This is a genomic window from Campylobacter concisus (assembly GCF_015229955.1).
GTDB lineage: Bacteria > Campylobacterota > Campylobacteria > Campylobacterales > Campylobacteraceae > Campylobacter_A > Campylobacter_A concisus_AT.
On the sequence record NZ_JAAKYZ010000001.1, the window covers coordinates 173,014 to 230,684 of the forward strand.

At 37.9% G+C, this 57,671-nt stretch carries 63 protein-coding genes and 1 tRNA gene (2 of these 64 only partly in view); 55 read left to right on the forward strand and 9 right to left on the reverse strand.

The genetic code is table 11. The annotated features are described in order from the left end of the window. The 9 genes from G6W45_RS00875 to G6W45_RS00915 form a co-directional block, all read left to right on the forward strand. Positions 1-626, forward strand: partial view of a carbon-nitrogen hydrolase family protein gene (locus tag G6W45_RS00875; RefSeq protein ID WP_103619458.1) — the 3' portion only. It extends 169 nt beyond the left edge of the window; only the last 626 of its 795 coding nucleotides appear in the window; its start codon lies off the left edge, out of view; its stop codon occupies positions 624-626. Positions 627-700: 74 nt separating this feature from the next. Beyond that, positions 701-1,054 carry an MmcQ/YjbR family DNA-binding protein gene (locus G6W45_RS00880; protein ID WP_103619448.1) on the forward strand — a complete coding sequence of 118 codons (354 nt, stop codon included), beginning with the start codon at positions 701-703 and terminating at the stop codon, positions 1,052-1,054. A gap of 85 nt (positions 1,055-1,139) precedes the next feature. After that, positions 1,140-2,447, forward strand: a complete 1,308-nt coding sequence (gene murC / locus G6W45_RS00885) for a UDP-N-acetylmuramate--L-alanine ligase (protein ID WP_194167636.1) — start codon at positions 1,140-1,142, stop codon at positions 2,445-2,447. After that, positions 2,447-2,764, forward strand: coding sequence for a hypothetical protein (locus tag G6W45_RS00890; RefSeq protein WP_194167213.1), 318 nt, complete (start codon positions 2,447-2,449; stop codon positions 2,762-2,764). The genes murC and G6W45_RS00890 overlap by 1 nt, the downstream gene beginning before the upstream one ends. Continuing rightward, the gene (locus tag G6W45_RS00895; RefSeq protein ID WP_103580646.1) at positions 2,758-3,102 is read left to right on the forward strand and encodes a hypothetical protein; all 345 of its coding nucleotides are present in this window, start codon (positions 2,758-2,760) and stop codon (positions 3,100-3,102) included. The genes G6W45_RS00890 and G6W45_RS00895 overlap by 7 nt, the downstream gene beginning before the upstream one ends. Beyond that, positions 3,099-5,303, forward strand: coding sequence for an endonuclease MutS2 (locus G6W45_RS00900; RefSeq protein WP_194167214.1), 2,205 nt, complete (start codon positions 3,099-3,101; stop codon positions 5,301-5,303). The genes G6W45_RS00895 and G6W45_RS00900 overlap by 4 nt, the downstream gene beginning before the upstream one ends. A 75-nt stretch (positions 5,304-5,378) precedes the next feature. Further along, positions 5,379-7,292 carry an EAL domain-containing protein gene (locus G6W45_RS00905; protein ID WP_194167215.1) on the forward strand — a complete coding sequence of 638 codons (1,914 nt, stop codon included), beginning with the start codon at positions 5,379-5,381 and terminating at the stop codon, positions 7,290-7,292. Positions 7,293-7,300: 8 nt separating this feature from the next. Beyond that, on the forward strand, positions 7,301-8,389 hold the full coding sequence (gene dapE, locus G6W45_RS00910) for a succinyl-diaminopimelate desuccinylase (protein WP_194167216.1): 1,089 nt from the start codon (positions 7,301-7,303) through the stop codon (positions 8,387-8,389). Positions 8,390-8,768: 379 nt separating this feature from the next. Then, entirely contained in the window at positions 8,769-9,152 is a 384-nt protein-coding gene (locus tag G6W45_RS00915) for a ribosomal maturation YjgA family protein (RefSeq protein ID WP_242039017.1), read from the forward strand. Between the two features lie 91 nt (positions 9,153-9,243). On the opposite strand, the gene polA is transcribed toward G6W45_RS00915, so the two are convergent. Beyond that, the gene (polA, locus tag G6W45_RS00920) at positions 9,244-11,880 is read right to left on the reverse strand and encodes a DNA polymerase I (protein WP_194167218.1); all 2,637 of its coding nucleotides are present in this window, start codon (positions 11,878-11,880) and stop codon (positions 9,244-9,246) included. A 119-nt stretch (positions 11,881-11,999) separates the two neighbouring features. On the opposite strand from polA, the gene G6W45_RS00925 reads away from it, so the two are divergent. From G6W45_RS00925 to G6W45_RS00955, 7 genes are all read left to right on the forward strand, one after another. After that, positions 12,000-13,043 (forward strand): glycosyltransferase family 4 protein, encoded by a 1,044-nt coding sequence (locus G6W45_RS00925; RefSeq protein ID WP_194167219.1) that lies wholly within the window; start codon positions 12,000-12,002, stop codon positions 13,041-13,043. Next, positions 13,040-13,984 (forward strand): lipopolysaccharide heptosyltransferase II, encoded by a 945-nt coding sequence (waaF, locus tag G6W45_RS00930; protein ID WP_194167220.1) that lies wholly within the window; start codon positions 13,040-13,042, stop codon positions 13,982-13,984. The genes G6W45_RS00925 and waaF overlap by 4 nt, the downstream gene beginning before the upstream one ends. Positions 13,985-14,120: 136 nt before the next feature. Then, positions 14,121-14,549, forward strand: coding sequence for a TonB-system energizer ExbB (gene exbB, locus G6W45_RS00935; protein ID WP_194167221.1), 429 nt, complete (start codon positions 14,121-14,123; stop codon positions 14,547-14,549). Then, positions 14,536-14,919 carry a TonB system transport protein ExbD gene (gene exbD, locus G6W45_RS00940; protein WP_194167222.1) on the forward strand — a complete coding sequence of 128 codons (384 nt, stop codon included), beginning with the start codon at positions 14,536-14,538 and terminating at the stop codon, positions 14,917-14,919. The genes exbB and exbD overlap by 14 nt, the downstream gene beginning before the upstream one ends. A gap of 61 nt (positions 14,920-14,980) precedes the next feature. Then, positions 14,981-15,670, forward strand: a complete 690-nt coding sequence (locus G6W45_RS00945) for an energy transducer TonB (protein ID WP_242039018.1) — start codon at positions 14,981-14,983, stop codon at positions 15,668-15,670. Between the two features lie 157 nt (positions 15,671-15,827). Next, positions 15,828-15,903: transfer RNA gene (locus G6W45_RS00950), tRNA-Phe, on the forward strand. Positions 15,904-16,237: 334 nt separating this feature from the next. Then, a complete protein-coding gene (locus G6W45_RS00955; RefSeq protein ID WP_072593834.1) occupies positions 16,238-17,905 on the forward strand; it encodes an anaerobic C4-dicarboxylate transporter in 1,668 nt (555 codons plus the stop codon). A 51-nt stretch (positions 17,906-17,956) separates the two neighbouring features. Here G6W45_RS00955 and flhB read toward each other — a convergent pair whose 3' ends face one another. Beyond that, on the reverse strand, positions 17,957-19,030 hold the full coding sequence (gene flhB / locus G6W45_RS00960) for a flagellar biosynthesis protein FlhB (protein WP_035167257.1): 1,074 nt from the start codon (positions 19,028-19,030) through the stop codon (positions 17,957-17,959). Between the two features lie 132 nt (positions 19,031-19,162). Between flhB and G6W45_RS00965 the strand changes: the two genes are divergently transcribed. From G6W45_RS00965 to G6W45_RS01095, 27 genes are all read left to right on the forward strand, one after another. Continuing rightward, positions 19,163-20,125: a hypothetical protein gene (locus tag G6W45_RS00965; protein ID WP_194167223.1), complete on the forward strand. Its 963-nt coding sequence runs from the start codon at positions 19,163-19,165 to the stop codon at positions 20,123-20,125. A 107-nt stretch (positions 20,126-20,232) separates the two neighbouring features. Beyond that, positions 20,233-20,547, forward strand: a complete 315-nt coding sequence (gene rplU, locus G6W45_RS00970) for a 50S ribosomal protein L21 (protein WP_194167224.1) — start codon at positions 20,233-20,235, stop codon at positions 20,545-20,547. 12 nt (positions 20,548-20,559) lie between these two features. Next, positions 20,560-20,817 carry a 50S ribosomal protein L27 gene (gene rpmA, locus G6W45_RS00975; RefSeq protein WP_002942569.1) on the forward strand — a complete coding sequence of 86 codons (258 nt, stop codon included), beginning with the start codon at positions 20,560-20,562 and terminating at the stop codon, positions 20,815-20,817. Positions 20,818-21,041: 224 nt separating this feature from the next. Continuing rightward, positions 21,042-22,100 (forward strand): GTPase ObgE, encoded by a 1,059-nt coding sequence (gene obgE / locus G6W45_RS00980; RefSeq protein ID WP_194167225.1) that lies wholly within the window; start codon positions 21,042-21,044, stop codon positions 22,098-22,100. A 46-nt stretch (positions 22,101-22,146) separates the two neighbouring features. After that, on the forward strand, positions 22,147-22,482 hold the full coding sequence (locus G6W45_RS00985; protein ID WP_194167226.1) for an EF-hand domain-containing protein: 336 nt from the start codon (positions 22,147-22,149) through the stop codon (positions 22,480-22,482). 16 nt (positions 22,483-22,498) lie between these two features. After that, positions 22,499-23,404, forward strand: a complete 906-nt coding sequence (gene fmt, locus G6W45_RS00990) for a methionyl-tRNA formyltransferase (protein ID WP_194167227.1) — start codon at positions 22,499-22,501, stop codon at positions 23,402-23,404. A 16-nt stretch (positions 23,405-23,420) separates the two neighbouring features. Continuing rightward, positions 23,421-24,209 carry a bifunctional hydroxymethylpyrimidine kinase/phosphomethylpyrimidine kinase gene (gene thiD, locus G6W45_RS00995; RefSeq protein WP_194167228.1) on the forward strand — a complete coding sequence of 263 codons (789 nt, stop codon included), beginning with the start codon at positions 23,421-23,423 and terminating at the stop codon, positions 24,207-24,209. A 1-nt stretch (position 24,210) separates the two neighbouring features. Further along, positions 24,211-24,846, forward strand: coding sequence for a biotin--[acetyl-CoA-carboxylase] ligase (locus G6W45_RS01000; protein WP_194167229.1), 636 nt, complete (start codon positions 24,211-24,213; stop codon positions 24,844-24,846). After that, positions 24,843-25,625, forward strand: a complete 783-nt coding sequence (locus G6W45_RS01005; RefSeq protein ID WP_021090449.1) for a ParA family protein — start codon at positions 24,843-24,845, stop codon at positions 25,623-25,625. The genes G6W45_RS01000 and G6W45_RS01005 overlap by 4 nt, the downstream gene beginning before the upstream one ends. A gap of 15 nt (positions 25,626-25,640) precedes the next feature. After that, positions 25,641-26,501: a ParB/RepB/Spo0J family partition protein gene (locus tag G6W45_RS01010; protein ID WP_194167230.1), complete on the forward strand. Its 861-nt coding sequence runs from the start codon at positions 25,641-25,643 to the stop codon at positions 26,499-26,501. A 95-nt stretch (positions 26,502-26,596) separates the two neighbouring features. Further along, on the forward strand, positions 26,597-27,019 hold the full coding sequence (locus tag G6W45_RS01015) for a FoF1 ATP synthase subunit B' (protein WP_021091014.1): 423 nt from the start codon (positions 26,597-26,599) through the stop codon (positions 27,017-27,019). A 9-nt stretch (positions 27,020-27,028) separates the two neighbouring features. After that, complete coding sequence (locus tag G6W45_RS01020) at positions 27,029-27,541, forward strand: F0F1 ATP synthase subunit B (RefSeq protein ID WP_087578448.1); 513 nt, start codon at positions 27,029-27,031, stop codon at positions 27,539-27,541. Continuing rightward, on the forward strand, positions 27,541-28,071 hold the full coding sequence (locus G6W45_RS01025) for a F0F1 ATP synthase subunit delta (protein WP_107709107.1): 531 nt from the start codon (positions 27,541-27,543) through the stop codon (positions 28,069-28,071). Before G6W45_RS01020 ends, G6W45_RS01025 begins: the two co-directional genes overlap by 1 nt. Positions 28,072-28,085: 14 nt before the next feature. Further along, positions 28,086-29,603, forward strand: coding sequence for a F0F1 ATP synthase subunit alpha (gene atpA / locus G6W45_RS01030; protein WP_194167231.1), 1,518 nt, complete (start codon positions 28,086-28,088; stop codon positions 29,601-29,603). 9 nt (positions 29,604-29,612) lie between these two features. After that, positions 29,613-30,500, forward strand: a complete 888-nt coding sequence (atpG, locus tag G6W45_RS01035) for an ATP synthase F1 subunit gamma (protein ID WP_002939426.1) — start codon at positions 29,613-29,615, stop codon at positions 30,498-30,500. An 11-nt stretch (positions 30,501-30,511) separates the two neighbouring features. Then, entirely contained in the window at positions 30,512-31,909 is a 1,398-nt protein-coding gene (gene atpD, locus G6W45_RS01040) for a F0F1 ATP synthase subunit beta (protein ID WP_194167232.1), read from the forward strand. Positions 31,910-31,927: 18 nt separating this feature from the next. Continuing rightward, positions 31,928-32,317 (forward strand): ATP synthase F1 subunit epsilon, encoded by a 390-nt coding sequence (atpC, locus tag G6W45_RS01045; RefSeq protein WP_002939398.1) that lies wholly within the window; start codon positions 31,928-31,930, stop codon positions 32,315-32,317. Then, positions 32,318-32,902 carry a MotA/TolQ/ExbB proton channel family protein gene (locus tag G6W45_RS01050; RefSeq protein WP_194167233.1) on the forward strand — a complete coding sequence of 195 codons (585 nt, stop codon included), beginning with the start codon at positions 32,318-32,320 and terminating at the stop codon, positions 32,900-32,902. Continuing rightward, the gene (locus tag G6W45_RS01055) at positions 32,903-33,301 is read left to right on the forward strand and encodes a biopolymer transporter ExbD (RefSeq protein WP_002939405.1); all 399 of its coding nucleotides are present in this window, start codon (positions 32,903-32,905) and stop codon (positions 33,299-33,301) included. A gap of 1 nt (position 33,302) precedes the next feature. After that, positions 33,303-34,250, forward strand: a complete 948-nt coding sequence (locus tag G6W45_RS01060) for a TonB C-terminal domain-containing protein (protein WP_194167234.1) — start codon at positions 33,303-33,305, stop codon at positions 34,248-34,250. 24 nt (positions 34,251-34,274) lie between these two features. Beyond that, a complete protein-coding gene (tolB, locus tag G6W45_RS01065) occupies positions 34,275-35,531 on the forward strand; it encodes a Tol-Pal system protein TolB (RefSeq protein ID WP_009294339.1) in 1,257 nt (418 codons plus the stop codon). Positions 35,532-35,594: 63 nt separating this feature from the next. Next, positions 35,595-36,101 carry an OmpA family protein gene (locus G6W45_RS01070; RefSeq protein ID WP_002939415.1) on the forward strand — a complete coding sequence of 169 codons (507 nt, stop codon included), beginning with the start codon at positions 35,595-35,597 and terminating at the stop codon, positions 36,099-36,101. 14 nt (positions 36,102-36,115) lie between these two features. Beyond that, the gene (locus G6W45_RS01075; protein WP_194167235.1) at positions 36,116-36,958 is read left to right on the forward strand and encodes a tetratricopeptide repeat protein; all 843 of its coding nucleotides are present in this window, start codon (positions 36,116-36,118) and stop codon (positions 36,956-36,958) included. A 55-nt stretch (positions 36,959-37,013) separates the two neighbouring features. Further along, positions 37,014-37,598, forward strand: a complete 585-nt coding sequence (locus G6W45_RS01080) for an FKBP-type peptidyl-prolyl cis-trans isomerase (protein ID WP_223154902.1) — start codon at positions 37,014-37,016, stop codon at positions 37,596-37,598. Between the two features lie 9 nt (positions 37,599-37,607). Then, entirely contained in the window at positions 37,608-38,537 is a 930-nt protein-coding gene (gene fabD, locus G6W45_RS01085) for an ACP S-malonyltransferase (RefSeq protein WP_194167236.1), read from the forward strand. Then, positions 38,534-39,217 (forward strand): 5'-methylthioadenosine/adenosylhomocysteine nucleosidase, encoded by a 684-nt coding sequence (locus tag G6W45_RS01090; RefSeq protein ID WP_148821212.1) that lies wholly within the window; start codon positions 38,534-38,536, stop codon positions 39,215-39,217. Before fabD ends, G6W45_RS01090 begins: the two co-directional genes overlap by 4 nt. Beyond that, a complete protein-coding gene (locus G6W45_RS01095) occupies positions 39,214-39,972 on the forward strand; it encodes a tRNA 2-thiocytidine biosynthesis TtcA family protein (protein WP_021090654.1) in 759 nt (252 codons plus the stop codon). Before G6W45_RS01090 ends, G6W45_RS01095 begins: the two co-directional genes overlap by 4 nt. Before the next feature lie 272 nt (positions 39,973-40,244). Here G6W45_RS01095 and recO read toward each other — a convergent pair whose 3' ends face one another. The 7 genes from recO to bamA form a co-directional block, all read right to left on the reverse strand. Next, positions 40,245-40,859 (reverse strand): recombination protein RecO, encoded by a 615-nt coding sequence (gene recO / locus G6W45_RS01100; protein ID WP_194167237.1) that lies wholly within the window; start codon positions 40,857-40,859, stop codon positions 40,245-40,247. Continuing rightward, on the reverse strand, positions 40,860-41,783 hold the full coding sequence (locus tag G6W45_RS01105) for a tRNA dihydrouridine synthase (RefSeq protein ID WP_194167238.1): 924 nt from the start codon (positions 41,781-41,783) through the stop codon (positions 40,860-40,862). Beyond that, complete coding sequence (locus G6W45_RS01110) at positions 41,780-42,778, reverse strand: LapA family protein (RefSeq protein ID WP_194167239.1); 999 nt, start codon at positions 42,776-42,778, stop codon at positions 41,780-41,782. The genes G6W45_RS01105 and G6W45_RS01110 overlap by 4 nt, the downstream gene beginning before the upstream one ends. A gap of 9 nt (positions 42,779-42,787) precedes the next feature. Further along, positions 42,788-43,144, reverse strand: a complete 357-nt coding sequence (dksA, locus tag G6W45_RS01115) for an RNA polymerase-binding protein DksA (RefSeq protein WP_035167251.1) — start codon at positions 43,142-43,144, stop codon at positions 42,788-42,790. Between the two features lie 10 nt (positions 43,145-43,154). Further along, positions 43,155-43,610: a 23S rRNA (pseudouridine(1915)-N(3))-methyltransferase RlmH gene (locus G6W45_RS01120; protein WP_021090906.1), complete on the reverse strand. Its 456-nt coding sequence runs from the start codon at positions 43,608-43,610 to the stop codon at positions 43,155-43,157. Positions 43,611-43,612: 2 nt separating this feature from the next. Next, entirely contained in the window at positions 43,613-44,527 is a 915-nt protein-coding gene (gene accD, locus G6W45_RS01125) for an acetyl-CoA carboxylase, carboxyltransferase subunit beta (RefSeq protein ID WP_194167240.1), read from the reverse strand. 129 nt (positions 44,528-44,656) lie between these two features. Further along, a complete protein-coding gene (bamA, locus tag G6W45_RS01130) occupies positions 44,657-46,912 on the reverse strand; it encodes an outer membrane protein assembly factor BamA (protein WP_084108780.1) in 2,256 nt (751 codons plus the stop codon). Positions 46,913-47,001: 89 nt separating this feature from the next. On the opposite strand from bamA, the gene G6W45_RS01135 reads away from it, so the two are divergent. The 12 genes from G6W45_RS01135 to ribD all read left to right on the forward strand — a co-directional run. Then, positions 47,002-47,832, forward strand: coding sequence for a prephenate dehydrogenase (locus G6W45_RS01135; protein WP_194167241.1), 831 nt, complete (start codon positions 47,002-47,004; stop codon positions 47,830-47,832). Positions 47,833-47,894: 62 nt separating this feature from the next. Then, positions 47,895-49,265: a peptidoglycan metallopeptidase Pgp6 gene (gene pgp6, locus G6W45_RS01140; protein WP_194167242.1), complete on the forward strand. Its 1,371-nt coding sequence runs from the start codon at positions 47,895-47,897 to the stop codon at positions 49,263-49,265. 61 nt (positions 49,266-49,326) lie between these two features. After that, the gene (gene lpxC / locus G6W45_RS01145) at positions 49,327-50,211 is read left to right on the forward strand and encodes a UDP-3-O-acyl-N-acetylglucosamine deacetylase (RefSeq protein WP_194167243.1); all 885 of its coding nucleotides are present in this window, start codon (positions 49,327-49,329) and stop codon (positions 50,209-50,211) included. A gap of 41 nt (positions 50,212-50,252) precedes the next feature. Next, on the forward strand, positions 50,253-50,654 hold the full coding sequence (locus G6W45_RS01150; RefSeq protein WP_194167244.1) for a glycoprotease: 402 nt from the start codon (positions 50,253-50,255) through the stop codon (positions 50,652-50,654). Between the two features lie 8 nt (positions 50,655-50,662). Continuing rightward, positions 50,663-51,547, forward strand: a complete 885-nt coding sequence (gene thrB, locus G6W45_RS01155) for a homoserine kinase (RefSeq protein WP_194167245.1) — start codon at positions 50,663-50,665, stop codon at positions 51,545-51,547. Positions 51,548-51,568: 21 nt separating this feature from the next. Then, positions 51,569-51,823, forward strand: a complete 255-nt coding sequence (locus tag G6W45_RS01160) for a hypothetical protein (protein ID WP_194167246.1) — start codon at positions 51,569-51,571, stop codon at positions 51,821-51,823. Beyond that, complete coding sequence (gene infB, locus G6W45_RS01165) at positions 51,810-54,458, forward strand: translation initiation factor IF-2 (RefSeq protein ID WP_194167247.1); 2,649 nt, start codon at positions 51,810-51,812, stop codon at positions 54,456-54,458. The genes G6W45_RS01160 and infB overlap by 14 nt, the downstream gene beginning before the upstream one ends. Further along, positions 54,455-54,820: a 30S ribosome-binding factor RbfA gene (gene rbfA / locus G6W45_RS01170; protein WP_004317240.1), complete on the forward strand. Its 366-nt coding sequence runs from the start codon at positions 54,455-54,457 to the stop codon at positions 54,818-54,820. Before infB ends, rbfA begins: the two co-directional genes overlap by 4 nt. Then, positions 54,813-55,229: a ribosome maturation factor RimP gene (rimP, locus tag G6W45_RS01175; protein WP_021089627.1), complete on the forward strand. Its 417-nt coding sequence runs from the start codon at positions 54,813-54,815 to the stop codon at positions 55,227-55,229. The genes rbfA and rimP overlap by 8 nt, the downstream gene beginning before the upstream one ends. Position 55,230: 1 nt before the next feature. Continuing rightward, positions 55,231-56,880, forward strand: a complete 1,650-nt coding sequence (locus G6W45_RS01180; protein WP_194167248.1) for a formate--tetrahydrofolate ligase — start codon at positions 55,231-55,233, stop codon at positions 56,878-56,880. A gap of 11 nt (positions 56,881-56,891) precedes the next feature. Further along, positions 56,892-57,443: a hypothetical protein gene (locus G6W45_RS01185; RefSeq protein ID WP_194167249.1), complete on the forward strand. Its 552-nt coding sequence runs from the start codon at positions 56,892-56,894 to the stop codon at positions 57,441-57,443. Between the two features lie 15 nt (positions 57,444-57,458). After that, positions 57,459-57,671, forward strand: the beginning of a protein-coding gene (ribD, locus tag G6W45_RS01190; RefSeq protein ID WP_194167250.1) for a bifunctional diaminohydroxyphosphoribosylaminopyrimidine deaminase/5-amino-6-(5-phosphoribosylamino)uracil reductase RibD. The gene runs 849 nt beyond the window's last position; 213 of the gene's 1,062 nt are visible here — the first part of the coding sequence; it begins with the start codon at positions 57,459-57,461; the stop codon falls past the right edge of the window.

Genomic DNA, 57,671 nt, shown 5'->3' on the forward strand with positions numbered 1-57,671 from the left:
AAGAGCAAAGTGAGCGCAAAAAAGAGGCTCTTTTTGCAATGGCAAAAAAGTATGATCTAAATATTGTTGCACCCATTGTAAATCTAAAAGGCAAGGAAATTTTTAAAAGTCTAGCCAAATTTACCCCAACACAAGTAAAGCTATATGATCAGCAAATTCTCATGCCTTACGCTCACTGGAACGAGGTGAAATTCTTTAATAACACAAGCGATGAGCTAAATTTGCCTGTCTTTACCTATGATAAATTTAAAGTTGGCGTCATGTTTGGCTTCGAGGCGCACTTTGATGTGTGCTGGGCCTATATGAGCGCTAAGAAGGTTGATATAGTGCTCGTGCCAACAGCTTGTACATTTTTTTCTCAGGCGCGCTGGGAGGAGCTTTTAAAGGTTAGAGCCTTTACAAATAACGTCTACGTGCTGCGCGTAAACCGTGTAGGAAGCCACAAAAGTGACGACGAGCAGTGGAGTTTTTATGGCGATTCGATGCTTATTAATCCGTTTGGTGAAGTTAAAAATAGGCTTGGTAAAAATGAAGAGATGATGATAGATGAGCTTAGCAAAAAGGAGCTTAGCGAGGCTAGAAACACTTGGGGTTTTATGCAGATAGAGGCGAAATTTAAAAGATAAAATAAGGCCGTAACTGGACGGAAAAGCGAGCTTAGCAAGAATGAGCGCTCTTTAAAGGAATTTTGGAGTGAAATTTGAAACGAAGTGACGTTGAGAGATATATAAAAGAGAAATTTGACGTTTTAGGTGAGCAAATTTTCCCAAGATATCCAAAATTTAGTGCCTTTCGTCACAAGAAAAATGAGAAGTGGTTTGCACTGCTTATGGAGATAAGCGCTAGCAAGCTAGGTCTTAAAAGTGACGAGATGACCGAGGTTTTAAATCTAAAATGCAGCCCTGATCTAGCCATGGTGCTAGTTGATGAGCAGCAAATTTTTAAAGCCTATCACATGAATAAAAAGCACTGGATAAGCGTAAATTTAAACTCAAAAATCTCACAAAAAACAGTTTTTGACCTGATAGACGAGAGCTTTAGCTTAAGCAAATAAAAGCCATTTTCAGGCTTAAATTTAGTAGTTTTTGTTAAAATCACGAAAAACTTAAGGATAAAATTTGCAAGAGCTAAACAATGAGATCAAAAAAGTCCATTTCATAGGCATCGGCGGCATCGGTATCTCAGCCATCGCTAGATTTTTACACGAAAAAGGCCACAAGATAAGTGGTAGTGACATCAAAGAGAGCAAGACGACTCTTGAGCTTCAAAATGAAGGCATTGAGGTCATCACACCGCACTGTAAAGAGGCGATAAAAGACCAAGACTTCGTAGTCTATTCGGCTGCGATAAAAGAGGACAACATCGAGCTAGTGGAGGCCAGACGAAAGGGCATAAAGTGCTTTTCAAGAAAAGAAATTTTGCCTTATGTGCTTGAAGATAAGTGCGTCTTTGCAGTAGCTGGCGCACATGGCAAGAGCACGACTTCAGCGATGCTAGCAAGTCTTATTGAGGGTTCAGTCATCATCGGCGCCATCTCAAAGCAGTTTGGCTCAAATATGCGCTACGCCAAAAGCGATAACGTCGTATTTGAGGCGGATGAGAGCGACTCAAGCTTTCTAAACTCAAACCCATATCTAGCCATCGTCACAAATGCAGAGCCAGAGCACATGGAGCATTACGACTACGATCTAGCTAAATTTTACGCAGCCTACAAGGGCTTTTTGGAGCGCGCGAGAGTTAGGGTGATAAACGCTGAGGACGAGTTTTTAAGTACGCTTAAGCTTGATGCGATCAGGCTTTATCCAAGCACCGACATCACGGAGCTTACGATGGTGGTAAGAGACTATCAGCCATACACCAGCTTTAATCTTAAAAATTTAGGCAAATTTGAAGCCTTTGGCATGGGCGAGCACATCGCCATAGACGCATCTTTAGCTATCCTTGCTGCGATGCACGAGACGCCGCTAAAAGACATCAGAGAAAATTTACTAAATTTTAAAGGCATCAAAAAGCGTTTTGACATACTTAGCGCAAACAAAAATTTCGTCCTAATAGATGACTACGCGCACCATCCAACCGAGATAAAAGCAACACTAAAATCAGTCTTTGAATACGCCAAAATTTTAGGCATAAACAGCGTCACAGCGATATTTCAGCCACACCGCTACACAAGACTTAGCACAAATTTACCTGGCTTTAAAGAGTGCTTTAAGGGTGTTGATGAGCTTGTCATCTTGCCAGTTTATGCAGCTGGAGAAAATCCGATCGAAGTTGATATGAAGAGCGAGTTTAGCGAGTATAACCCAATCTTTACTGATAAGGTCGAAAGGGTTGAAGAGGGGATTGAATTTACAGATGAATTTGGCGTAAAAAACCGCCTAAGTGACGGCATCGTAGTTGGCTTTGGAGCGGGCGATATCAGCGTACAGCTAAGGGGCGGATATTAATGGATCTAAGCACTTTCAAGCTTCAAGATGAAAATGAAATTTTAAAAGAGATAAAAGAAAAAGAGCTTAGTGAAGAAGAAATTTCAAGCCTTATAAATTTAGGTAAAAAAGATATCTTGATCGCGCTTGCAAGGGAGCAAAAGCTAAGTAGCGCCCAGATAAAAGATATGTTACCGAATGCCCCGTATATGGCTGTTTGCTTGCTAGTTGAAAAACAAGATATCAGTGAGGTTAAGGCTGAAATTTTAGACAAGATCAATCCTCATTTTGAGCTTTACAAAGAGCTCATCGCAAAATATAAGGGCGTAAAATGGTAAGAAATTTGATCCTAATCGCTGGCTTGATCGTACTTTTTGGAGCGATCTGGGCGATAAAAGATGAAAAGATCAGCAAAGGCATAAAAGCGCTCGTTAGCGCGGTGCTTGTAGCGATCCTTATTTGCGTCTATTTTTACGAAGAGAATTTATCAAAAAATGAGGATGCCATCTCAAAGCTAGTTAGCGATTTTAAACAGGGCAAAACACTAAAATGTGGCGAATACAACGTGAGTGCGGAGAAATTTAACTATGAATTTGGCACGGCGTCATTTTTAGCTAAAAGAGAATTTAGCGATCTCTCAGGCGTCATCGTGCCGATAAAAAGTTGTGAGCAATGACTGAAGAGATATTTTTAAAGCTAGATCTAGGCGAGTATCTGGATAAATTTAACTCCTTTTTAGCAAGGCAAAAACCGCTATTTTTACAAGGCGACAGCAAAATCCACTTTGAAAACATTAGTGAGCTTTCAAAGTATGATTTTAAGGCGCCTGACGAGATAAAAGAGCTTGATGATGCGCTAATTAGACTTAGCAAGCAAGCAGTGCTTCACATCAGCGAAATTTACGAGTTTGCAAAGATTATTAAGTATTTTTCATATCTAAAAAAGCAAAAATTTGAAGGCAGGCTTGGCGAGTGGATCGCTAAAGTCGAAATCCCTGAAGCGATGAGCCAGATGGCAAACAGCTTTGATGAAAACGGCGAGTTTAGCGACAGCGTGGATGAGAGATTTCAGGCGATAAAACAGGCATTTAGCGAGAAAAAACGTCAGATCGACGCTGAGCTTAAAAAGCTCATCTATTCAAAGCACATCACGCCCTATCTAGTCGATACCCAGACGCACTACATCAACTCGCAAGAGGCACTTTTGGTGCGTGGCGGCTTTAATCACGCCCTAAAAGGCACCGTGATCGCTAGAAGCTCAGGCGGCTACTTCTACGTCGCTCCTACAAGCACCGAGCGCCTAAAAAAGGAGCAAAGCGAGCTACTTGATAGAAAAGAGGAGATCATTTTTGAGCACTGCAAGAAATTTAGCCTGCAGATGAGCAAGAGCCTACTCTTTTTGAAATTTATAAATAACGCTTTTGATCAGTTTGACGCATATCAAGCGCGTGTAAATTTAGCTAGATCGCGCGACTATGAGTTTGTTTTGCCAAACAGCTCGCACGTTATCAAACTTGAGAAATTTGCCCATCCAGCGCTAAAAAATCCAAAAAGCGTGAGTGTGGACTTTAGCAAAAAGGTGCTTTTAATAACCGGCGTAAACGCTGGCGGTAAGTCGATGCTTTTAAAATCTATCATCTCGGCCACGCTACTTGCAAAGTATCTGCTGCCTATGCGTATCGACGCAAACCGCTCAAGCATCGGCTCTTTTAAAGAATTTGACGCGATTATAGAAGATCCGCAAAGTGTGAAAAACGACATCTCGACCTTTGCTGGCAGGATGGTGCATTTTGCAAGGCTTTTTACTAAAAAATCGATCATCATAGGCATCGACGAGATCGAGCTTGGCACCGACTTTGAGGAGGCTGCGAGCTTGTATGGCGTCATGATAGAGCGACTCATTACTCAAGATATCAAAATGATCATCACGACCCACCACAAACGCCTTGCGATGCTGCTAGCTAAAAACCCAGAGGTTGAGCTAGTGGCGGCACTTTACGACGAGGCGGCTCAAAGGCCTAAATTTGAGTTTTTAAAGGGCACGATCGGTAAGTCTTATGCCTTTGAAACGGCGGCAAGATACGGCATATCTCAAAATTTAGTGGCTCAGGCAAAGAAAATTTACGGTGAAGATAAAGAGAATTTAAACGAGATCATCACAAAGACGCTAAATTTACAAACCAAGCTTGATGAGGGCATAAAAGAGGTCACGGCAAAAGAGGAGCGGCTTGAGCGCTTGCTTGAGGAGCAAAAAGAGCTAAAAGAGAAAAATGAGATCAAGCTAAATGCGACTATTTCACGCCTAGAAAAAGAGTATTATGAAGCGATAAATGCGGCAAAAGCGGTTATAAATTTCAAGGATATAAAAGACAAACAAAGAGCGCTAAACGTGGCAAATGAGAAAAAGGCTGCTATAGTTAAACCTAAAAAAACTGAGCACGAGAGCCTAAAAGTAGGCGATAGAGTGAAGTATGAAAACATAAAAGGCACGGTTTTAAGTATCTCAAAAAATGACGCGATGATCGAGTCAAATGGTATAAATTTACGCGTGCCAATAGAGCTTTTAAGAAAAAATGGCAATGAAATTATTTTGCCTAAAAAAGGTGGCGTAAGTTTAAGCGTAGATAAGCCAAAAACGGCCTCGCTCTCGCTTGATCTGCATGGCATGAGAGCTGACGAGGCGATAGCAAAACTTGATAGATTTATCTCAGATAGTCTTGTTATGGGATTTGACGAGGTTAGCGTATTTCACGGCATCGGCACTGGCAAGCTCGCCTTTGCTGTTAGAAATTTCTTAAAAGAGCATCCAAGCGTGAAAGAGTTTTTTGATGCACCGGCAAATCAAGGCGGATATGGAGCTAAAATAGTCAGGCTTTAACTTCTTCCTAAAAGTTAAAATTTATTTTAAGGTTGATATAATCAGGGCAAGTACACAAAATAAGGGAAGTAACTTTTGAGTAACAAGGACGAGCAAACGGGTAAAAATCTAAACATCACTAAAACGATTATAGGTTTAGTGTTTGTTTTGGGAAGTATTTTTTTAGTCGAAAACCTGGCAGTTTTTTATTTTAAATTTAATAATGCTTCTGCTGAAAATGGTTTTAATCTTCGAAAGAAAGTTGATTATTTGACATATCAATATGTTGATTATTTCAAAAATGTCAGCAAATATGATGTCGCAAATTTCCAATCTTACATTAATGATAGTGCTATGGGTGATGTTCTTTTATTAAAGGATGATAATAAAAATGGATACAAGGTCGTAGCGTCTTCAGATAAAAGAATAATAAATCAAGAATTTAACGACAAAAGCTGTGGAAACATCTTTGCTCATAATTTCCAAAAAGATTATTTTTGGGCAAAAATTTTGCCAGAAAATGCTGCTCAAGTTTGTATGTTTGTGCCGGTCGGAGAGTATATATTAGGCTTTAAAGGAAAGGTCGATCAGCGTATTACTGGCACGCATGATGAGTACTTTTTTGAGTGGCTTTTAAACAATATGGCTTTAACATTTATCTTAAGCTTCGTTGGCGCAATAGTTGCTTTGTCTACTTGTATATGGTACGCGGTTAAATATATAAAAGAAAAAAATAACTATAATGAATTAAAAACAGATGCTAAAAAACAGATAGAAGAGCTTGGAGAAAAGCTTTATATCGATCCAATGACTGGACTTTTAAATAAAACAGCATTGGTGCGTGATATTAATAGCTATGAAAATCCTAAAGTAGTGCTTATAGATATTGACGATTTTGGCAAGATGAATGACTTTTACGGTAAATTTGCATGTGATCAGATTTTGGTAAAGATGGCTGATTTGATCAGTGAATTTGCCAAAGATGAGAATATGAAGGCTTACTGTATAGAAGCAGATAGGTTTGCTCTGGTAGAAGATAGCGATAGCTTTATCGATAGATATGAAGATATGGTTGAAGATTTGATAGAAATTTTTAAAGGTCGTATGCTAAGTATAGTCGATGAAGATGGTAGGGAGATAGAAGGTATCGAGATACATAGTACAATAGGCTTTGCTCTTGATAGTGACCAAACACTAAGAAAAGCAACAATAGCGTTAAAAACGGCAAAAGAGCAAGATAAAGACTATGTTTGCTATTTTAAAGGGCTAAATCAAAAAGAGGAATACGCAACTCAAATAGAACGCTCTAAACTGATACAATACGCTACTATAAACAACAATATTGTTCCTTATTTTCAGCCGATAGTTAATGACCAAAAGGTACCTGTAAAATACGAATGCTTGATAAGACTTTTAGATAGAGGCGATGTTATATCACCAAATGTCTTTTTGGATATCTCAAAGCGTATTAAGCGTTATGCTGATCTTGAGAAGCAACTAATTAAAAAGTGTTTTAAGCAGCTTGTAGAGGATAAGAATTTAGTACTTTCTATAAATTTAAGTAGTAGAGATATGATCGATGGTGATGTTAGTTCACTTGTTTTAAATCTATTGAACAAGCACAATGTTGCTGGTAGAGTAGTATTTGAGATCGTTGAAGATGAAGAGCTTAAAAATTTAGAGAGAGTTTCAAATTTTATCGAGCGTGTAAAAAGCATGGGCGCAAAGATCGCTATCGATGATTTTGGCTCAGGATATTCAAATTTTTCTTACATTATAAAGATCAAGCCTGACTACGTGAAGATCGATGGCTCTATTATAAAAGATATAGACATAAATAAAGATTCACACTCTATCGCAAGTGCGATCGTGGCATTTGCAAAAGACCTTGGTATAAAAACTATTGCTGAATATGTGCATTCAAAAGAGATATTTGAAATCTGTAAAGAGATCGGCGTAGATGAGTTCCAGGGCTTTTATTTTGGTGCACCAGAGCGTGCCGGCTCATAAGGCACTTAGTGGTAATTAGCTTTTTAAAAGAGCTTTTAAGCTTTCGCTCTATCACACCTAATGATGCTGGAAGCTTAGAATTTATCGCTAGATTTTTGCCTGATTTTGAGGCAAAATTTATAGAAAAAAACGGCACCAAAAATCTCATACTCTCTAAAATTTATGGTGATGGCGAGCATCTAGCTTTTGCTGGACACGTTGATGTCGTGCCTCCAGGTGAGGGCTGGGATAGTGAGCCATTTACTCCACTAGAAAAAGATGGCTACATCTATGCAAGAGGCGCACAGGATATGAAAAGTGGCGTGGCTACTTTTGTTTGTGCTGCTAAAGATGCGAAATTTGATGGGAAGCTAAGCCTCATATTAACAAGTGACGAAGAGGGCGATGGCACATATGGTACGCCTTTAGCACTTGAATATTTACGCGAAATAAATGATTTGCCGAAATTTTGCGTAGTGGCTGAACCAACTTGCGATAAAGAATTTGGCGATAGCATAAAGGTCGGCAGACGTGGCTCAATAAATGGCAAGATCGTGATAAAGGGCATTCAAGGACACGTGGCATATCCTGAAAAGTGCATAAATCCGGTAAATTTAATAGCTCCACTTTTAAATAAGATAGCTGATCACGATATGGACGCTGGAAGCGAGTTTTTTAGTCCAAGCAAGATCGTGGTAACTGATATTAGAGGCGGCATGCAAGTTTGCAACGTCACGCCAAGCGAGCTTAGCATAATGTTTAATGTGAGAAACTCAAATTTAACTGACATAAATGATGTTGAGAGCTATCTTAGAGAGGTCTTAAAAGGGCTTGATTACGAGCTTAGTATAAAGCAAAGCTCAAAGAGATTTTTAACAAATAAAGATAGCAAAATCGTAAAAAATTTAATGGCTTCTATCACAAAGTTCACAGGCGTTACACCGGTTCTAAATACAAAGGGCGGCACGAGCGATGCAAGGCACTTTGCTGAATTTGGCGTAGATGCGATAGAATTTGGCGTGATAAACGATCGTATACACGCCAAAAACGAACGAGTTAGCACCTACGAAGTAAATAAACTTTATGAAATTTTTAAAGATTTGATAGAAAAATTTTAATCCATAAATTTCATTATTTTTAAACCAAAAATTTATTAATTGTCTAAAAAATATTTTCAAAAGCTATTTTGATTGATATTTTTGTCAAAGAATTTTAAAAATAAGAAATTTTCTTTATTTGGCAATATTGCTATTATCTATTATAATTCATGAAGTAACCGGGTTTTGGCAATTTCAAGTAAAACCTAATGAAATACTCTTTTTAACGAGTACAAGATGGAAGTTATAAATACGTTTGTGGGCGAAAAATATATCCAGTATAATCCTGGCTTTAAAGATGGTATGGATATCATTTCTAATTTATAAAAAAGTAAAATTTCAAATAAATAAAAAAATGCAAGTAAAACGAAAAATATACAAATCTTTTCAATACGAGAAAATGAGACATAGCTTGCGAGCTAGATTGCTCTTTTTAGTCGTAGCAGTCGTGATTTTAGCAATCGAAATTTATATCGCAACTTTTGTTAAAGGTGGCTTCGTGCGACATTATTTGGGTGATGTGCTAGTTACGGTGATGCTTTACGCATTTGGACGAGCTATATTTAAAACTGCACCAAAAATTTTAGCATTTGAAATATTTATCTTCTCGCTATCTATAGAAATTTTACAATACTTTAAAGTACTTGAAATTTTAGATATTCATAATTTAATAATACGCATAGTCTTTGGCGGAACATTTGACGTTAGCGACATCGTATGTTACGCGTTGGGCTGCTTGCTGGCTTATTTGATTGATGTCATTTGCTTTCTGCAAAAAGTATAAAAGTCCAAAGATATAGTGATAAATTACAACTTTATTTTTAAGTGTAAAGTAGGAACTAATCATCTTAAAAGCTCCAGCAAAATTTATCTATCTATTTTAGCTCACCCCAGTTTTTAGCGATATTTAGTGATGTTTTAAGTGGCACATTTAGCGTGTAAATTTCCTCCATCGTCTTTTGCGTCGCCTTGCCAAATTCTTGCGCAAACTCGTCTTTTACTTCAAAGATCAGCTCATCGTGGATCTGAAGTAGCATTTTTGCATTTTCATCTAAATTTGCTCTAACTTTTACCATAGCCATCTTGACTAGATCTGCTGCGGAGCCTTGAAAGACCGTATTTACCGCCTCGCGCTCAAACATAGCTATTTGCATAGGTGTAGCACTTTTAAAGTCAAAGTAGCGCCTTCTGCCAAGTAGCGTCTGCACAAAGCCATCATTTTTAGCTGAAATTTTTATCCCCTCTAAAAACTCTTTGATCGTCTCAAATGCCTTAAAATAGCGCTCTATATACTCTTTTGCCTCAGCTCTTGTGATATTTACTTGATTTGCCAGCTTGCTTGAGCCCATGCCATAAATGAGGCCAAAATTTATACTCTTTGCCACGGCTCTATTTTGCCCGTCACTGCTACCAAATATGCTAATAGCTGTCCTTGCGTGGATATCCTCGTCATTTTTAAACGCCTCAAGAAGCGCAGGATCACGGCTAAAGTGAGCTAGCAGTCTAAGCTCGATCTGGCTGTAGTCAAGCCCCACAAAACTATAGCCTTCGCGTGCCTCAAAGCACTCTCTGACATCCTTTGCGAGGCTGCCACGAGCTGGGATGTTTTGCAAATTTGGATTTTTACTTGAAAGCCTGCCAGTACTCGTGCCAGTTTGTAAAAAGCTCGTGTAAATTCGTGAGCCCTCGTCCTTTTTCGCAAGCGCTAAAAGCGGCTCGCAGTAGGTGCTTTGCAGTTTATATAGCTCGCGGTAAGCTAAAATTTTCTCTATCACTGGATGAGCGTCCGTAAGCTCAGCTAGCACGCTCTCATCGGTGCTATATCCTGTTTTTGTCTTCTTTTTGGTTGGAAGCTTTAGGTGCTCAAAAAGTATGACGCCAAGCTGTTTTACTGAGTTTATGTTGAAATTTTCGCCGCTTAGCTCGTAAATTTCACTTGTTAGCGCCTTTAATTTGGTGTCGTTTTCGAGGATGAGTTTTTGCATTTTGGCTTCATTTATCTTGATGCCGTTTTGCTCCATGTCAAAGAGCGTGAGGATGAAAGGAAACTCGTGTGTATCGGCAAGGGCTAGTAAATTTTTATCAAGCGTGTTTAAAAAAGTTTTATAAAATTTAAGCGTTATCCAAGCATCCTCGCTCGCGTATTTAGCGGCATTTTCTAGTGGCACATCGCCAAAAGTTTGGCCTTTTTTGACAACGTCTTCAAATTTTATCGTGTCGTAGTCATAAAGCCTTTTTGCCAGCGCATCCATGCCGACACTTGAGTTTGGGTCGCTAAGCCACGCAAGTATCATCGTGTCTTTAAAATTTGCTGGGGGATTAAGACCAAGATTGTTTTTTACGATCTCAAAGTCGTATTTCAAATTTTGCCCGATCACGCAACCTTTGTAAATTTGCCCTATCGCCCAAGTGGCAAATTTTAGGCTGATTTGCTGCGGCACACCAAGGTAGTTGTGAGCTACCGGCACGTAGTAGGCGTCCTCATCGTTAAAGCAAAAGCTAAATCCAACGATCTTTGCGCTCCTGCTATCAACGCCCGTGGTCTCGGTGTCAAAGGCAACGATGGTCTCTGGTGTGACGTTTGATAAGAGTTTTTCAATGCTAGCCTCATCAAGGAGTAAATTTGCTCTAAAGCCAAGCTTAAATTCAGCATTTTCTTCTTTTTGCAAGCTCTTAAGAAGTCTGTTTAGATCGTACTCTTTTAAAATTTCTGAGATATTTATCAGGGGATTTTGCTCTGGAAATTTAGAGTGTTCAAGATCAAATGAACTAACTGCGTCATCAAATAAAGTGGCTAGTTTTTTGCTCAAAAATGCTTCTTCTTTTGCGGCAGCAAGCATATTTTTAGTGCGCTCGTTTCTAAGAAGGGCTAAATTTTCATAAATTCCCTCTAAGCTTCCATACTCAGCCAAAAGCTTCTTAGCCCCAACTGCGCCGATACCTTTGACGCCTGGGATGTTGTCCGAGCTATCGCCTGCGATCGCTAGAAAGTCCCTGACCTGCGCTGGATAAACTCCATACTTTTCAAAGCAGCTTGCACTATCATGATCGATCTTGCTTTGCGGGCTGTAGATGCTCACTTTGCCGTCTTCTATGAGTTGGTAAAGGTCTTTATCGTGGGTGACTATTCGCACAAATATATCTTTGTCTTTGCAAAATTTAACCGCACTTGCGATGATGTCATCGGCCTCGTAGCCCTCGCGACTAAGGCTGTAAAGTCCCATTTTTTCTATCATATCTATACAAACTGGAAGTTGCTCTTTTAGCTGAGCTGGCGGCTCGTTTCTGTTTGCTTTGTAATCACCTAAAATTTCGTGACGTAAGGTCTTGCCCTTACTATCAAGAGCAAAGATGAGATAGTCGCTTTGGTATTCATCCTTGAGGCTTGCTATAAAATTTGCAAAGCCACTAATCATTCCGCTTGGTTTGCCTTCTCTGTTTTTAAGTCCGCTCATGGCGTAGTAGAGCCTAAAAAAGAAACCAAAAGTGTCAATAATCGTAAGTGTTTTCATTTTTATCCTTTGTGTAATTTTATGAAATTTAGGCAAAAAATAGGCTGATTTATAAAAATTTTTGATATTATGGCGGACATTACAAATAAAAAATCACAAAAATAAAAAGCTTTGAGGTCATGAAAAAAATAGTTTTTTTACGTATCAATCCAAACGCAGTCGGTGGTGCCGAACGCTATTTAAGAAGGCTTACCAAAGCCCTAAAAGACGTAGGTATAGAAACATCTATACGCTCATATCTAGGAGAGGCTAGGATCTCGTCATGGAAAAAGGCTTTGAGATATAACGCACAGGTAAAACGCCAGAAGCAAAGCGATGAAGTATATTTTAGCTTGGAGCGAGTGAGCTGCGCAGATATTTATAGAGCAGGGGACGGCGTGCATAAAATTTACCGTGCCACAAAGCCATTTTGGTGGGTTAATCCTCTAAATTTTGTCTATCCATATTTAGAAAAACGTTGCTTTAAAAATTCTAAAAAGATAATCGCAAATTCAAACTATATAAAAGAGCAAATCATCTCAGCTTACGGTGTCGATGAGTCAAAGATCGTTACCATTTACAACGGTATAAATTTGCCACAAAAAGTAGAAAAAGGTGAAGCAAAACTTAGCGTATGCGAAGAATTTGGACTCGATTACAATTTACCAATTGTGCTTTTTGTCGGAAATGGCTTTAAAAGAAAAGGGGCAAAGGACTTTTTGCTTCTTGTCTCAAAGCTAAAAACGCCAGTAAATGCGCTAATAGTAGGCAAAGATAAAAATTTAAATTCATATAAGAAGCTAGCAAAAAAGCTAAAGATAAAGGCATTTTTTACAGGTGAGCAAAAAATGACTGCAAAATTTTATGAAGCAAGTGATATTTTTATATTTCCAACACACTATGAGCCATTTTCAAATGTCGTTCTAGAGGCGCTTAGCTTTAAAAATATTGTCTTTACAACGGCTCAAAATGGGGCAGCTGAAATTTTAGAAAATCGTTTTATCATGCGTGAACCAAATGATGAAAGTATACTGGAGCTAGTGGAGCAGGTGCTTAATGATAATGACATGATGAGAGAGCTGCAAGAGGAGTCATTTTTACTTTCGCAAAAATTTAGTATAGAAGAAAATGCAAGCAAAACTCTTGAAATCATAAACGAAGTGCTAAATTTGGAGCAAAAGTGAGAGTTTTTATAGAGCTTCCAACTTGGCTTGGAGATGCTGTGATGGCGAGTGCAGCGGTAGAAAATTTAAGTAAAAATGCTAAAAATATTGTATTTTTTGGCTCTTATGTGGCCTGTGAGCTTTATAAATCACATCCAAAGTGTGAAAAAGTAGTCATTGACGATAGTAAAAAGCAAAGCTCAAGATATTTAAGCCTTATAAAAGTAGCTAGCAAGCTTGGAAAATTTGATATCGCTATTAGTTTTAGGAGCTCATTTGCTAGTAAATTTTTGCTATTTTTTCTAAAAGCAACACAAAAATTTTGCTTTAAAAAGAGTAGCGAGAGCTTGCATCAGGTGCAGAAATATCTAAATTTCATAAAGCAAAGCCTAAATTTAAAAGAAATTTCAAACGAACTAAAAATTTATTATGAAGCTAAAAAAAGTAAGAAAAAACTCCTCGTACTAAATCCAGGTGCTAGCTATGGAAGTGCCAAAAGGTGGTATCCGCACTATTTTGCAGAGGTTGCATTGCATTTTAAAGATGAATTTGATGTAAAGATCACTGGCTCAAAAGCTGAGCTTGAAATTTGCAATGAAATCGAGCAAATACTCTTGCAAAATGGTATGAAATGTGAAAATTTGGCTGGAAAAACGAGCATAAAAGAGCTTTGCGAGGTCATAGGTTCTATAAAAAATGGCATCTTTTTGACAAACGATAGTGGTCCTATGCATATCGCAGCTGCTTATAAAGTGCCGCTTGTGGCTCTTTTTGGACCGACTAAATTTAAAGAGACTAGCCCATGGCAAGATGAGAGTGCAAAGATAGTGCATTTAAATTTAGAGTGTATGTCATGCATGAAGCGAGTGTGTCCTATAAAGACACATGCCTGTATGAAGGAGCTTACGCCAAAAATGGTTATTGCTGAAATAGAGCTGCTAAGAAAAAAATTAAATTTTTGAAATTCTAAACATAATTAAATATATACATACAAAATTAAAAATTTTTAGTTTTTATTTGATTACATTTTTACTAAAAATTTGACATTGGTTATCAATATAGCTATAATCACGCAAAAATTTTTACTAAGAAGGTATTATGGAGCTAATTAAACATCACGTTGATCATGTAATTATTGCGATTTTAGGCATTATGAGTTTTTTTGTACTTTGGTATACGATTGAGCGTATTATTTTTTATTCACGCGTTGATATAAAAGGCTATAAAAGTATAGAATCGCTTGAAGAGGCACTAACCAAAAATTTAACCGCGCTTTACATTATCTACTCAAATGCACCATATGTAGGACTTCTTGGTACAGTTGCTGGCATTATGATCACATTTTATGATATGGGTATGGCAGGCGGAATCGATACTAAAAGCATAATGGTCGGCCTCTCTCTTGCGCTAAAAGCAACTGCTTTTGGACTACTTGTGGCGATACCAACTTTGATGATTTACAATGGTTTTGTTAGAAAAGTAGATGTAATGCTAAATAGATACAAGGCTGAAAATGCGTCTAAATAAAAAAGATGGGTTAAATATTGTCCCATTTATTGATATTATGCTTGTTTTGCTTGCTATCGTGCTTAGCATCTCGACTTTTATTGCTCAAGGTAAGATAGCTATTGATCTTCCAAGCGCAAACAGTGCCGAGCAAAGTAAAGAGGACGATAAAAAGGTAAGCGTAGTAATTGATAAGGATAATAAATTTTTTATAGATGATGTAGAAATTTCTGAGAACGAACTCAAAGATAAGCTAAATGCGGTTGATATAAAGACATTAATCGAACTAAAAAGCGATAAAAATTCGAAATTTGATAGCTTTGTCAAAGTAATTGATATATTAAAAGAGAGGGGCCACGAAAATTTTGCAATCCAAACAATCTCTGAATAAAATTTCAAATTACAGTGGCTTAGCTGTTTCGCTTATAGTGCATGGAGCAGCAGTATATTTTTTGCTTTCACATAATTTTGATGAGATAAAAATAGGTGAGCAAAAACCGATAAAAATAGCTCTTAATTCATTTACTCCAGTGCCACAAGTCTCAGCACCTCAAATAGCGGAGCAAATGCTTATCCCAGAGCCAACTCCACCAGCTCCACCGCCACCACCAGAGCCACCAAAACCTGAGCCAAAGCCAGAACCAAAACCTGAACCTAAAAAGGTGGAGAAACCAAAGCGTGAAATAAAAAAGGTAGAGCCTAAAAAAGAGAAAAAAATAGAGCCTAAGCCTGAACCGGTAATTGCTCAGCCAGTGCAGCCTATTGTACCGCCAGCTAGTGTAAATACAAATTTACCAGCCAATAACAAGTCTATTGCTGCAGCTCCAGTTCAAAGTGTAACACCTGAGCTAAATTTATCAAATTCGCAAGGTGATGAAGATTTTACGAAGGTTACAATCGCAGTTAAGAGGCATAAAAGTTACCCAAATAATGCAAAGCGTATGAAGCATCAAGGTATTGTAGAAGTTAGATTTTTACTCAAGCAAGACGGCAGCATAGATGAACTTAAAGTTAGTAAAAGCTCTGGTTTTGAGTCGCTTGATAATGCTGCTTTAGAAAATATTCAAAGAGCAAGCTCTGAGTTTCCAAAGCCTAAGCAAGATTGTTATCTGCGCTTTCCTATTTTGTTTCGTATACATTAAAATAAATTACAAGCTTACTTAAGCTCGTAATTTATTAGAATTTCTTTTTATATTTCAAGTCAAAATAGAAAAACATAGCTTATTTTATTTAAAAAAGTGTGTATTTTAAACTTGCTTTAAATATTAAACATGTATAATCTGACTTTCTTTAACGGGTGGTTGGATAGCTCAGTCGGTAGAGCAGCAGACTGAAAATCTGCGTGTCGGCAGTTCGATTCTGCCTCTAACCACCATTAACCTTTCCTTAAACATCAATCATTTTTCTCTTAGTTCTATTAAATTTCGTATTTACAAGACTTCTAGGTTATTTATAAAATTTAAATAAATTTTTATTATTAATAAATTTAAAATATAACAATACTATTTTTATCTTATATATTCTAAGACAAATAAAATATTCAAGATCAAATAAAAAATTTGTAAGAGATAATCTTATAAATTTTTATCCTAAATAAGCTTTTTAATCAAAATATTATATTTATATCAAGTTATCCTTAAAATATAAGTTTAATCTAAATCCATAAGAGATATAATCTTGGTTAAATTTATATTAACTCAGGAGGTTTCATGGATTTTCTCATGAATTTAAGTGAAGGCATGCAGTTTGCTATCCAGCTTCTCATCGTCCTTATCTGTTTGTTCTACGGGGCTAAAAAAGGCGGTATCGCGCTTGGTATGCTAGGTGGTATCGGTCTTATAGTTCTTGTTTTTGGATTTAACATCGAGCCTGGTAAGCCAGCTATTGATGTTATGCTAACTATCCTTGCTGTCGTTGTGGCAAGTGCTACACTTCAAGCTAGTGGCGGTCTTGATGTCATGCTTCAAATAGCAGAAACCATACTTAGAAAAAATCCAAAATATGTAAGTATCTTAGCTCCATTTGTAACATGTACGCTTACTATTTTATGCGGCACTGGACACGTTGTTTATACTGTGCTTCCTATCGTTTATGACATTGCTATCAAAAATGGTATCCGCCCAGAGCGACCAATGGCAGCAAGCTCAATAGCTTCACAAATGGGCATCATAGCTAGCCCAGTTTCAGTTGCTGTTGTAACTCTTACAAGCTTTCTTATTAATGCTAAAACTCACCTAGCTGGCTTTGATGGGTATTTGGATCTTTTAAAGATTACGATTCCATCAACATTTTGTGGCGTTTTAGCAGTAGGAATTTTTAGCTGGTTTAGAGGCAAAGATCTTGATAAAGACGAAGTCTTTCAAGCAAAGCTTCAAGATCCTGAGTTTAAAAAATATGTTTATGGTGATAGTGCGACGCTTTTAGGCAAAAAGCTTCCTGGCTATCAATGGGCTGCAATGTGGATATTTTTAGGCTCTATCCTTGTAGTTGCGCTTCTTGGATATTTTAAAGATCTTCGTCCAAGCTGGACTACTTACAAAGACGCAACAGTCGTTCAAGTAATAGCCAACCTCCCAACTGAGCAAAAAGTTTTAAAAACCTTAAAAATAAAAGACGCTAGCATCCAAACAGAGGCAGCTGAGCTAAAAGTAGCAAACGATAAGCTAAATGCCAATCAAAAAGCTCAATCAGTCAAAATCATCGGCAAAGATGCAAATCAAACTCTTACTCGCACAGCTGATGGTGCAGTAACATACATAAATGAAAAAGGCGCAAAAGAAGAATTCCAAGGTGCTTACATCAATATAAGTAACAAACAAGCGTCTTCAAAGAGCCTAAGCATGGTTCATGTTATCCAAATTTTCATGCTTTTAACTGGCGCTATCATCTTAATCTTTACACCAACAGATGCTAGCAAGATCGGCAAAAACGAGATATTTAGATCAGGTATGATCGCTCTTGTTGCAGTTTTTGGTATCTCTTGGATGGCTGAGACTATGTTTGCAGTGCACACTCCTATGATGAAAGAGGCGCTAGGAAGCATCGTAAAAGAGCACCCTTGGACTTATGCGGTTATGCTTTTGATTATCTCAAAATTTGTAAATTCTCAAGCTGCAGCCTTGGTTGCGTTTGTGCCATTAGCATTAAATATCGATGTTAATCCTGCTATCATTCTAGCCTTTGCGCCAGCTTGCTACGGATACTACATCCTACCAACATATCCAAGCGACCTTGCAGCTATTCAGTTTGATAGAAGCGGTACGACACATATTGGTAAATTTGTTATCAATCACAGCTTTATCATTCCGGGTCTCATTGGTGTTATATCCTCTTGTATATTTGGCTATATTTTTGCAACTGCTTTTGGATATCTATAATAGATAAATTCTCTTGCTGCTAGTAATTTCTAGTGGCAAGAGCAGCATTTATCAAAGCTTATCTTTAAATTTTTGTTTATTGCTCATATAAACGAAGCTTAGCACTTCGGCTACGGCCCTAAAAAGATGTGCCGGTATCGTATCATCGACTTCACAAATTTTATAAAGCTCTCTTGCGAGTGGTGGATTTTCATAAATTTGCACACCATTTTCAACGGCTATTTTTTTGATTTGCAGTGCTAAAAAATCAACACCTTTTGCAAGTATTATCGGTGCTTCGTCACGACTTTTATCATATCTTATTGCCACGGCGTAGTGAGTAGGGTTTGTGATGACTACGTCAGCTTGTGGGATATTTTGCATCATTCGACGCTTGGCTGCACGCATTTGCGCTTGACGAATTCTGCCTTTTACCTGAGGATCTCCTTCCATTTGCTTATACTCATCTTTTATCTCTTGCTTGCTCATACGAAGGTCTTTAAAGTATTGAAAACGCACGATGAGAAGGTCGATAAGTCCGATCACGAAAAGTATAAAAAGCATAACGCTAACTAGGATAATGAGCTTTTCTTTTAGCCAAGCAAGCTGATCAAACATAGAAAAAAAGAGCGTGTGTGGCAGCTCCTTTATAAACTGCAAGAAAAAATAAAATCCAACACCAAAGACGATGCTAACTTTTAGCACGATTTTAATGCTATCTATCACTTTTTTCATCGAGAATAAATTTTTTAGCCCTTTTAGCGGGTTTATCTTGCCAAAATTTGGCATTATAGGTTTTGTGGTAAAGATAAATCCAAACTGCATTACATTTGCAATGACACCAGCGATCGCTACGCAGATACAAACTGGAAGTATCATAAGAAGCGACCTTGCAAAGGTATTTACGACGATCATTTTTACAGTTGGCAAGGTAAGTGGCTGACCGATAAATTTTGAGTAGTAGATATAAAGTGAGATGATCTGTTCTTTCATAAAATTTAGCATCGCAAGCAGTACACCAATAGCGATGACAAGGGTCACGAACCCGGCTAGATCCTGACTTTTGGGAACGTTACCATCCTTTTTGGCATCCTCTATCTTTTTTGGGGTCGCTTCTTCGGTTTTTTCCTGATCTTCGCCTGCCATCTTTATCCCATACTTGCTTAAATTTGGGGCGATTATAGCCAAAATGCGGTTAAACTATCCGCTAAAGCCACCTTTTGCACGTGAAAATTAGGTGTTTTTGGCTAAAATTAGCAAAAATAAGGGGCAAACAAAATGTCATTTTTAGAAAGCTTATTTAACTTTTTCAAAACCAAAAAACCACCAAAAAGCGATGAAGAGCTACTTTTAGACGAGTATGCAAGCATTTACGACCAAATAAAAGAGAAAAATTTAAACGAATACGACTTTTTATGTGAGCTCATACGATTACTCTCTTTTTCAAGAGCTAGATGCTACGACATTTATCTTGAAAAGTGCCTAGCTGATGGCGATGCCGAGAGGCTAAATGATCTCATTTTTCAATACGCTAAGCTAAATTTACTCCCAGGATGCAGCGGTGGATATGACCAGTGCGAGAGGCTCATACCGGCATTTTTTGCTATCGCTTGTGGCGACACAGATAGTATGGCAAGCATCTTTCCAAAAGGCCTGCCACCTAGCAAAAACGGCTATAAATTTCTATGTGTCATGGATGATTTGCTCACGGCGATGCTTTGGCAAGATGAAAATTTACTCGCCCCTGCCCTAGAAAAAGCTCGCACTTTTGCAGATTCCAAAAAGCCAGCAAACGAAAGAGAGGCGGTTAAATTTGTGCTTGCCTTGCATGAAAAAGATGTGGCTGCTATGAGCGAGCATTTGCAGAAATTTTGCTCCACTTTTGGCAGGACAGATGCACCTAAATTTGAAAAACGACTTTATATTTTTGCGCATGGACTTCACGCCTTAGCGCGCTACTTTTTGCCATTTGAGCTTTTTAAAGAGATAAAACTACCAAAAAATGAAAATTTCAGTAAATTTTACGCAAAGAGGCTCTTTCAAAATGAAATTCCCAAGCCAAAACTCTATTTTGTTTTGCCGCCTGAATTTAAACTGATAAATGTGATCTTAAGCGCACCAGTAGCCAAAACTCTGATATATCAGCCTTATTTGCCAAATGATAAGACATTTTTTCTGGATCACGATGCGATGATTAAAAATTTAGCCGACGAGATCATAAAATCAGGGGTATTAAAGTAGAATTTATAAACTTTTGGCTAACATTCACACCTTACAACCAATAAAGCTCCATAAATCTTTTTCAAAAAAGTGCTTTTTGGTCTTACCAAATTTTAGAAAGGTAGAGTATGTCAAAATACGCTATATTTAAGCATGGCGGTAAGCAATATCGTGTTAGCGAGGGCGAGTACCTTAAGCTAGACCACTTTAGTGCTGAAGCTAAATCAACCGTTGAGATTACAGAAGTTTTAGCTGTAAATGACGGCGAAGTAAAGGTAGGTGCGCCATTTGTGAAGGGTGCAAAAGTTGTTCTTGAGGTCGTTAATGAAGGCAAAGACAAAAAAGTAGTTATCTACAAAAAACGCAGACGTAAAGACTCAAAACTAAAACGCGGCTTTAGAAGACAATTTACACGTGTAAAAGTCGTAAGTATCACAGCTTAAGGAGATAAAGATATGGCACACAAAAAAGGTCAGGGTTCAACCCAAAATAACCGTGATAGTATCGGACGCCGATTAGGTGTTAAAAAATTTGGTGGTGAGTTCGTTCGTGCTGGAAATATAATAATCCGCCAAAGAGGAACAGCAACTCACGCTGGAAATAACGTAGGTCTTGGCAAAGATCACACTATTTTTGCTTTAGTCGATGGCTTTGTAAAATTTGAAAGACTTGATAAAAACAGAAAAAAAGTATCTGTTTATCCAGCTGCATAATCCCAGGGGCAATCGCCCCTTTCTTTCTTAAAATTATTCAAAAATCAAAATTTTTATTTAGTGTTTAGAATTTTTTAAATAGCTGTTTGAGAGAAATTTTAAATCAACCATAACTTTATATTTTAGGCTTCATGCTGATTGTCTTTGCTTTATTTTAGACAAGATATCACGATTTAATTTCAGTAAAGTTGGATATAATCCAAATAAAAAATTTAAGGTAAAAAATGTTTATAGATAGTGCAAGATTAACTCTAAGTTCGGGGCATGGTGGAGCTGGAGCTGTGAGTTTTCGCCGTGAAAAACACGTCATTTTAGGTGGTCCTGATGGCGGAGATGGCGGAGATGGCGGAGATGTTTATTTTGTTTGTGACAACAATACCCATACTTTAGCAAATTATAAGGGTAAAAGAGCCATGAAAGCTGGTAATGGTGAAGCTGGCATGGGCAAGCGAATGACTGGCAAAAAGGGCGAAAATTTAGAACTCATAGTTCCTCCTGGTACAGCTGTTTATGATGCGCAGACAAATGAACTACTCTGTGATATAGTTAGCGAGGGTCAAAAGACGCTATTTTTAAAGGGTGGTAAAGGCGGACTTGGAAATTTCCACTTTAAAAGCTCTATCAACCAAGCTCCAGAATACGCTCAAAAGGGCATGCCAGAAGAGAGCGTAGAGGTCAGGCTCGAGCTAAAACTGATAGCTGACGTGGGACTTGTTGGCTTTCCAAATGTCGGCAAATCAACCCTCATCTCAGCCGTTTCAAACGCCAAACCACAGATCGCAAACTACGAATTTACTACGCTTACGCCAAAGCTCGGACTTGTCGAGGTCGATGAGTTTAGCGGCTTTGTCATGGCTGACATCCCTGGCATCATCGAGGGAGCGAGCGACGGACGCGGTCTTGGCGTGCAGTTTCTAAAGCACATCGAGAGAAATAAAATTTTGCTTTTTATGATAGATAGTGCGAACTACAGAAGCATGAGCGAGCAGTTTAGCGTGCTAAAAGAGGAGGTCGCTAAATTTTCAAGTGTGCTTGCTAGCAGGGACTATGCGGTCGCTATAACGAGAGTCGATGCGGCTGAAAATTTAGATGAAAATATAAAAGAATTTATGAAAAGTATAAATTTAGAGCCAAATCAAGTTGGTAAATTTGTATATAAGCAAGACCTATACAGCTTTGACGCGAAAAAGCCATACTTTGTTTTGCCAATCTCATCAGCGACAAACGAGAATATAGACGAGCTTAAATTTGCACTGCTTGAGCTGCTTAAAAAGGAGCTTTGAGTTGCGAATTTTTGGCACTTTGAACTTAGAAATTTAAGAAGATAAAATGAAGAAAATTTTTTGCATTATGCTATTTTGCCTTAGCGCATATAGCTGCGAGCCAGCGGATCCGGCGTATATGTTTTTAGATTTTAATGACATAGATCGCGACGGCATGCTAAATTTAGATGAGTGGAGAGCATGTAAGGCGCCATCAGCGCTAAAAATAGCACCAGATCTATGCACTAGTGAGGAATTTAAGAGCTTAGATACCGATCAAAATGGCAAAATTAGCGTTGATGAGCTAAGAAGTTTAGTCTTTCAAAAGATTAGCTGGCAGAAATATCCATGCGCCTCTTGGCCGCCAAGTAGGCAAAATGCAGATCAAAATAAAAGTCGTTGAAATTTAAAGGAAAGTGATGAATGTAGTTTTTATGGGGACGCCTGATTATGCCGTTAGGATACTTAGACATTTAAAAGAGGCTGGATTTAACATAAAAGCGGTCTTTACCCAGCCTGATAAGCCAGTTGGCAGAAAGCAAATTTTAACCCCAAGCGAGGTTAAAATTTACGCACAAAATGAGCTAGGAGGCGTGCCAGTTTTTACACCAAATACGCTAAAAGATGAGGCAGTGGTTGCCGAGCTAAAGGCATTTGAACCTAAATTTATCGTAGTGGCAGCTTATGGCAAAATTTTGCCACAAAGTGTGCTTGACGTGGCGACTTGTATAAATTTACACGCTTCTATCTTGCCAAAATATAGAGGTGCTAGCCCCATTCAAAGCGCGATCCTAGCAGGCGAGAAGCAAACTGGCGTCACAGCTATGCTAATGGACGCTGGCCTTGACACTGGCGATATGCTAGACTTCATCTACACGCCTTGCGAGAGTAAGATGTCAAGCGAGCTTTTTAGTGAGCTAGGCGAGCTTGGTGGTGAGCTAATCGTAAAAGTGCTTAAAAATTTTGAAAATTTAAAGCCACAAAAGCAAGACGACGCGCAGGCCACGCACTGCAAAAAGATAAGCAAGAGCAACGGACTTTTTAGCTTTGACGAAGAGGCGTGGCAAATTTATAATAAATTTCGGGCGCTCACACCTTGGCCAGGGCTTTATCTGGCAAACGGGCTAAAAATTTTATCGCTTGAGCTAAGCGACAAAAGTGGCAAAAGCGGAGAAATTTTAAGCGTAGAAAAGGACCACGTCGTGGTTGCTTGCAAGGGTGGGTCGGTCAAAATTTATGAGCTTCAAGAGCCAAGCAAAAAGCCAACAAACGCAAAAGCATATATAAATGGTAAGCGCCTTAGCGTTGGCGATGAATTAAAATAAATTTAAAGGAGCGGTTATGAAAAATGCGTTAAGTATAGCAGGTGTTGATCCAAGTGGCGGAGCTGGAGTTTTAGCTGATATAAAGGTCTTTATAGCACACGGCGTATATGCGATGGGAGCGATCACAGCGGTCACTGCTCAAAATACAAAGGGCATCTTTGGCATGCAGCTAGTTGAACCAAAGCTCATCGAGGATCAGATCAAAGCGATATTTGATGATATAAGAGTTGATGTGATAAAAATAGGCGTTGTCCCAAGCGTTGAGATCATCAAAAGTGTCGCAAAAACGCTAAGAGAGATCAAAAATTTACCGCCAGTCGTGCTTGACCCAGTCATGAGCTGTAAAAATGGCGACATCTGGCTAGAGGGCGCTGCAAAAGACGCGATCGTGGAGGAGCTTTTCCCGCTTGCAAGCGTGATCACGCCAAATATCTTTGAAGCGCGCGAAATTTTAAAGCGTGAGCTAAAAGGCGAGGGCGAGCTAAAAGAGGCTTGCAAGGAGCTTTTGAAATTTGGCACAAAGAGCGTCTATCTAAAATGTGGCGAGCTTAATGGCAAGTCGCTTGATATATTTTATGATGGCAAAGAGTATGAAATTTTTAGCGATGAGCGCATAAAAACGACTGCGACACACGGCTCAGGCTGCTCGCTATCAAGCGCGATCGCTTCAAATTTAGCAAATGGACATAGTCTAAAAGAAAGCGTGAAAAATGCGCATGATTATATCTTTAACGCTATCAAAAACGCGGTCATCATCGGCGGCGGACAAAATCCGGTAAATCACTTCTATAAATTTAAGGTGTGATTTGAAAGTAGAGTTTTTTCAAAGTCTGCCTTCGACGCAGGAATTTTTGATAGAAGCCCTAAAAAACGGCGAGATAAAGCCTCCGCACATGATCGTAGTGCACAATCAAACTAAAGGAGTCGGCAGCCGCGGCAACAGCTGGGAGGGGCTTGGCGGAAATTTATTTATGTCATTTTGCATAAGCGAAGATGAGCTACCAAGCGACATACCTCCGCCCTCGATCTCGATATATTTTTCTATGCTGATGCGTGAAGTCTTGAGCGAACTTGGCTCAAGGTGCTGGCTAAAATGGCCAAATGATTTTTACGTAGATGACCTTAAAATAGGCGGCACCTTGACAAATAAAGTGGATGAAATTTACATTTGTGGCATGGGGATAAATTTGGCTAGCGCGCCCGAAAACGCGGGCATTTTGGATATCAAAACTAGCGTAGATGAGCTAGTTTGGGGCTTTGTTAGCATGCTTGATAAAAAGATTTTATGGAAGCCAATTTTTAGCAAATTTAGGATAGACTTTTGCAAGTCAAAAAGTTTTATTACGCATATTGCAAATAGAGCTGTTTCGCTTCAAGATGCTGAAATTTGCGAGGATGGAGCGATATTATTAAACGGGGAAAAGGTATATTCTTTAAGATGAGTGAGATAATAACAATAGCTAACCAAAAAGGCGGCGTTGGCAAGACTACAACAGCCGTAAATTTAGCCGCATCACTGGCAGTTGCTGAGAAAAAGGTATTATTAATAGACATCGATCCACAAGCAAACGCGACGACTGGGCTTGGTTTTAGCAGAAGTGACTATGAGTTTAATATCTATCACGTCTTAACAGATAGAAAAAAGCTCTCGCAAATCGTGTTAAAAACTGAGATCCCAACACTTTTTTTAGCTCCATCAAATATTGGGCTTGTAGGCATTGAGCAAGAATTTAACGACCAAAATAAGGACTATAAACTAATCCTTAAAAATAAAATTTCAGAAGTTGTAAACGACTATGATTTTATCATCATCGATAGTCCTCCGGCACTTGGTAGCATTACGATAAATGCTCTTAGTGCAAGTGATAGTGTTATCATCCCGATTCAATGTGAATTTTATGCACTTGAGGGACTAGCGCAGATCTTAAATACAGTCAAGATTATTAAGAAGACAATAAATCCAAAGCTAAATATAAAGGGCTTTTTGCCGACTATGTTTAGTTCGCAAAATAATCTCTCAAAAGAGACAATTGCAAATTTAAAGCAGCATTTTGAAAATAAGCTCTTTAAGAGTAAGGACAGCAAAGAGGAATTTGTGGTCGTTCCAAGAAATGTGAAACTTGCTGAAAGCCCAAGTTTTGGCAAGCCAGTGATACTTTATGATATAAAATCGCCTGGCTCAATTGCGTATCAAAATCTGGCATATTGTATTTTAAACTAAAAAATAAGGAAAAAAATGGCGAAAAAAGGTGGATTAGGGCGAGGACTTAGCGCGATACTTGAAGATGTAGAGCAGGCCTACAGCAAAGAGATTGCAAATTTAAATGACTCTGAGATAGTCGAAGAGATAAACATAGATGAAATTTTGCCAAACCCATACCAACCAAGAACGCATTTTGACGAGGAAGCTTTAAAAGAGCTAAGTGCCAGCATCAAAAGGCACGGACTGATCCAGCCAATAATCGTCATCAAAAAAGATGATGGCTATATGCTAATAGCCGGTGAGCGAAGATACCGCGCTACGAAGATGCTTGGAGGAAGCAAGATAAAGGCGATCATCGCTGATATCAAGTCTCAAAATTTAAGAGAGCTTGCGCTTATTGAAAATATTCAACGTGAAAATTTAAATCCAATCGAACTCGCAAAGTCGTATAAAGAGCTTATAAATGAGTATAAGATCACACAAGACGGCTTAGCAAACATCATCCATAAGAGCAGAACTCAAATAACAAACACAATGAGACTTCTGCTTCTTAGCGACTATACACAAAAACTTTTACAAGAAGATAAGCTTACACAAGGTCACGCTAAAGTTATAGTTGGGCTTAGCACCGAAGAAGAAAAGATGGTTGTTGATACGATCATCGGTCAAAAGTTAAGCGTTAGGGACACAGAAATTTTAGTAAAAAAGATAAAAAACAAGGAAGAGATAAAAGACAAAAAACCAAAAATTTCTGAGGAAATGAGTAAAAAACTATCAAATTTACAAGAAATTTTTAAAAATTTAAAGATAAATACAAAAGTAAAATCTGGCAATCTAGTTTTAGAATTTAATAATATTTCACAGGTGGAAGAATTTATTTCTAGGCTAAAATAGAATTACAAATTTATTTTTATTTTTAGTAATTTATTGTAAAATCAGACTTTAATTTGAATATTAAATAAAACTTAATGATAAAATAAGGAGAGTGGATGTTAGAAATAGATGTGCCATTGATGCTTTTAACGGCTGTCGTTTTCTTGGTATTGATCGCTATTTTGAATTCCTTGCTTTATAAGCCAATGCTCAAATTCATAGATGACAGAAATGCCTCTATAAAAAATGATGAAGAGAGTACTAGTAAAAATGCAAGTGATCTAAGTGTTCATGAAAAAGAGATTGAAGAGATTATATTAAACGCAAGGACTGAGGCCAATAAAATAAGGCAAGAAGCCTTAAATTTGGCAAAAGAAGAGTCTTTAAAAGAAGTAAATGCCGTAAAAACTAGTTTAGAGGCTGATTACAATGAATTTTTAAATGCTCTAAGCTCCCAGAAAGATAACTTAAAAGCAGATCTATCAGCTAAACTACCTGAACTTAGAGCGGCTTTAAATGCCAAGCTCTCTAAAATTTAAAGGAATTTTATGAAGATAAAAATTTTATTTTTTCTAGCACTTCCATTTCTAGCTTATGCTAGTGAGCATGGTGGAACAAATTACGATATAGTAGAGAGAACGCTAAACTTCTTACTTTTCTTTGCTATTTTGGTATATTTTGCAGCTAAGCCACTAAAAACTCTTTACCAAAGTAGAATTGATAGGATCGCAAATAAGCTTGAAAGTATACAAGAAAAACTCCGTGATTCTAAGGCCAAAAAAGATGATGCTCTAAAGCGTGTTGAGGAAGCTAAGCAAAATGCAAATTCCTTAATCGAAACTGCAAAAAAAGAGGCTTTAAATTTAGCTGCTAAGGTTAAAAGTGATGCTCAAAATGATATAGCAAATCTTCAAAAGAGCTACAAAGAGCAAAAAGAATTTGAAGAGCGCAAGATGACAAAAGGCGTTGTAAACGAAATTTTGAGCGACATTTTCTCAAGCGATAGCCTAAAAGTCGATCAAAAAGAGCTTGTAAATATCATACTTAAAAAGGTTAGCTAATGAATGAAGTAGTAGCTAAAAAATACGTAAAAGCGATCTTAAGCGATGTAAAATCAAATGAACTTAATGTATTTGTTGAAAATTTATCAGAGCTGGCAGCAGCTTTTGCTAGTGATAAATTTAAAAGCATTATAAGTTTGCCTACTTTAAAGGCTTCACAAAAGGTTGAATTTGTACTATCTTTGGTTAAAAATCAAGATGCTAAATTTGCAAATTTTATTAAGCTTCTTGGCGCAAACAAAAGACTAGAGCTTATCCCAGCGATCTTAAACGAGATGAAGATAGAGCAGTCTCTACTTGAAAATACATATCGTGGTGAGGTTATTGGAAATTTTGATCTAAGCGCTGATCAGCTAAAAGCTTTGGAAGAGAATTTCTCTAAGAAATTTAACTCTAAGATCAAGCTTGATGGCTCAAAGAGCGATTACAACGGCGTAAAAGTTGAGTTAGACGATTTAGGTGTCGAGGTAAATTTCTCTATCGACAGACTAAAAAGTCAAATGAGTGAATATATATTAAAAGCAATTTAAAAAGGAGTGAAAGCGTGAGTGTAAAAATTAAAGCTGACGAAATTAGCACGATAATCAAAGAGCGTATCGAAAATTTTGATTTAAGTGTTGATGTAGAAGAGACCGGTAAAGTCATCTCAGTCGCTGATGGCGTTGCTAACGTTTATGGTTTGAAAAACGTTATGGCTGGTGAGATGGTTGAGTTTGAAAGCGGTGAAAAGGGCATGGCTCTTAACCTTGAAGAGAGCAGTGTTGGTATAGTTATCCTTGGAAAAACTAGCGGTATCACAGAAGGAAGTTCTGTAAAAAGACTTAAAAAACTTCTACGCGTTCCAGTTGGCGATGCATTGATCGGCCGTGTTGTAAATTCACTCGGTGAGCCAATCGACGCAAAAGGACCAATCGAAGCTACTGAATCTCGCTTCGTCGAAGAAAAAGCAAAAGGTATCATGGCAAGAAAAAGCGTTCATGAGCCACTTCAAACAGGTATCAAAGCTATCGACGCACTTGTGCCAATCGGTAGAGGCCAAAGAGAGCTAATCATCGGCGACCGCCAAACTGGTAAAACAACAGTTGCTATCGATACTATCATCAACCAAAAAGGTCAAGATGTCATTTGTATCTACGTAGCTATCGGTCAAAAACAATCAACCGTTGCTCAAGTCGTTAAAAAACTTGAAGAATATGGCGCTATGGACTACACAATAGTTGTAAATGCTGGTGCTAGTGACGCAGCTGCGCTTCAATACCTTGCCCCATACGCTGGTGTAACAATGGGTGAATACTTTAGAGATAACTCTCGCCACGCACTAATCATCTATGATGACTTGTCAAAACACGCGGTTGCTTACCGTGAGATGTCTTTGATCTTAAGAAGACCACCAGGTCGTGAAGCTTATCCAGGTGACGTTTTCTACCTTCACTCAAGACTTCTAGAAAGAGCAAGTAAGCTAAATGACGCACTAGGTGCGGGATCTTTGACAGCTCTACCTATTATCGAGACACAAGCGGGCGACGTCTCAGCTTATATTCCAACAAACGTTATTTCTATTACAGATGGTCAAATTTTCCTTGAGAGTGACCTATTTAACTCAGGTATCCGCCCAGCGATTAACGTTGGTCTGTCTGTTTCTCGTGTCGGTGGTGCAGCTCAGATCAAAGCTATCAAACAAGTTTCTGGTACGCTAAGACTAGACCTTGCTCAGTACCGCGAACTACAAGCTTTTGCTCAGTTTGCAAGTGACCTTGACGAGAGCTCACGAAAACAACTAGAGCGCGGTCAAAAAATGGTTGAAGTACTAAAACAACCTCCATATTCTCCGCTTCCAGTTGAGAATCAAGTAGTTATCATATTTGCTGGTGCTAAGGGCTATTTAGATGATGTTGCAACTGCAAATGTAACAAAATTTGAAGCTGAGTTATATCCATATATTGAGGCAAAATACCCTGAAATTTTTGAGCAGATCAGAACTAAAAAAGTTCTTGATAAAGAAGTAGAAGAAATTTTACATAAAGCGTTGAAAGATTTTAAAGCGACTTTTGCCGCTAACTAGGGCTAAGATATGTCAAATTTAAAAGATATAAAACGAAAGATCAAGAGCGTCCAGAACACTCAAAAGACGACGCGCGCGATGAAGCTTGTCTCTACAGCAAAGCTTCGCAAAGCTGAAGAGGCTGCACGCTACTCTAGAGTCTATGCACTTAAGATCAATGAGGTTTTATCGGAGATAGCTTATAAGATCAATCAATACGCTTCAGTTATGACTGAGAGTAAATTTTTTAACACAACAAAGAGTGTAGAAAAGGTTGATATTATATTTGTTACCGCTGATAAAGGGCTTTGCGGTGGCTTTAATGTCCAAACTATAAAGACAGTTAGGCGCATGATCGATGAGCTAAAAGCCAAAAAGATCAAAGTTAGACTAAGAGCTGTTGGTAAAAAAGGCATTGAATTTTTCAATTTCCAAGGCGTTGAACTACTTGAGACTTATGTCGGAGCTAGCTCTTCTCCTACTTATGAAAAAGCTCAAAAGATCATAAAAGACGCTATTGATGATTTTACAAACGGCATAACAGATAAGGTTGTGCTAATACACAATGGCTATAAAAATATGATTTCTCAAGAGATTAGAGTAAATGATATTGTGCCTATTGAGCCGTCTAAGATAGTTGCGGTTGAGACAAATTCTTTGATGGAATTTGAGCCAGAGGACAACTATACTAAGATTATGGATGAATTGCTCAATAAATATTTTGAGTATAGTATGTATTATGCTTTAGTTGACTCTTTAGCGGCTGAGCACAGCGCTAGAATGCAAGCTATGGATAATGCAACAAACAATGCTAAACAACGAGTCAAACAGTTAAATCTTGCTTACAACAAAGCAAGACAAGAGTCTATTACCACTGAGCTTATCGAGATCATCAGTGGTGTTGAATCAATGAAATAAAAGGAGTATGAATGAAGGGTGTTATTAGTCAAGTTATGGGCCCTGTGGTCGATGTTGACTTTAATGACTACTTGCCGAAGATCAATGAAGCTATCGAAGTTTTCTTTGAGGTTGAGGGCAAGAAACATAAACTAATATTAGAAGTTGCTGCTCACCTAGGTGATAATAGAGTTAGAACGATCGCTATGGATATGAGTGAGGGTCTGACTCGTGGCTTAGAGGCTAAAGCGCTTGGTGCACCTATTAGTGTGCCAGTTGGCGAAAAAGTTTTGGGTAGAATTTTTAACGTAGTTGGCGATTTGATCGACGAGGGCGAGGGTATAAATTTTGATAAGTACTGGTCTATCCACCGCGATCCTCCTCCATTTGAAGAGCAAAGTACAAAGAGTGAAATTTTCGAAACTGGTATCAAGGTAGTTGATCTTCTAGCTCCTTATGCCAAGGGTGGTAAAGTTGGTCTATTTGGTGGTGCTGGTGTTGGTAAAACGGTTATTATTATGGAGCTTATCCACAACGTTGCGTTTAAACATAGCGGTTACTCTGTATTTGCAGGCGTTGGTGAGAGAACTCGTGAAGGAAACGACCTTTATCACGAAATGAAAGAAAGTAACGTTTTGGATAAAGTTGCCTTGTGCTATGGCCAAATGAACGAGCCACCAGGAGCAAGAAACCGTATCGCACTAACTGGTCTTACAATGGCTGAGTACTTCCGTGATGAGATGGGACTTGACGTTTTGATGTTTATTGATAATATCTTCCGTTTCTCTCAATCTGGCGCAGAGATGTCAGCTCTACTTGGACGTATCCCATCAGCTGTTGGTTATCAGCCAACTCTTGCAAGTGAGATGGGTAAATTCCAAGAGAGGATCACATCAACCAAAAAAGGTTCGATTACCTCTGTTCAGGCTGTTTATGTTCCAGCTGACGACCTTACAGACCCAGCTCCTGCAACTGTTTTTGCTCACCTTGATGCTACGACAGTTCTTAACAGATCGATCGCAGAAAAAGGTATCTATCCAGCTGTTGATCCACTTGATTCAACATCAAGAATGCTCGATCCTCAAATTTTAGGAGCAGATCACTATAAAGTAGCTCGCGGCGTTCAAGCTGTGCTTCAAAAATATAAAGACCTTCAAGATATCATCGCTATCCTTGGTATGGACGAGCTTAGCGAAGAAGATAAGCTAACAGTTGATAGAGCAAGAAAGATAGAGAGATTTTTATCTCAACCATTCTTCGTTGCTGAAGTATTTACAGGTAGCCCTGGCAAATATGTAAGTCTTGATGAAAATATCGCTGGCTTTAAGGGAATTTTAGAAGGTAAATATGATCATCTACCAGAAGCAGCATTTTATATGGTTGGAAATATAGATGAGGCTTTAGCTAAAGCTGAAAAACTTAAGGCTTAAATTTAAAAAGGAAGCGTAATGGATAAATTACATTTAGAGATCGTAACTCCTCAAGGTCAGATATTTAATGATGACGTGAGTAGTGTAGTGCTTCCAGGTAGCGAGGGTGAGTTTGGTGTTTTACCAAACCACGCCTCATTAATATCTCTTTTAAAAGCAGGTATTATAGATATAGAAGATAAGCATAAAAAGCATGATGTAGTTGCTATTAACTGGGGCTATGCAAAGATCGATGAGGGCAAAGTAGTTATACTAGCTGACGGTGCAGTCTATGTCTCTGGCAATAGTGAAAGTGAGCTTGCAAATTCATTAGAAGCTGCTAGAAATTTAATAGAGAGTATGAGTAGTGATACAAATGCTTTTGCAGCAACTATATCAAAAATGGAAAATGTAGTGAGAGCAAGATAAGTGGGCGGAATAGATATATTTTTAAATTACATTCAAAGAAGTAGTTTTATTACAATTATAGTTTTAACTTGGTTGTCAATATATTTTATAGTTAGTTTTACAATTCTTTTTTCAAGAATGGCTGGCATAGGGGCTTGGCAAAAACGCGAGCAAAATGCGCTTGAAGCACTACTTATGGGCGCTAAAAATATACCAAATGACTCATCTTTAAAGAAGTGCGCAAGTGGTAGAATTTCGAAAGAAAAGCTAAATGTTTGCATAAGCATTGCCGAAAAAAATGCTACAAGTGGGCTTACATGGCTTAGTGTAATAGCTTCTACTTCTCCATTTATCGGTCTTTTTGGAACCGTTGTTTCTATTTTAGAGACATTTTCACAGCTTGGAAATGGCGGAGGTTCATCACTTGGTATTATCGCTCCAGCTATTTCAGAAGCGCTTGTCGCTACTGGATGCGGAATTTTTGTTGCTATCCCAGCATATACATTTAACTTGCTTATAAAAAGAAAAGCTTACGAACTAATGAGCGTTATCGAGCGTCAAGCTGACGTTATGATAGCACTTAAAAAAGATGACGAGACGTTATAGATGGCTCTTAAATTTGACGACGAAACACCAGAGTTAAACATAACGCCTCTTGTTGACATCATGCTTGTTTTGTTGGCTATTTTAATGGTTACAATGCCAACTATAACATATCAAGAAGATATAACATTGCCAGATGGCTCAAAGGCAAAAACATCTACGTCTAAACAAAAAGATCTTATAGTGTCTATAAATGCACAAGGACAAGTTAGAATAGATCAAAGTACAATGAGCCTTGCTGAACTTCCAGATAACATTGCACTAATGAGTGCAAAATATGACAAAACCTCGCCTATATACATAAAGGCTGATAAAAATTTAAAATACGATGATGTTATGTTTGTATTAAAGACTTTAAAAGGTGCTGGTTTTAATAAAGTAGCTTTAGAGACAAACGGTTAAGATGTCTAATAAAGTTAAATTTCCAACGCTTAGTTCGTTTTTTGTAGCGTTTTGCATTTACATTATCATTGTGCTTGCTTTGTTTATAAAGCTTACTTTTTTTAGCGAACCTCCTAAAAAATATACTGATGACAAAGATGCTATTATGGACGTAGTTATGGTTGATAGAGAAGTTGATCAAACCATAAAAGCGCCAAAACAAGCAAAAGAGGTCGTAAAAGAGACAAAACCAGAACCTAAAAAAGAGTCAGAAGAAGACAAACAAGAGACTACAAATAAACCTGTTGTGCCAGATGAGCCATTACCAACCCCAAGCTTGCCAACTCCTCCAAAAGAAGAGCCAAAACCTGAGCCTAAAAAACCAGAACCAAAGCCTGAAATCCCAAAACCTAGTGAAGAGCCTAAAGAGGATGTCAAGCCAGAGCCAAAACCAGAGCCTAAACCTACGCCAAAGCCAGTTGAAAAGCCAAAACCAAAAGAGCCAAATATAAAAGATCTCTTTAGTGACATAGACTCGACTAAGCTTAAAAAAGATGATGGTATAAAAAAGGCTGAAAATAAAGTGCAAAGTCGCAAAAAAAGCGAGGCTTCTAGCTCAAAAGCTGCAAAAGAGGCTAGCGACATCATCAAGAGCTTAAAGATAGATCAAAACCCAACAGCTCCAAAGTCACAAATGACCGGCACTTATGATCCGTTGATGGGTGCTATAACAAAACAAATTCAAAGAAGATGGCAAAGCTATAAAGCCGACTCTGCAAACCTTGCCAAAGTAAAAGTCATGATAGATCAGAGTGGAAATTTTAGCTATGAAATTTTAGAGCTATCGTATAATGAAGAGTTTAATGCAAAGGTTAGAGAGTGCCTGGAAAAGCTTACTGCAGAGAAATTTCCATTTAATCCAGACAAAAGTACTACTTTTAATTTAAATTTAGAAGATAAAATAAACTAAAATTTATAAATTTACGGAGTAGAGATGAAGAAAATTTTTCTTTTTTTGTGCGTTGCTCTAGGGCTTTATGCTGCTGACGCGACCATATCTGTTATAAACCAAGGTGTTGCTTTGCCAAAGATAGCTTTGCAAGATGCAACTACAGCTGTTAGTGATGCAGGCTTTAAAGATAAATTCTTTAAGATCATGCTAGGCGACTTGAAAGTTAGCTCAGACTTTGAGGTTATCGAAGATCACGTGCCTTCAACATATGAGGGAACAGCAGCTACAAATACAATGAGCGACAAAGGTGTTGAGCTTATCTTTAGATATGCTCTTGAAGGTTCTATGGGCTCACCTCTTACTTTAAGAGTAAAACTCATCGACGCAAAGACTGCAACTACAAGGTATGAGAGAGTATATAACATGCCTGATGGTGCTAAATATCCGTTTTTGGCACACAAAAGTATTGTTGAGCTAACAAATGAGCTAAATTTACCACCAGTTGGCTGGATGGAGAAATTTATTATCCTAGCAAAATACACTTCGGCTCGCCAAAGCTCTATTATAGTGGCTGATTATACACTTACTTATCAAAAGACGATCGTAAGTGGCGGTCTAAATATCTTCCCTAAATGGGCAGGCGCTGATCAGAGTAAATTTTACTATACATCTTATGTAAATAACAGACCAACTTTGTTTAGATATGATCTAAATTCAGGCACTAAAACAAAGATAATAGATAGTATGGGTATGCTTATAGCATCTGATGTTAGCAAAGATGGAAGTAAAATTCTATTAACTATGGCTCCAAAGGATCAACCAGATATTTTCATCTATAATACAGGTAGCAAAAAATTAACTCAGATCACAAACTATCCAGGCATTGATGTAAATGGAAATTTCGTAGATAATGATAGCAGAATAGTTTTTGTCTCAGATAGACTTGGATATCCAAATATCTTCGCAACACCTGCAACTTCAGGCGGAAGTGTTGAGCAAATGGTATTTCATGGCAAAAACAATAACTCAGTAAGTACTTTTGAAAACTATGTAGTTTATTCAAGTAGAGAGGCTAGTGGTGGCTTTAATATCTATCTAATCTCAACTCAGACTGATTTTATCCGTCAGCTTACAGCAAATGGTAAAAATAACTATCCAAGATTTTCAAGTGATGGTCAAAGTGTCGTATTTATCAAAGAACTTGGCGGTCAAAGCTCACTTGGTGTTGTTAGATTAAATGAAAACAGAAGTTTCCAATTTCCATTAAAAGTAGGTAAAATTCAATCTATTGATTGGTAATATTCTGGTAATATTTAAAAAAATATGTTATAATTCGACCAAATCTTTCAAAAAGGATAAGGAATGAAAAAAGTAGTTCTAGCAAGTGTTGCAGTTGCAACTTTATTGTTGAGCGGTTGTAGCTCTAAAAACCCTGAAGTTGATATGAATGCAAATTCAAATCAATCTGCAGATAACTCAGGTAGCATGAGTGATGCTGATAGATTAGCAGCTCTTATCGCTAACATCGAGAGCCAAGTTAAAAGTGTATACTTTGACTTTGATAAATTTAATATCAAAGCTGACCAACAAGGTGTTGTTAGCTCAAATGCATCAGTATTTAACCAAGCTGACGCTCAAGCTCTTTCTATAAAAGTAGAAGGTAACTGCGACGAGTGGGGTACAGATGAGTATAACTATGCTCTTGGTCTAAAACGTGCTAAAAGTGCTAAAGACGCTCTTGTAAGAAATGGCGTTAGCGCTGATAGAATCGCTGTAGTAAGCTTTGGCGAAAGCAACCCAGTTTGTACAGACAAAACAAAAGCTTGCGACGCTCAAAACAGACGTGCAGATTTCAAAGTACTTCCTTAATCTGTAAGTAAATAATGAATAAAAAAATAATCATTGCGGCTCTTCTTGGAGCCGCTTTTTCTATAAGTTCAGCTCAAGAAGTTTCAGCATTTGACGCAGGCAATATGGATAGTGCAAATCCATACGGACTAACAGATGATGAAAAAGCAACTCTAAGCAATAAAAGAAGCGTTCAAAATATCGAAGAAAACATGGATAATGTTTCAGAACAACTTCAAGGTTTGCAAAGCTTGATCGAGAGCATGAGTGCTAGGATGAACAAGCTTGAGCAAAGAATGAACGATATCGAAACCAAAGTCAATGGCGGTATAAGCGATTCTGGTGTAAGTTTGGCATCATTAAAAGCTTATGTTGATGAGACTAGGGATATACAAGATAAAAACTATAAAAATATTACTGCTGCCTTAAATAAACTAGGCGCGATAATGGATAAAAATGCTGCTCAACCAAAGCAAAATGCAAATCCAAAACAACAAAATAAGCCAACTTCAAATTTTAGTGGCAAAAGCGATAAAGATATTTTAGCTGATGGCATTAAACTTCTAAATTCTGGCAATAGCACAGAAGCAGCCGAATATTTTGAATACTTAAATAAAAAAGGCTATAAAACTGGTGCTTCAAATTATTATCTAGGTGAAGTTGCTTATAGTCAAAAATCATATAGCACAGCCATACAATACTATAAAAAAAGTATACAAAGTGAAGATAAGGCTGACTACACTCCAAAACTTTTGTATCACACAGCTATAAGCTTTGATAAGATCGGTGATACTCAAAGTGCAAATAGGTTTTATAAGGCTTTAAAAGTAGGCTATCCAGATAGCAAAGAAGCTAAAGCCGCTCCCAACAGAAACTAAAATTTACTCTTTTTTAGATATAATCTCACATTAATCAAAACTAAATTCCAAGGAGATTATTGTGAGTAAAGATCAAGTTATAACTATGTTTTACGAACTAAAAGATGCCAACACTGGTGAAATTCTAGAGTCAAATATGCAAGAAGGTGGTCAAATTTCTTTTATTACAGGACATGGCCATATTATAGAAAAGCTTGAAGAAGAAGTTAGCAAGCTAAAATCAGGCGACAAAGCTACTATAAATATCAAAGCAGCTGAGGGTTGCGGCGAATACAATAAAGATGCCATCCAATCACTTCCAAAAGAGCAATTTGCTGGTATAGACCTACATGAAGGCATGGAACTTTTTGGTCAAAATGAAGATGGCTCAAGCGTTCGCGTCATCGTTAAAGAGATCAAAGATGACGAAGTAACAGTTGATTTTAACCACCCATACGCTGGCAAAGACTTGCTATTTAATGTTGAAATTTTAGAAGTTAGAGACGCAACTGAAGATGAAAAAGCAACTGGCATGGTAGCAGGCGCTCACACTTGCGGTTGTGGAGGACATGATCATGATCACGAGCATGAGTGCTGCGGTGGTCATGGACATGGCGAAGGTGGTTGCGGTTGCGGTGGTCACGGACATCACCACCACTAAGAAGCCAAAATGAAAAAATTTGCTTTTATTTTTGCGGGTCAAGGCTCGCAAAGTGTTGGCATGGGGAAAGATTTTTATGAAAATTTCTCTTCGGCAAAATTTCTATTAAATGACGCTTGCAACGACACAGGCATTGACTTTGAAGAGCTTTTATTTACACAAAATGATAAGCTAGATAAGACAGAATTTACTCAACCTGCCATCGTTTTAAACTCGCTTATGAGCTATCTAGCTTTTAGTGAGCGCATAAAAGCTAATCCAGAGTTTAGCCTAGGTCACTCGCTAGGAGAATTTACAGCCCTTGCGGTTAGTGGTGCGTTTAGCTTTGTTGAAGCGATTAGACTTGTAAATTTACGTGGTAAATTTATGCAAGAAGCTTGCGTTGGCAAAGATGCTGGCATGATGGTAGTGCTTGGACTTAGCGACGAAGTTGTTGAGGGGATTTGTAAAGAAGCACAGGATGAGGGCTTACAAATTTACGCTGCAAACTACAACTGCGATGGACAAATCGTTGTCGCTGGCGTAAGAGCCGATCTTGCTAGTTATGAAGCAAAATTTAAAGAAGCTGGCGCAAAAAGAGTAATGCTTTTAAATATGTCAGTAGCAAGCCATTGTCCGATACTTGAGCCAGCTAGTGTTAGACTAGCAAGCGAGCTTGAGAGTACTTTGGCTACCAATTTTTCTCCAGTTGTCTCAAATGTAAATGCTAAAATTTATACTGATAAAAGCGAAGCACTAGTCCTACTAAAAGAGCAGCTAATAAAACCAGTTTGCTATAAACAGAGCATTAAAAACTATGAAAATGATGTTGATTGTTTTATCGAGCTTGGTGCTGCGACGTTAAAGGGCATCAATAAAAAAATTACTGAAAAGCCAACTTATAGTATTACTGATATGGCAAGTCTTGAAGAAGTTGTGAAAATTTTGGAGGAGAGATGATAGCGATACTTGGAGCTATGCAAGAGGAGATAACACCGATCCTTGAAATGGTTGGTGAATATAAAACTGTTCAATATGCAAATAATAAATTTTACTTAGCAAACTATAAGGGAAAAGAGCTAGTCATTGCCTATTCAAAGATAGGTAAAGTAAATGCAGCCATAACGGCAACTTTAATGGTAGAAAAATTTAAGGCCTCAAAATTGCTCTTTACTGGCGTAGCTGGCTCACTTGATGAGAGTTTAAAAATAGGCGATATGCTTTATGCTACTAGCTTAGTGCAACATGATCTTGATATCACGGCTTTTGGCCATCCTTATGGCTATGTACCAGGCACAAGTATATTTGTTAAAAGCGATGAAGGACTAAATGAACTGGCAAAAAAGATAGCTGATAAAAAAGATATGAGCTTAAGTGCTGGTATTATTGCGACCGGAGATCAGTTTATCTGCGATAATGAAAAGAAAGCTTGGATAAAAAAGATATTTAATGCGAGCGCTACCGAGATGGAAGGTGCTAGCGTTGCACTAGTTTGCGAAACACTTGGTGTGCCATTTTTTATACTAAGAGCTATCAGCGATGGAGCTGGTGATGCAGCAGAGTTTGACTTTGATAAATTTTTGCAAGATTCAGCAAATGTTAGTGCAAAATTTATACTTGAAATGGTAGAAAGCTTATGATAGAGCTTAGTAAAAGGCTTCTTAGGCAAGTTGGTCAGACAAACGCCAGATACAAGATGATAGAGGGCGGAGATAAGATCTTGCTTGGTCTTAGCGGTGGTAAAGATAGCCTCGCACTAGCTCACGTACTAAAGCATATCCAAAACGTTACACCTGAAAAATTTGAGTTTAAAGCAGTAACACTAAGCTACGGCATGGGTGAGGACTACGCTTATCTTACGAAGCATTGCAATGAGCACGGAATAGAGCACGAAGTGATAGATAGCTCAATTTTTGAAATTTCAAAAGAGAAAATCCGTAAGAATTCCAGTTTTTGTAGTTTCTTTTCTCGTATGAGAAGAGGCTATCTTTATACTTACGCCTTAAAGCATGGTTTTAATAAGCTCGCGATTGCTCATCATCTAGACGATGCCGCGGAGAGCTTTTTTATGAACTTTACATATAATGGTGCACTAAGGACGCTTGCCCCAAAATATACTGCAAAAAATGGAATCACGGTTATTAGGCCATTTATCTTCGTTCGCGAGAGACAGCTTCGCGAGAATGCTATCAAAAATGAATTAAGAGTTATCGGTGATGAAGCATGCCCTGCAATGAGATTTGACGTAAAGATGCCGCATGCTAGATATGAAACCAAACAGCTTTTAGCAACCTTAGAAAAAGAAAATCCAAAACTTTTTACTTCGCTAAAAGCAGCATTTGAAAATATTCATACTGATACTTTTTTTGCTCTCAATAGCAGTAGTGAAGAGTAAAATTTTTACTTGCTTTTTGGGACTAATCCCAAGAAGCAAGCTATAAATATTTCTATTTTAATTAGCTCGTATCAAAATAAATAAAAAATGTATGAATAGATGAAATTTTTATACTTGTGCATAAATCAAAACTATCATATACAGCAAATACAAAAGCATTTAGTGCAAAAAGCTACTGGTTAGAATTTTTATAACTTAGAAAATTGAAGCTTAAAAAATAGCCATGTGCTTTAAGCATTAAGAAATAGCTATTTAAAATAGCAAGCTATAGCCTAAAGTCCGTCAAGTAAAATTTTATAAAGGCGGTTTATCTCATCGTCATTTAGCTCGATCGTGCTTTTTGTATCAAACAAATTTTTGATCTTACCAGCGTCAAATTCGCTCCTATCAAGGCAGTGCTTGTGAGAGGGTAAAAAACCACGAGTTAAACAAAGCTCGCTCTCTATCTCCTCGTCGCAGATGAAGCACTCAAGCTCGCTGTGAAGCCTACCTTCATACTCTAAAATTTTAACGTAGCTTTCGATGATAAGGCGTTTTGGATTTTGTAGCTGCATCTGTTTGGCGCAGCGATCAAGCTCGTTAAAGTAAATTTTATCGAGCTGCTCGACCTCTTTTAGATGATCATAAAGTAGGCGCATGAACTGCTGCCAAATGATGAGCTTGTCGCGCTCTAGCAGCCATTTAAAGCCAAGGTGAAGTATGCTTCTAAGCTTTGGTAGAAATTTCGCCTCTTGCTCTAGCTCAAAGTCGATCTTATAGCCAGTCATGATGTTTGAGTGGCGTGCGCCAAAAAATCTATACGATTTTACGAGCAAATTTGGCGTTAGCACAAAGACTAAAAGGTCCTCGTCTCTGACCTTTTGCACGCGCAGGATATAGCCTTGCATCTAGGCAAAAAACTCCCTTATGCGCTCTCTCATCGCTGTCACGTCTTTGATAAAATTTATATCATTTCTAAAGGTTGTTGCGCCATCTATCCCCTTGCTGTACTGATGCAAATGCTTTCTAAATATGCAAAGTCCATGCTCTCCGTAGTGCTCGATCATAGCATCAAAGTGAGCTAGTATGATCTTTTGCTTTAGCGCCTTATCCACGCTAGTTTTGGTCTTTATCTCGTGAAATATCCAAGGGTTACCGATGCTTGCTCTGCCGATCATTAGGGCATCGCATTTTGTAAAACTAAGAATTTCATCTGCATTTTGTGCGTTTATATCACCATTTGCGATGACTGGGATTTTTACGCTCGCTTTTACTCTAGCGATCGCTTCGTAATCAACCTTTGCGCTGTATCCGCCAGCTCTGGTGCGCCCATGCACCGCGATGTAGTCTGCGCCGGCTTCTTCGCAGGCTTTTGCGATTTTGATCTCATTTTTATCATTAAAACCAAGCCTAAATTTAACGCTTAGGCTCTCTTTGTTTGAGATGCTTTTTATAGCTGAGATTATGCTTTGAAGCTTGTCAAGATCGTTTAACAAAGCCGATCCCGCACCTTGTCTAACGACCTTTGGCACAGGGCAGCCGCAGTTTAGATCGAGCCCATGAATCCCATCAAATTTATTGATTATCTGCACGGCTTTTTTTATATTTTCTATGTCACTGCCAGCTATCTGGACGACATAGGGCTCTTCGTTTGGGGATTTTTTAATCATTTCAAGCGTTTTGTCACTGCTCTCATAGACCAAGGCATTCGCGCTGATCATTTCGCTAACAGTGACATCACAGCCAAATTTCTTAACTACGCTTCTTAGTGGCAAGTCAGAAAAGCCAGCAAGCGGTGCTAAGAAAAGTGGCTTTTTGCTAAAGTCTATCATTTAAAAAATAACGAGCTAGGCACCATTTTGCCGTTATCTCGTAAAAACAGCAAGACCTTTATCTCTTTAAACTCATCTGGGTCGCTACCTTCGATAGCCTCTCTTACTTTATCAAGCATCTGAAGCTCAAATAGCGCATATACGTAAGCCTCATCAGCATCAGCATGGATGCTTTTTAACTTCTCAAAGATGCTGATAAATGCGTCTGGTTTTAGCTTATTTTTAAGCATTATGGCTACTTTGTCGTATTGAGCTTTTGTCACTTTTGCGTTGTTTAAAAGATCAAAAATTTCATCACTGCTTAGATCGATCTCGTCATTTACAAATCGGGTAATAATAAGCATTATATCTTCACTCGCTAGTTCAAAATTTAATCTTTTGATCTCGCTAAAAGAAGCTACTTTTATGAGTTTATCAAATGCAGCTTTTTTAAGGCTCTCGTTTTGTTCTTGATTTTTAAGTATGTCAAGATAGTAAGTAGGTAGTTGCTCGATTTTATTTAGCTCATTTAGGATATTTAACTTGCTATCTTTTGCTAATCTAAATTTCTTTAGATCGACGATCTCTTTATTTTTTATACTTTTTATAGTTTGTAAGATATTGTTTATTTCAGCATCATCTACACCGACATCTTTAAGCTCGCCTACTGGTGAGATAGAGCGAGTAAGCTGTGAGGCGATCTTGTAAGTGTCGGTTTTGAAGTCTTTATTGCTCTCAAAGCCAAGAAGCGTCTCTTTGGCTAAATCTTTATAAAGCTGGCTATCCTTTTTGATCCATTTTTTATATCTATAAAAAGCATATCCATGATAAGCGATATGAAGTAGAGCAAGAAGTGCTAAAACAACTACCGGAAGAGCGACCCAAATAGCAATTGGCAAAGTTATAGTTTGGCCTAAAAGCTCAAATGTGTAATCAGAACTATTAAGAGAATAAGTAAGTCCTGCAACAACTACTATGTAGATTATGCAATAGACGAGAAATTTTCTAGTTTTCATATTTTCTCCTTAGTTTTTTGCTGTTTTTTCGATTATTTCACGGCAAGTTATGCAGTATTTTGCATGTGGTTTTACTTTTAGTCGCGGTATGCTGATCTCCTCTTCGCACATATCACAAATTCCATAAGTTTTATTTGCTATCTTCTCTAGTGCTTCATCTATTTCTGATAGCTCCGCTCTTTGTTGTGTCGAGATCGAATGCTCTATTAGCTGATCTGTATTTACTGAGGCTATATCAAACTCATCGCTTACACCACTATCTCTTAAGCCATTTACTTCAACAGATGAATCATAGATATTTTTTTTGATCTGTAATTTTCTTTCTTCAAGTAATTTTTTAAAAAAATTTAGCTCAGTTTGTGTCATTTATATTCCTTTATTTGTGGTATGGGTGGTTTGCATTTATGCAAAGTGCTCTAAAAATTTGCTCAAAAAGTACAAGCTTGGCAACCTTATGCGCCATCGTCATCTTGCTTAAGCTTATGATTTTTTGCGCTTTATTCTTTAAATTTTGGCTAAGGCCGTAAGCTCCACCTATGAAAAAGTTAATTTGTGAATTTGAGTTTAAAATTTGTGCGAATTCTTGGCTGTCAAGTTGCAAGCCATTTTCATCAAGCATTACGCAAAAGCCTTTTAAATTTGGCTCATAAATTTCATCATAAGCTCTTAATGCTTCGCTTTTTCCAGTGCTTTGAGCTTTTGCTATTTTTTCATTGAAAAAGACTTTATCGTTTATCTTGGCAAATTTTGCACTCATTTTTATATATTCTTGTATTTCGTTTTCAAAGTTGTCACGTGATGATTTTTGAATGCTAAAAACTGAAATTTCCAAATTTAGCCTTTGGTTTTTAGCTTTAGTTCAAAGTTATTTCCGCTCTCATCTTGTCTTTCTTTTTGATGCATTGTCTTGTTATTTGTGAGAAATTTAACCATATCGCTTATATATTTTTTATGTTCGCTTCTTGGCACAATAGCATCGATTAAGCCATGTTCTAACAAAAACTCAGCTCTTTGAAATCCCTCTGGAAGGTCAGCACCAATGGTTTGTTTGATGACCCTTTGACCGGCAAAGCCTATCAATGCGCCAGGTTCAGCAATTATTAGATCTCCAAGCCAAGCAAAAGAGGCACTAACGCCACCCATCGTCGGATCAGTAAGTATTGAGATGTAAGGTAGCTTTGCTTCATCAAGTAGTTTTAAAGCAGCTGATGTCTTTGACATTTGCATCAAAGAGAATGTACTCTCTTGCATTCTAGCTCCACCTGAAGCACTCACTATGACTAAAGCTTGGCGTTTTTCTATTGCTCGTTTTATCGCTCTTACGATCTTTTCACCCTCAACTGAAGCTAGCGAACCACCCATGAAACCAAAGTCAAAAACAACTAGCTGGATATCTTGCCCGTCGCATTTACCTTCGCCACATATCACTGAGCTTGTGCGTCCTGTTTTTTCTTTATTTTCTGTGATCCTTTTTTTGTATGATTTTTTATCAACAAAATTTAATGGATCTACCGGTTTTAAATTCGCGTCAAATTCTACAAAGCTATCTTCATCACAGATCAAATTTATGCGATCAGTAGCTTTTAATCTCATATGATAGCCACATTTCGGGCATACATTAAAACAAGCTTCAACTTCTTTGTAGTACATCAGTGAGTGACAATTATCGCATTTTACCCAGTGCGTAGGTGCTTCTTCTGGACGAGGTTGAGCTTTTCTTATCTTTGAAAAAATATCTGAGAAATTCATATTTTTACCCACTTATATTAAAAATTGTGGGATTATATCTAATGTTTGCCTTGCTTTTTCTTATATGACTTAAAGTTTATTTATTTGTGGAGGTTTAAAGGGGCAAGTTAGCCCCTTTAAAGTATCTTGTTAGAATCGTCTTCCAATAGTAAATTCAAATGTATTTGTATCATCACCCTCTTTAGGTTTAAGAGCTTTTGCAAAGATTAGTTGAAGTGGTCCGATAGGAGTTATCCACTCGATACCAGTACCAACTGATGATCTTTTTATCTCATTTAGACTATTTTCACCGATCATGCCGTAGTCATAAAATACAACACCACGCATTTTGACACGATCTATTATAGGGAAGCTTATTTCAGCTGAATTATTAAACGAAGTTTCGCCGCCATATTCGTAGTAGTCGCCATTATATTTTACCTTTGGAGATACGGTTCTACTCTCGTAACCACGTAAGCTTCTTATACCACCAAGGTAAAGTCTTTCGTTGATTGGAGTATATCCTCTTTCCCAAATTTTGCCAAAGCTTGCTTTGTATCTTAAGATAAGATCGTAGTCGATGTACTCTCTAAGGCCTAGATAGTAGTTGAAATTTGTGCGATTTTTGATAAAGTCTATATCGCCACCAAGCCCAGCTATCTCAAATGATGTGCTAGCTATGATGCCACGTCTTGGCAAGTAATAATCATCAGTGCTATTATATGTTAAAGCCGGAGTTATGGCACTTTTTATAGCTTTACCTTCTCTATAAATTTCTTTTTTGGTTTTTGTGTTGATATCTCTTAGTTCATCATCTTTTAAGGTAATTTTGCTTTGCTCAATGTTGTAAGTAAGTGATGCACTTAAATTTCTAGTTAGTTTTCTACCTAGTGTTGTGCTAAAGCCATAGCTTCTCTCTTTATATGTTCTCCAGTCATAGTCATTTGCGTAAAGTGTTCCACCAAGGCTATACTCTGAGTCAAAAATTCTTGGGTTTGTAAGACTTATCTGACCTGAAAGCTCTCTGTCACTTTTATCAACACTTACTTGTCCTTGAAGGCCAGAGCCAAAGATATTTGTGTCAGAAAGTGCCGCGTTTAGTAGTAGTCCGTCACTGCTGCCATATCCAATACCACCGCTTATTGAGCCAGTTGAAGCCTCTTTTACTTTTACTTTTAAATCAACTGTATTTTTATCAACCGGATCTTCTTCTATCTCAACATCATCAAAGTAGCTTGTTCTTTTTAGCGCATCTTTTGAGTCTTGAAGGTCGGTTCTACTATATAAATTTCCTTCAGTTAGATAAAGTTCGCGTCTTACAACGCGGTCAACAGTTCTATCGTTTCCTGAAATTTGAACATTTCTTATATATACTTTTTCACCAGGATCGACTTCGTAGTCAATATCGACAGTTTTATTTTCATCAAATTTATCAGTCTTTGGATAGACTTTTACAAACGCATAACCTTTGTCAGCAACCATATCATCGAGCTTTTTCATATCTTGGCGAAGTCTTGCTGAGTTCATTGTATCACCAGCCTCAAGCCTAAAGTCATCTATAATCTTTTTAGTATCAAGCTCTAGCTCTTCAGGTGCCGTAATGCTTACATTTGAAACCTTATAAGGCTCACCTTCATGAACATAATAAGTAAGATCAGCTGTGTAATTATCAAACGATGAATTTAAATAAGGTGACGAAATAGTCGCGTCTAAATAGCCTTTTTGGAAATATTTGTCTTGTATTCTTGCTGGGTCATTTTCAAGCTCAAAAAGTTTAACTTTACCATCATTTCTGCCCCAAAGCCAGCCCATAAATTCTCTACTTTTGTTTGCAACTACTGGCTCAATGTCGTCATAATCAAACTCTTTTGCACCGACTAAATTTACATTTTTGATTATCATATTTTCGCCGCGGTTTATGTTGAGCGTTATAAAAAGTGAGCTGTCGTTGTCTGCAACTGGTTGTTTTTCTACGTCAACAACTGTGTCAAAGTAGCCCTTTGACTCATAATATTGGCGAATTCTCTCTTTAGTTTTTTCTATTGTAAGCTCATCGTACATATTGCCTGGTTTGATGTTGATTAGCGACTCGATCGCAGTTTTATCATTTGTTACAACACCTTTTAGATCAACTCTCGCAACACTTGGCTTTTCTTTTACAGCTACTAAAAGATTGCCATTGCCTGTATCTTCTATGTAGATATCGTCGAAATAATTTTGTTTGTATAAATTTGTGATCGCCTTATCGCTAAGCTTTGGAGTCAAATCCTGACCGACTTTTAGGCCCATTATTTGGCTTGCTACTTCAGGCGAAAGGTGAATTAGGCCTTTAAAATTTATTGACTGGATTGTTTGTGCGCTTAGGCCACTGAAAGCTAATGCTAATAAAAATAATTTCTTTTTCATTAAATTTAACCTAGAGTTTTAGTATAAATGCGTATAATATCATATTTTATTTTTAATAAATTTAAATTTTATAATTTTGAAGGTTTTTTATGAAAATAGGTATCATCGGACTTGGTCTTATGGGTGGCTCACTTGGTCTTGCACTAAAAGATGAAAAATTAATCTCTTGTGTTAGTGGATATGACAAAGATGAAAATCATAGCAAAAAGGCCTTAGAGCTTGGCTTGGTGCATGAAATTTTAAGCATTGACGAGATGAAAAAGAAGTGTGACATCATCTTTTTGGCTGTGCCAGTCGAGGCTATCGTGAGCATCGTGCAAAATTTAACTGATATCAACGAAGATACAACTATCATTGATTTTGGCTCAACTAAACAAAAGATCATCGAGGCAGTACCAGAAAAAATTCGTAAAAATTTCATCCCAGCTCATCCAATGGCAGGTACTGAGTATTCTGGTCCAGAGGCTGCTTTTAAATCACTTTACACAGGAGCAACTGTTATCGTTTGTGACTTTGCAGAAAGCGCAGAAAAACATGTAAAAAGAAGCGTTGAGCTATTTTCTTGCCTTGGTATGAAGATCATTTTTATGAGTGCGAAAGAACATGATCATCACGTGGGTCTTATTTCGCATTTGCCTCATGCGATTGCATTTTCTCTAGCGAGTGGAATTTTAAAAGAAGAGGATAAAAGGCATATCGTAGCACTAGGTGGACCTACATTTAAGGGTATGATACGTGTCGCAAAGAGTTCGCCTTTTATGTGGAGCGATATCTTTAAGCAAAATAAAAATAATGTTGTTGAAGCTATAAATATGTTTGAAAAAGAGCTAAATTTGTGCAAAGATCTCATCAAAGATGAACGCTGGGACGAACTTTTTGCCTGGATGAGCGACGCTAGGGCTGTAAGAGAAATTTTGTAATTAACTAAAAATTTATTGATTTACGTGTAAAATTTTGCAAATTAAATTTAAGGTAAAAATATATGAATAGACGTGGAGTTGGCGGATTTGGTATTGTTGTGCTTTTGCTAATTTTAATTTTAGCCGGTGGTTTTGGCTATGCTTTGATGTCAAAAGATTTTGAGCGAAATGAGCCGATAATCGGTGTTGCTGATAAAGTTTATTGGAATCTTAGAACCCCAATGAATATCAAATTTAAAGACGATAGTGGTATAAAATTTGTACGAATTAGTATGAATGATGGGAAAAATGATCTAAATTTATTAAATCAAATCATACAAAACCCAAGTACCGAGCTTGATGTAAATTTAACCTTTCCAAAGACTGGCTTTTTTGCTCAAAAAGATACCTATGAGATGAATATTGAAGCTGTAGATACTAGCAAATGGAGCTTTTTTACTGGCAATAAAGCTAGCAAAAAGGTTGAAGTAGTGCTTGATACTTCAAAGCCTGATCTTTACGTGCTTTCGCAGTCTTATTCTATCTCAAAAGGTGGTAGTGCTGTTGTGGTCTTTAGAGCAACTGATAATCAGCTAAAAGAGGTCTATGTCCAGACAAATTTTGGTAAGAAATTTAAGGCTGTTCCATTTTATAAAGAGGGCTTTTATGTAGCACTCGTTGCTTGGCCAGTTCAGGTTGAAAATTTTAGTGCTGAGGTCATCGCAAGAGACTTTGCAGGCAATGAAAGCAAGTCACATGTTAGGTATTTTTACGAAAATGTAAAGTATAAAACTTCAACTATTGCATTAAATGATAGATTTTTAGATGGTAAGATAGTTGATCTAACTGATCAATATGCAAAAGATCCAAGTGCGCTTTCAAGGCTTGAGAAAATGAGATTTGTCAATGAAACACTTAGAAACTCAAACGAAGAAAAAATAACAGCACTTACTACAAATCCTGGTGATGAGATGTTAACTGGCTTTAGTGTGACACCATTTTATCCACTAAGAAATGGTAAAAAAGTGGCTGACTTCGCCGATCACCGATACTATACATATAATAACGAGCAAGTAAGCGAATCTTGGCATATGGGAATAGACTTTGCAAGTGTGGCCGCAGCTCCTATTATAGCTAGCAATGCTGGTCGTGTTGTGCTAGCATCTGAAAATGGAATTTATGGATTAAATATTGTGATCGATCATGGATTTGGGCTTTATTCGCTTTATGGACACTGCTCAAGCACTAGAGTAAAAGAGGGTGATATGGTGGCAGCCGGTGATCAAATAGGTACTACTGGAACTAGTGGTCTTGCACTTGGTGATCATCTTCACTTTGGAATTTTAGTCCAAGGCGAAGAGGTGAGACCACAACAATGGATGGATAAAAAGTGGATAAAAGACAATATCACAAGTGTTTTAGATGCTGCAAAAGCGATGATAGACAAGAACTAAAAATTTGCAAAATTGATTTTTTAGTGCTATCATAAGCGGATTAAAAATATAAGGAAAATTCTTGAAACAAACTACTATCGCAAGACGCGTTGAGACCGTTGGTATAGGGCTTCATAAAGGTGAGCCGATAAGACTTATACTAGAACCTCTTGATGCAAATTCTGGTATTATTTTGCACCGCGAAGATCTTGGTATTAGTTTTAAAGCCGAACCTAAAAATGTGATAAATACGCAGATGGCAACCGTTGTTGGCAATGAAAAGGGCTTTATTAGTACGATTGAGCATCTAATGTCAGCCATAAATGGTTATGGCATTGATAATATTAGAATCTCTGTTGATGCAAATGAAATTCCAGTCATGGATGGCAGTGCGATAAGCTTTTGCATGCTACTTGATGAGGCTGGCATAAGATATCTTGATGCCGGTAAAAAAGTAATTCTTGTTAGACGTGAAGTTGAAGTCATTGAGGGTTCTAAATTTGTGCGAACTTCACCTTCAAGAAGTCCAAAATTTGACTATACGATAAAATTTGATCATCCAGTTATTGGTGAACAGAGATATGTTTTTGATTTTAGTAAAAGCTCGTTTATAAAAAATATAGCTCGTGCTAGAACTTTTGGCTTTTTGAAAGATTTACAACGTTTACAAGCTCAAAATTTAGCTCTTGGTGCATCGCTTGATAATGCCGTGGCAATCGATGATACGCATATCCTAAATCCAGAAGGTTTGAGATTTGAAAATGAGTTTGTAAGGCACAAAATTTTAGATGCGATTGGCGATTTAAGCTTACTTGGAGCGCCTTTGTTGGGCGATTATACAGCATTTGCTGGAAGCCATGACCTAAATCACAAATTAACTCTTGCTTTGATGTCCGATGAGAAAAACTACGAGATCTCAACTCTAAATGGTGAACTTCTAAAAGAGTATCAAAAGGTATTTGCATAGAAAATATTGAAATTTTAGTTGTCTCTTTATCGACTCCGCTCTTGGTTGGAGTCTATAAAGACGGCGTAAAATTTGATGAAATTACAACTGATGAACATGTCAGTGAAGCTTTGATAAAAATCTTAGAAAATTTATCCTCTAAATTTAATATCACAAAAATTATCTATGCAAATACGCCAGGCAGTTTTTTGGGGCTAAAGGTGGCCTATGTCATCTTAAAGACTTTCTCTTTAGCAAAGGGTTGCGAATTTTACGCCGTTAGTGGCTTTAGTTTAAATGGTCACCAAGCTATAAGAGCAAATAAAAATTTAAGTTTTGTTTTAAAAGATGGCAAAATTTTACTTGAAAAAGTGGAGCCAGTAGGATTTAGGTTGCCTTTAAATTTAGATGAATTAAAACTAAATTCAGATACACTTCCAGATTATATCATCCAAGCAGTTTAGGAGAAATTTTGAACATCTTAGTGCCTGCAACAAGTGCAAATTTGGGTCCTGGTTTTGATGCTTTGGGGCTTAGTTTGAAGCTTTTTAATAGTGTGAAAATCGAGCCAGCAAAATTTAGCTCAGTGTCGATAAACGGCGAAGGCAGTGGAAGTGTAAATTTAAAGAGAAACAATATATTCTTAAGTATTTTTAATGAAATTTTTTTTGAGCTAACTGGTAAAAATGAAAATTTTAGAGTCGTTTTTGAAAATAATATCCCATTTTCAAGGGGGCTTGGCAGTAGCTCTGCTGCTATCGTTGGGGCCATTGCTTCAGCGTACGAAATGGCTGGCTTTAAGGCAAGCAAAGAGACAGTTTTAAATAAAGCTATCATCTATGAAACCCATCCTGATAATATCTCGCCAGCAGTTCACGGTGGATTTATCAGCGCGATCGTAAAAAATGGTAATGTTTACGCAAATAAAATAAATTTAAGTGACGAGATAAAAGCAGTAGTTGTCATCCCAAATAAGCCAATGAGTACATCCTCGTCAAGACAAATTTTACCAAAGAACTATACGATGAAAGAGTGTGTAAATAACTTATCTCATGCCGCTTTTTTAACGTCTTGTTTTTATGAAAAAAAGTATGATCTCTTAAAAATAGCAAGCAAAGATTTGATGCATGAAGAGCGTAGAATGCACGCTTTAGAAGAACTTTTTGAAGTTAGAAAAGTAGCTTATGAAAATGGTGCTTTAATGAGCACGCTTTCAGGCTCAGGCTCAAGCTTTTTAAACATCTCTTATAAAGATGATGCTAAAAATTTACAAGATATTTTAAAGAGTAAATTTGGTGATTTTAGGGTTGAGATTTTTTCATTTGATAACGATGGATACGAAATTACGCAAAGCTAAAAACAAGTTTAAAAAGATATAATGAACAAAAATAATCCTGTAAGGACATGTGTCGCTTGTAAAATTAAAATTTCTCAGAGCTTGCTAAAAAGATACCGCTTGGTTGGTAAGAATTTAGAGTATGGCAAAGGAAATGGTCGTAGCTTTTATCTGTGTGACAAGTGTATACAAAAAGATATAAAAATTTTAAAAAAAATAATTGATAAACAAACTAAAGGTGCTTTTATTTGTGATGCACCGAAGTTAAAGGAGATACTCTTAAATGAGCAATGTTAGGATTTCAGAGATCGCAAACGAGCTTGGCTATCCAAGTAAAGAGATAGTAGAAAAAGCTCAAGAGTTAGGATTAAAAGTCAAAACTCACTCAAATGCAGTTAGCCTTGAAGAGGCCGAAGCTATATATGAATATGTTCAAACTGGCGTGATACCAGATAAATTTAAAAAGAAAAAGAGTGAACCTAAACCAAAAAAAGAGCCTAAAAAAGAAGTAGAAAAAGAGCCAGTAAAAAAAGAAGAAAAGCAAAAGAGTGAACCTAAAAAAGCTACTACTAAAACTGAGTCAAAGTCGGTAAAAGCTGAGCCTAAGAAAGAGGCACAAATTTTAGAAGAAAAACAAAAAATTGAGCCTAAAAAAGAAGAAATCAAAGTAGAGCAAAAACAAGTCGAAGCTCCAAGACCAAAAGAGAGCTTGGCCGATGTGACTCAAAAAAGACGTGGTCTTGTGATAGTAAAAAAGAAAAAAGACTATGAAGCGCCAATTGCTACAAAAGAAGAGAAAAAGCCTGAACCAAGCATAGCTAATATAAGCGATTTTAAAAGTATGTTTTCAGCAAATGATGAAAATTTAGCTAAGAAAAAGAAAAAAGATAAAAAAGTAGTTGTTGCAAGTAAAAAAGATAGTACTCAGAAGATGGACCTACTTGGCGGAAGTGACTTTGGTGATATCGTGTTAGAAGATGAAGATGTGGTTGTTCTTCCTGATTTTAGTTTTAAAACCCCAGGACCAGTACCTGCACAAAAGACAAAACAGCCAAATGTTATGAGAACTACGGTCAACAATACGATAAATTCATTTGGCGAAGGCGGCATTCAAAGAAGAGCTAGAAAAAAACACAAAAAGCCTGAAAATAAGCAAAACAATGAAGCGGTGACGTCTATAAATATTCCAAAAGAAATTCGTGTTTATGAATTTGCTGAAAAGCTAAACAAACAGCCAAGTGAGATCATAGGTAAGTTATTTATGCTTGGTATGATGACAACTAAAAATGACTTTTTGGATGAAGATGCGATAGAAATTTTGGCTGATGAGTTTAATGTAGAGGTTAATATCATCGACGATCAAAAAGAATTTGACTACGTAGCAGCCTATGAAGAAGAGATAAAAGACGATGAAAATCTCCAGCCAAGAGCACCAGTCATAACCATCATGGGTCACGTTGATCATGGTAAAACTTCATTGCTTGATTACATAAGAAAATCACGTGTAGCAGCAGGAGAGGCTGGTGGTATCACTCAGCATGTTGGTGCTTACATGGTAAATAAAAACGGCAAAAATATCACATTTATCGACACTCCAGGTCACGAAGCGTTTACTGCTATGCGTGCAAGAGGTGCTGGCGTGACTGACATAGTTATCATCGTAGTTGCAGCAGATGATGGCGTAAAACCACAAACAAAAGAGGCGGTTAGCCACGCAAAAGCCGCTGGCGTACCGATAATCATCGCAATAAACAAAATGGATAAAGAGTCAGCAAATCCTGACCTAGTAAAGACTGGTCTTGCCGAGCTTGATATCATGCCAACAGAGTGGGGCGGAAAGTATGAATTTGTGCCAATCTCTGCAAAAACAGGCATGGGCATAGATGATCTATTAGAGATCGTACTTTTACAAGCTGATCTTTTAGAGCTAAAAGCAAATCCAAAGGCAAATGCAAAAGCAACTGTTATCGAGAGCTCACTTCAAAAAGGTCGTGGCCCAGTAGCTACTATTATCGTTGAAAATGGCACGCTAAAGGTTGGCGACACTGTTGTTGCAGGCGTTGCGTATGGCAAGATAAGAAGCTTGCTTGATGATCAGGGTAGGCCATTAAAAGAGATAAAGCCAGGCGAATGTGGCGTGATAGTGGGCCTTAGCGAGATAGCAGAGGCTGGCGAGACGCTAATAGGCGTAAAAACTGATAAAGAAGCTCGTGAGTACGCACAGAAAAAGGCTGAATATATCCGCCAAAAAGAGCTTAGCAAGAGTACAAAGGTTAGTATCGATGAGCTTAGCGCTAAGATAGCTGAGGGTGAGCTAAAAACACTTCCAGTCATCATCAAAGCTGACGTTGGCGGCTCACTTGAGGCGCTAAAAGCAAGCCTAGAAAAACTAGCAAATGATGAGATCAGAGTAAATGTGATCCACTCAGGCGTTGGCGGTATTACACAAAGCGACGTTGCACTTGCAAGCGCAAGTAACGACTGTATCATCCTTGGCTTTAACATAAGGCCAACTGGCGAGATAAAAGAGAAGGCAAAAGAGAGCGGCGTCGAGATAAAAACTTACAATGTTATTTATAATCTAATCGACGATGTGAAGGCGATTTTAGGCGGACTAATGTCGCCGATCATCAGAGAAGAGCAGCTTGGTCAAGCACAGGTTCGCCAAGTGATCCACGTGCCAAAAGTTGGCACTATCGCTGGATGTATCGTCACTGAGGGCACGATAAACAGAGGTGCAAAAATTCGCCTTATTAGAGAAGGTGTGGTCGTTTATGAGGGCTTAGTTAGCTCACTAAAACGCTTCAAAGATGACGTCAAAGAGGTTGCTAAAGGCTACGAGTGTGGCGTTGGTATCGAAAATTTCAACGACATTAGAGAAAATGACTACATCGAAAGTTTCAAAGAAGTCAAGGAGAAAGCTACTCTATGAACGCTAACGAAATAAAGCGTATGAGAACAGAGAGCGTGCTAAAAGAGCTCATACCAGAGGCTCTAGCCACTCTTGAAGATAGCATTTTAAAGGGACTTTGCGTCACTGACGTCGAGTGCAAAAAGGGCAGATACGATGCCTTTGTCTATCTTGACAAGATGATGTTTGATGAGCGCGAGCAAGAGTATATTTTGGGTCATCTAAAGCGCGTTTGCAGGCATTTGCAAAACCACTGCATGGCGGCTGAGGGCTGGTATAGATGTCCAAATTTTCACTTTAAATTTGACGATAGATTAGAGTATCAAAACCATATGGATAAGTTGTTTGATAAAATTTCAAAGGATTTAAACAAAAATGGATAATTTAGACAAACTAGTACGCGAATGCGGCGTCGAGCTTTACGATAGTGAGATCGCAAATGAAAATGGCAGGGCTATTTTTAGAGTTTATATCACAAAAGATGGCGGAGTGAGCCTTGATGATTGCGAAAAAGTAAGTCGTCTGCTCTCGCCTATCTTTGACGTGACACCGCCAGTTAGCGGGGATTATAACCTTGAGGTTAGCTCGCCTGGCCTTGAGAGAAAGCTTAGCAAGCCATCTCATTTTAAAGCGAGCGTTGGCGAGCTTGTAAAAGTTCAAACCGAGGCTGAAAAATTTGCAGGAAGGCTCGTAAAAGCGGACGAAGAGAGCATCGCAGTAGAAAACGAAGAGGGAATTTTTGAGATCAACATCAGTGAGATAAAAAAAGCAAAAACATATTTGGAGTGGTAAAATGCTAAGCGACATCGAGATAACTCACCAAACAAAACTTGAACACATCAGTAAAGTTGCCGCAAGACTAGGCTTAAACGAAGACGAGCTTGAGCTTTACGGTAAATTTAAGGCCAAAATTTCCCCTAGACTTGAGCCATCAAATTCAAAGCTCATCTTAGTCACTGCGACTAATCCAACCCCGTATGGCGAGGGCAAAACGACTATGTCGATCGGCCTAGCTGACGCACTAAATTCACTTGGTAAAAAAGTCTGCCTAGCACTTCGCGAACCATCTCTTGGACCAGTTTTTGGCATAAAGGGTGGAGCAGCAGGTGGTGGCTACTCGCAGCTTGCGCCGATGGAGGATCTAAATTTACACTTCACTGGCGATTTTCACGCTATAACATCGGCAAATAACCTGATTTCAGCGATGATAGATAATAGTCTCTATCAAGAAAACCCACTAAAAATCGAGAAAATTTTATGGAAGCGCTGTATGGATATGAATGACCGCGCGCTTAGATTTATCACTGTGGGCCAGGGCGGCAGAACGGATGGCGTGCCAAGAGAAGATGGCTTTAACATCACCGCCGCAAGCGAGATCATGGCTGTGCTTTGTCTAGCCACAAGCCTTTCTGATCTAAAAGAGCGCGTGGCAAACATCATGGTTGCTTACGATAGCGATAAAAAGCCTATCTATGTGCGTGATCTAGGCTGCCAAGACGCTGTTTGCATACTTTTAAAAGATGCGATCAAACCAAATTTATTTCAAACACTAGAGCACACACCTACGCTCGTTCATGGTGGCCCATTTGCAAACATCGCACATGGCTGTAACTCAGTCATTGCAACAAAAACAGCTCTAAATTTGGCTGACTATGTCATCACTGAAGCTGGCTTTGGCTCGGAGCTTGGCGCGGAGAAATTTTTAGATATAAAATGCAGGGTTGCTGAGATTAAACCAAGCGCTGTGGTGCTTGTAAGCACGATCAGATCGCTAAAATATAACGGCGAAGCAAATAAAGACGAGATCACAAAACCAGATATGAATGCACTTAAAAAAGGCATCGAAAACCTTGGCGGACACATCGAAAATTTAAAAGGTAAATTTGGTCAAAACGTGGTTGTGGCGCTTAATAAATTTGGCTTTGACACTGATGAAGAGATAAATTTCGTAAAAGAGTACTGCCGTGAGCTTGGCGTAGAAGTGGCAGTTTGTGAGAATTTCTTAAAAGGTGGCAAAGGCGCACTTGAGCTAGCTGAGCTAGTTTTAAAAGCGTGCGATAAGCCAAGTAAGATAAATTTCACATACGAGATGAGCGACGATACGAAAACTAAAATAGAAAAGGTCGCTAAGGAAATTTATGGAGCTGGCGAGGTGGTCTTTGAAGAGGCCGCTCTTAAAAAGCTTGAGATGATAAAAGAGCTAAATTTGAGCCATTTGCCAGTTTGTATCGCAAAAACTCAGTATTCATTTAGTGATGAGGCGAAGCTTTTGGGTAGAGCAAAGGGCTTTACATTTAGCGTAAAAGACCTTGATATTAGAACTGGGGCTGGCTTTATCGTCGCAGTTTGTGGTAAGATCATGCTAATGCCAGGACTTCCAAAAGTGCCAGCCGCTGTCAATATGAAGATAGACGCAGACGGAAAGATCGACGGCTTGTCGTAAATTTAGAAAATATGAAATTTGTAAAAATACTCTTTTTAATAGTTTTAAGTGTTTTCTTCGTTGGATGTGGGGGAAGATATAAATATAATGTTGAGCCAACGCCGATACAAAAAGGCGTGACTAAATACATTGTTAGCGATTTTAACCTAACATTGACAAATCAACCAACTAGATATGAGCACAACACTAACTATAAAAACGAAAGCGAACTTCGTGATGAGTTTGTGGAATTTATAAACAAACATCTAAAAGAGCAGGGCATTTTAGGGGACGAAAATAGCTTCAAGATAAAAATACAAATGGACTATGAAAGATGGTTTAACTGGGGTGGCAAGGCGTTAAACAAGCCACACTTTCGCTATAGCGTGAAAATTTATGATAACGATGATAGGCTTTTGGTCTCTTACTCTATACCAGCCTCTACAACGAAATATAGCTATTTTAAAGAGATCGCGGTTTTGGCAGAGATTGCTGCTTTTAGGTGGGACGCAGAGGATGAGCCGACCGATATCGACTTGATCTCAAAAACTCTTGTTGATGAGATAAAAGATATAGGAAAATAAATATAGTCTGCTAAGATGAACGACGAATTTTACATGGATCTTGCTTTAAGCGAGGCTTGGAAATTTCAAATATTAACCTATCCAAATCCGGCCGTTGGATGCCTTATCCTTGATGAAAATGGTCAAATTTTATCTTGCAAGGCTCATGAAAAAGCTGGATATTTACACGCTGAACCGACAGCGATACTCTTTGCGCTTTGCAAAAAAAGTGAAAAATTTAAAGATGAT

Coding starts and splice junctions, on each gene's coding strand:
- rimP (WP_021089627.1), top strand. CDS start 54,813: ATGGATAATTTAGACAAACTAGTACGCGAATGCGGCGTCGAGCTTTAC.
- G6W45_RS01015 (WP_021091014.1), top strand. CDS start 26,597: ATGTTAGAAATAGATGTGCCATTGATGCTTTTAACGGCTGTCGTTTTC.
- thiD (WP_194167228.1), top strand. CDS start 23,421: ATGAAAAATGCGTTAAGTATAGCAGGTGTTGATCCAAGTGGCGGAGCT.
- G6W45_RS00915 (WP_242039017.1), top strand. CDS start 8,769: ATGAGACATAGCTTGCGAGCTAGATTGCTCTTTTTAGTCGTAGCAGTC.
- rplU (WP_194167224.1), top strand. CDS start 20,233: ATGTCAAAATACGCTATATTTAAGCATGGCGGTAAGCAATATCGTGTT.
- G6W45_RS01070 (WP_002939415.1), top strand. CDS start 35,595: ATGAAAAAAGTAGTTCTAGCAAGTGTTGCAGTTGCAACTTTATTGTTG.
- recO (WP_194167237.1), bottom strand. CDS start 40,859: ATGCAAGGCTATATCCTGCGCGTGCAAAAGGTCAGAGACGAGGACCTT.
- tolB (WP_009294339.1), top strand. CDS start 34,275: ATGAAGAAAATTTTTCTTTTTTTGTGCGTTGCTCTAGGGCTTTATGCT.
- fmt (WP_194167227.1), top strand. CDS start 22,499: ATGAATGTAGTTTTTATGGGGACGCCTGATTATGCCGTTAGGATACTT.
- atpG (WP_002939426.1), top strand. CDS start 29,613: ATGTCAAATTTAAAAGATATAAAACGAAAGATCAAGAGCGTCCAGAAC.
- G6W45_RS01010 (WP_194167230.1), top strand. CDS start 25,641: ATGGCGAAAAAAGGTGGATTAGGGCGAGGACTTAGCGCGATACTTGAA.
- atpD (WP_194167232.1), top strand. CDS start 30,512: ATGAAGGGTGTTATTAGTCAAGTTATGGGCCCTGTGGTCGATGTTGAC.
- G6W45_RS01160 (WP_194167246.1), top strand. CDS start 51,569: ATGAACAAAAATAATCCTGTAAGGACATGTGTCGCTTGTAAAATTAAA.
- flhB (WP_035167257.1), bottom strand. CDS start 19,030: ATGGCAGGCGAAGATCAGGAAAAAACCGAAGAAGCGACCCCAAAAAAG.
- G6W45_RS00895 (WP_103580646.1), top strand. CDS start 2,758: ATGGTAAGAAATTTGATCCTAATCGCTGGCTTGATCGTACTTTTTGGA.
- G6W45_RS01135 (WP_194167241.1), top strand. CDS start 47,002: ATGAAAATAGGTATCATCGGACTTGGTCTTATGGGTGGCTCACTTGGT.
- dksA (WP_035167251.1), bottom strand. CDS start 43,144: ATGACACAAACTGAGCTAAATTTTTTTAAAAAATTACTTGAAGAAAGA.
- G6W45_RS01055 (WP_002939405.1), top strand. CDS start 32,903: ATGGCTCTTAAATTTGACGACGAAACACCAGAGTTAAACATAACGCCT.
- G6W45_RS01005 (WP_021090449.1), top strand. CDS start 24,843: ATGAGTGAGATAATAACAATAGCTAACCAAAAAGGCGGCGTTGGCAAG.
- fabD (WP_194167236.1), top strand. CDS start 37,608: ATGAAAAAATTTGCTTTTATTTTTGCGGGTCAAGGCTCGCAAAGTGTT.
- infB (WP_194167247.1), top strand. CDS start 51,810: ATGAGCAATGTTAGGATTTCAGAGATCGCAAACGAGCTTGGCTATCCA.
- G6W45_RS01075 (WP_194167235.1), top strand. CDS start 36,116: ATGAATAAAAAAATAATCATTGCGGCTCTTCTTGGAGCCGCTTTTTCT.
- rpmA (WP_002942569.1), top strand. CDS start 20,560: ATGGCACACAAAAAAGGTCAGGGTTCAACCCAAAATAACCGTGATAGT.
- G6W45_RS01185 (WP_194167249.1), top strand. CDS start 56,892: ATGAAATTTGTAAAAATACTCTTTTTAATAGTTTTAAGTGTTTTCTTC.
- obgE (WP_194167225.1), top strand. CDS start 21,042: ATGTTTATAGATAGTGCAAGATTAACTCTAAGTTCGGGGCATGGTGGA.
- G6W45_RS01110 (WP_194167239.1), bottom strand. CDS start 42,778: ATGAAAACTAGAAAATTTCTCGTCTATTGCATAATCTACATAGTAGTT.
- pgp6 (WP_194167242.1), top strand. CDS start 47,895: ATGAATAGACGTGGAGTTGGCGGATTTGGTATTGTTGTGCTTTTGCTA.
- G6W45_RS00985 (WP_194167226.1), top strand. CDS start 22,147: ATGAAGAAAATTTTTTGCATTATGCTATTTTGCCTTAGCGCATATAGC.
- G6W45_RS01060 (WP_194167234.1), top strand. CDS start 33,303: ATGTCTAATAAAGTTAAATTTCCAACGCTTAGTTCGTTTTTTGTAGCG.
- polA (WP_194167218.1), bottom strand. CDS start 11,880: ATGAAAACACTTACGATTATTGACACTTTTGGTTTCTTTTTTAGGCTC.
- exbD (WP_194167222.1), top strand. CDS start 14,536: ATGCGTCTAAATAAAAAAGATGGGTTAAATATTGTCCCATTTATTGAT.
- G6W45_RS00955 (WP_072593834.1), top strand. CDS start 16,238: ATGGATTTTCTCATGAATTTAAGTGAAGGCATGCAGTTTGCTATCCAG.
- rbfA (WP_004317240.1), top strand. CDS start 54,455: ATGAACGCTAACGAAATAAAGCGTATGAGAACAGAGAGCGTGCTAAAA.
- G6W45_RS00965 (WP_194167223.1), top strand. CDS start 19,163: ATGTCATTTTTAGAAAGCTTATTTAACTTTTTCAAAACCAAAAAACCA.
- G6W45_RS00900 (WP_194167214.1), top strand. CDS start 3,099: ATGACTGAAGAGATATTTTTAAAGCTAGATCTAGGCGAGTATCTGGAT.
- exbB (WP_194167221.1), top strand. CDS start 14,121: ATGGAGCTAATTAAACATCACGTTGATCATGTAATTATTGCGATTTTA.
- bamA (WP_084108780.1), bottom strand. CDS start 46,912: ATGAAAAAGAAATTATTTTTATTAGCATTAGCTTTCAGTGGCCTAAGC.
- G6W45_RS01090 (WP_148821212.1), top strand. CDS start 38,534: ATGATAGCGATACTTGGAGCTATGCAAGAGGAGATAACACCGATCCTT.
- G6W45_RS01180 (WP_194167248.1), top strand. CDS start 55,231: ATGCTAAGCGACATCGAGATAACTCACCAAACAAAACTTGAACACATC.
- G6W45_RS00890 (WP_194167213.1), top strand. CDS start 2,447: ATGGATCTAAGCACTTTCAAGCTTCAAGATGAAAATGAAATTTTAAAA.
- atpC (WP_002939398.1), top strand. CDS start 31,928: ATGGATAAATTACATTTAGAGATCGTAACTCCTCAAGGTCAGATATTT.
- accD (WP_194167240.1), bottom strand. CDS start 44,527: ATGAATTTCTCAGATATTTTTTCAAAGATAAGAAAAGCTCAACCTCGT.
- G6W45_RS00925 (WP_194167219.1), top strand. CDS start 12,000: ATGAAAAAAATAGTTTTTTTACGTATCAATCCAAACGCAGTCGGTGGT.
- G6W45_RS01020 (WP_087578448.1), top strand. CDS start 27,029: ATGAAGATAAAAATTTTATTTTTTCTAGCACTTCCATTTCTAGCTTAT.
- G6W45_RS01025 (WP_107709107.1), top strand. CDS start 27,541: ATGAATGAAGTAGTAGCTAAAAAATACGTAAAAGCGATCTTAAGCGAT.
- G6W45_RS01095 (WP_021090654.1), top strand. CDS start 39,214: ATGATAGAGCTTAGTAAAAGGCTTCTTAGGCAAGTTGGTCAGACAAAC.
- G6W45_RS01105 (WP_194167238.1), bottom strand. CDS start 41,783: ATGATAGACTTTAGCAAAAAGCCACTTTTCTTAGCACCGCTTGCTGGC.